Genomic DNA, 57,671 nt, shown 5'->3' with positions numbered 1-57,671 from the left:
GGTAAGATTATCGGAGCCGCAATCGGCGGCGGAATCGCGAAAAAGGCGCGCGGCATGGACGGCACGACCGGTGCCATGGTCGGCGCGGCCATTCCCTTTATCCTCGGCCGGCTGAGCATCCCCGGAATGCTCGCGCTGGGAGCCGGGGGGTATCTGGTCAAGAAGATGCTCGCCGACAATGAAATGCCCAAACCCGCGCGCGACACCGCGCCGGTGGCAAGCGTTCCTCAGCCCGTGACGTAACCTGAGCGTTGGGGATACACCTGGAAGACTGACGGGGTCGGCAGCATCGTCTGTCGGCCCCCTTTTTTTAGCGCGGACCGGCGTCGTCGCGGCTGAATATTTCCTCGATCGCGAGCCCGAACACCTCCGCGATCCGAAAGGCGAGGGGCAGCGAGGGATCGTAGCGGCCCTTCTCGATCGCATTGACGCTCTGCCGACTGACCCCGAGCCGATCGGCCAAATCCTGCTGCGACCAGTCGCGCATCGCGCGCAGCACCTTGAGGCGGTTTTTCACGCGCGCCACCGCACGATAGGCGCCGCAAGCCCCAGCATGGCCAGCCACAGGACGCCGATCCATTGCGGGCCTGCGGGAACGACGTCGTAAACTTCGAGAAACTGCCACACCGTGACGATCGCCAGCATCGCGCCAGTGGCCAGCAGCACTTGCTTCACGAACAGTTGGCGCTGATATTCGTCGTCGCATTCGACCAATAGTCGAAAGAACATCCCGACGATGGGCAATGCGGTCGCCAACGCGAGAATTACCAATGCGATCGGGGCCGGATCGCTCGCCCGGGCGTAGGTGAGGCCGGCAAACAGGACAATCATGTAAGCGGTGATGAAAGCGACGATTCGGATCGTGTAAGCGCGCATGTATTTCGGCATCGGCATGGAAAGCTCCTTTGCTCTAATGTAAAGCGAGCTTTACCCAGCGATAGCAGGATGTCAATGACGCTTTCCATATTGGCGCGAGAACTTTCCTTTTCCTGAGACCCCCAAACCAGCGGATGACAGGTTCGCGACAAATCGCTATCCGCGGCTCATGGCACGCATGCTGACTACGACCACAACCACCACGACCTCGGGCGACCGGGGGCGTTTGCGGTTGGGTTAAGCTCAGCATCGCAGCGCCGCCCGGTTTCGGGCGGCGCGGTGTCCTCCCGAAATCGGATCGACATTCCCACACCGCCCTTCCGGCATGCGCCCTCTTGTCCTAAGGCGCGCGCCGAACCCGATGCGTGGAAGAGACGAAGCCGACCATGACCGAACTTCTCAAGATCAGCCTGCCCGATGGATCGGTGCGCGAGATGGATGCGGGCTCGACCCCGGCGGATGTGGCCGCAGCGATCGGGCCTGGCCTTGCCAAGGCGGCGCTGGCCGCGCGCGTCGATGGCGAGGTGCGCGATCTGAACCGGCCTTTCGACGGCGATGCTCAGCTCGCGCTGATCACGGCGAAGGACGAGGAAGACGCGCTCGAACTCGCGCGCCACGACTACGCCCATGTCCTCGCCGAGGCGGTGCAGGCACTTTACCCCGGCACGCAGATCACCTTCGGTCCGGCGACCGATGACGGCTTCTACTACGACGTCATGGCGCCCGCCTCGCGCGAGCCGTTCTCCATGGACGATCTCCCCGCGATCGAGGAAAAGATGCGCGAAATCATCAAGGCGGACAAACCTCTCGTGCGTGAGGTCTGGACGCGCGAGCAGCTGATCGAGAAGTGGGAGAGCGAAGGCGAGGCGTTCAAGGCTGAATGGGCCAAGGAACTGCCCGAAGATGAGGAATTGACGGTATACTGGTCGGGCCGACCCGGAGATAAAGACTCCTGGCTCGACATGTGTCGCGGCCCACATCTTGCCTCGACCGGCAAGCTCGATCCGCAGGCCTTCAAGCTGATGCGCGTTGCCGGAGCCTATTGGCGCGGCGACCAGAAGAACGCGCAGCTCACGCGCATCTACGGCACCGGCTGGCTCAATAAGAAGCAGCTAAACCAGCACCTCATGCGGCTGGAGGAAGCCGCCAAGCGCGATCACCGCAAGCTGGGGCGCGAGATGGACCTCTTCCACCTCCAGGAAGAGGCGCATGGCAGCGTCTTCTGGCATCCCAAGGGCTATCGCATCTGGCGCGAGCTCGAAGCCTATATGCGCCGCAAGATGGATGGCGGGGGCTACCGCGAGATCAAGACGCCGCAGCTCATGGATGTGCGCCAATGGACCGCATCGGGTCACTGGGGCAAATATGCCGAGAACATGTTCGCGGTGCCCGATATGGTGCCCGAAGTGGACGAAGACGGCGAAGCGGGCGCCGCGCCAAAGGTTGCGGACGACGCCGATTGGATGGCGATCAAGCCGATGAACTGTCCGGCGCACGTGCTGGTCTTCAAGCAGGGCATCACCTCCTATCGCGACCTGCCGATCCGGCTGGGCGAAATGGGCTGCTGCCACCGCAACGAGCCGCACGGCGCGCTCCACGGCCTGATGCGCGTGCGCCAGTTCACGCAGGACGATGCGCACATCTTCTGCACCGAAGACCAGGTGGTCGAGGAAGTGCGCCGTTTCTGCGCGCTCGCTGCCGAGGTTTACGAGGATTTCGGCTTCACCTTCGCGATCAAGCTCGCCCTGCGCCCGGAAAAGCGCCTGGGCTCGGATGCCGACTGGGACAAGGCCGAGCAGGAATTGCGCGATGCCGTGGCCGAAGCGGGCATGGACAATGAGGAGTATGGCTGGGAGGAGCTTCCCGGCGAAGGCGCTTTCTACGCGCCCAAGCTCGAATGGCACCTCACAGACGCGATCGGGCGCACCTGGCAGGTCGGCACAATCCAGGGCGACCGCGTGCTGCCCGAACGGCTCGATGCGATTTATGTGGGCGAGGACGGCGAGAAGCACCGCCCCGTCATGCTCCACCGCGCGATCTTCGGCTCGTACGAGCGGTTTATCGGCATCCTGATCGAACATTATGCCGGGCGCTTGCCGGTATGGCTCGCCCCGACGCAGGCCTTGGTCGCGACCATCGTCTCGGACGCGGATGGTTACGCGAAGGAAGCGGTGGCAAAGCTCGAGGCGGCAGGCATCCGCGTCGCGTCAGATCTGCGCAACGAGAAGATCAATTACAAGGTGCGCGAACACTCGCTCGCGAAGGTCCCGCACTTGCTCGTAGTGGGCAAACGCGAAGCCGAGGAAGGCACGGTCGCGGTGCGCACTCTTGGCGAGAAAAAGCAGCGCGTGATGAGCCTCGATGAGGCGATCGTGATGCTGAAGGAAGGCGCGACACCGCCCGATCTGCGCGGTTAAAGCGCGAAAGGGGTCAGAGCGGCAGCGGTGCGCCTGCAAAAATCAGCGCCGCTCCGCAGGCGAGCACGATGACGCTGCGGAGCGCTTCGATGCTGTGTTCATCGATCACGGCGTAGGTGCTGCGCGAAAGGGCGATGGCTTTGCTCATATGCCCTATTGTCCGCTGCAAATCCTAACGCGGGGTTAAGGTCTTCAGGCGCTCGGCATCTGTTGGCTCGCGCAATGGAAGCCGCCCCCGCCTGCAAGCACCGCCTCTGCGCGAAGGCCGATGGTTTTGCGGTCGGGGAAGCGCGCCGCGATCGCCTCGACGCCCGCTTCGTCATGGGGCGATCCGAAGGTGGGGACGACGACAAGGTTGCTGGTGATTGCGAAGTTCACGTAGCTCGCCGGTTCGATCTCGCCATCGCGCGTGATCCGCCCGGGTGAAGGTATGCGGACCAACTCGACCCCGAACCCTTCCGCCCGCCGCGCGGCATCGGCGTAGATTTCGGCGTTGGGATCGTCATCCCCGGTCGCTTCCGGGACGACCAGCCGGTTCGGGCCGACGAAGCGCGCGAGGTTGTCGACATGGCCGTCGGTGTGATCGTTTATGAGCCCATCGCCTAGCCACAGCACCCGGTCGAAACCTAACGTTACAGAAAGCTCGGACTCGATCGCGTCGCGCGTCATGGCCGGGTTGCGGTTGGGGTTGAGGAGGCATTGCTCGGTCGTCGCGACCAGCCCGGTGCCATCGCCGTCCACCGCGCCTCCTTCGAGGATCATCGACGAACTCTCGACCTCGAGCCCAGCATCGCGCGCGAGCTCTGCCCCGATGGTTAAGTCGCCCGGCATCCGGTACTTCTCACCCCAGCCGTTGAACGCAAAGCGGCGCGCCTCGCGGCCGTCCTCTCCGAACACGACCAGCGGCCCCGTATCGCGCAGCCAGATGTCGCCATAGGCGCGGCGTTCGAGCGTCACCGCCTCGCTCACCAGCGAGCGGGCGCGCGCTTCGTTGGCATCGTCGCGGACCAGCAGGCGGACCTCCTGCCCGCTATCCGCGACCGCATTGGCGAATGCGGCGATCTGCTCCTGCGCGGGTTCCAGCCAGCCCGGCCACTCCTCTGCCAAATGCGGAAAGCCGATCCACAGCCAGTCCTGCGGCGCCCATTCGGGCGGCATCAGCACAGACATGGGTCGGCCTGCCAGATCAGCATCCGCTTTCCGCACTGGCGCAGGCTTCGTCGCGCGTCCGGCGGAACTCGTCGCCCTCGTTCCAGTTGGGCCAGCTCGTGCTTTCCGCGAGCATCCGGCCCATCCGGTAGAACAGCTGGAGGTCCTGCATCACGCCCGACCAGTCCCAATTCTCGTCGAACTCGTCCTTTGGCCCGTGATAGCGGTTCTCGCGGTATTCCGCGGCCAGCGCCGCGCCTGCTTCGCGCCCGCCCTCGACGAGGTCTTCCCCGCCATCGACGTAGAGCATCGGCACGCCTTCCTTGGCGAAGGCGAAGTGGTCGGAGCGGTAGTAATAGCCCGCTTCCGGGTTCGGGTTTGGCGTGGGCGTGCGGCCATCGGCTTCGAGGGCGGCATCCAGGAATTGATCCAACTGCGACTTGCCCGGACCCACGACCGTCACGTCCTGCGATGGTCCGGCGACAAGGAAGGCGTCCATGTTGATCCCGCCGACGGTCTGGTCGAGCGGGTAGATCGGGTTTGCGGCATAGTAATAGGCGCCGAGCAGTCCGGATTCCTCCGCGGTCACCGCGAGGAACACGAGGCTGCGCCGCGGCGCGCCCGCCTTCACATGCGCTTCCGCGAGCGCGACGAGCGCGGCGGACCCCGTCGCATTGTCGACCGCGCCGTTGCAGATGTCGTCGCCATCGGGTGCGGGCGTGCAGCGCCCGAGATGGTCCCAGTGCGCGGTGTGGATGACGTATTCCTCCGGCGCCTCGGTGCCGGGAAGGATGCCAATCACGTTTTGCGATGTGAAGGTGCGAAAGGTGTTCTCGAAGCTGGTCGAGGCGGTCATGCCCAGCTCGACCGCAGCAAAGTCTTCCGTTTTTGCAGCGGCGGTCAGCTCGTCGAGATTCTGTCCGGCGGCGGCGAGGATTTCGCGCGCGACCTCTTTCTGGACCCAGCCATTCATCGTGGTGAGCGGCGGCGGATTATCGCCGCGCGCGGCATAGGCCTGCGGGCCCGACCACGAGCTTTCGACCACGTTCCAGCCATAGCTCGCCGGCTGGGTATCGTGCACGATCAGCGCGGCGGCCGCACCTTGCCTTGCGGCCTCTTCGTATTTGTAGGTCCAGCGCCCGTAATAAGTCATGGCGCGTCCGTTGAAGGTGCCTTCCAGCCCCTCGGTCTCGAAATCGGGATCGTTGACGAGAATGATGACGGTCTTTCCCGCCACATCGACGCCTTCATAATCGTTCCACCCACGCTCGGGCGCGTTGATGCCGTAGCCGACGAAGACTATCTCGCTGTTCGCAAGCTGGGTGCGTTCTTCTTCCTGATAGGTCACGCCAACCCATTCGCTGCCATAATCGTAGACGAGATCGGTATCGCCATTGGTGATGGTGAGCGGGGCGAAATTGGTGCCCGTGATCTCGATCAGCGGGACTTCCTGCACCCAGCTATCGCCATTGCCCGGCTGAAGCCCAGCGGCCTCGAACCGTTCGCTTAGGAGCGCGACGGTCAATTCCTCGCCCTTCGTGCCCGGCATGCGGCCTTCGAATTCGTCGGTCGAGAGTTCGCGGGTGATGTCGACCATGGTTGCCTGGCTGATATCGCCATCCTCGACCTCGGGAATGTCGAGCGAAGGCTCCGACATGCCTCCCGGTACGACCCCGTCGCATGCCGTCATGAATAGAATGGTGACGGCGAGCGCCAGACCCCGTGTGAACATCGCGAAACCCCTTATCTGCCAATCACGCAATTGCCGCGTTTCTTTCGCAGAGCGCCGCGCGCATCGCAAGCGCGCCCTGCGCCGCTTGCAGGCGGGCCGGCACGCGGCCAAGGAGGCGCGGCCATGACCTCTATCGACTGGACCGACGCCCTTGATCGCGCCCGCGCCAATGCCCCGTTTCTGGCGCGCGCGCTCAGCCGGCAAGAAGAGCTCGCCGACCTTCTGGCGCGGGGGGAAGCGGAGGAGGCGCTCGCCTGGGCAGCGGCGCGCGGGGAATGCGACGATGTCGATATCGGCCTCAGGCGGCATCGCCTTGCGCTCGCAACGACCCTTGCGATCGGCGACCTTGCCGGAGCGTTCTCGCTCGACAGGGTAATGCGCGAGCTCAGTGCGTTCGCCGATCACGCACTCGATACGGCGATTCGTGCCGCTATCCGCGAGCGCACCGGCGAAGATCGCGCCGACGGCTTTATCGCCTTGGCGCTCGGCAAACAGGGGGCGGGCGAGCTCAACTATTCCTCCGATATCGATCCGATCCTGCTCTACGATCCCGAACGCCTGGCGCGGCGCGAGAGCGACGAGCCGGGCGTGGTGGCGCAGCGTTATGCCAAGCGGATCGTCAAATGCCTCTCCGATCTGACGGGCGAGGGCTACGTCCTGCGGGTTGATCTGCGTCTGCGCCCACAAAGCGAGATTAGCCCGCTAGCCGTGCCCCGCGCTTTTGCTCTGACCCATTATCAGGGCGGAGCGCTGGCCTGGGAACGCGCCGCCTTCATTCGTGCGCGCGCGGCGGCGGGGGACCGGGCGGCGGGGCAGGCCTTCCTCACCGAAATCGCGCCCTTCGTATGGCGACAGGCGCTCGATTTCGGCGCGGTAGTGGAAATCCGCGCGCTTACCCAGCGCATACGCGACAGCAGCGAAGGTCCCGCTTCGCCCGGCCCCGGCTTCGACGTCAAGCGCGGCCGCGGCGGGATCCGCGAAATCGAGTTCTTCGCGCAGACCCACCAGCTAATCCATGGCGGGCGCGACCGTTCGCTCAGAGTGCGCGGCACGCGCGCGGCGCTCGACGCACTGGCGGCGGCAGGACGGATCGAGGCGGAGGAAGCACGCGTGCTGGGCGAGCGCTACGATCGGCTGCGGGTGATCGAGCACCGGCTGCAAATGGTGAACGACCATCAGACGCATGTGCTGCCCGCCGGGGCAGCGCTCGATCGGGTCGCGCGGCTCGACGGGCTTTCCGACGGCGCGGCGCTGATCGCGGAGTTGCAGGCTTTGACCGGGCGCACGGGCGCGATCTACGATGCGCTGATCGGCCAGGCCCCCGCTGCGCCTCCCGCGCCTCCGCCCCTCGACGAGCGCGCGCGCTGGCTTCGTGGCCTCGGTTTCGCCAAACCGGCGGCACTCGCCGAACGGATCGGGCGCTGGCGCGATGGCCGCTATCCCTCGATTCGCTCGCCCCAGGCGCTTGAGGCGTTCGACCGCCTCCTGCCTCCCCTGCTCGAAGCCGTTGCCGCAAGCGACGACCCGGTGCGGGCGATCGCGCGGTGGGAGGGCATCATCGAAAAGGTACCCTCGGCGGTTCCGCTGTTCCGCCTGCTGGTCGCCGAACCCGAACTGCTCGAACGGCTGGTCGACGCGCTGACTTTGTCGAAAACGCTCGCCGACGAACTCGCGCGCCGGCCGGAGACGGTGGACGTCCTGATCGAGGACGAGGAGATCGCCTTCGATGGCTTTCGCGAGCGGTTGATCGCGGCAATGCGCACCGGGCCCGAACGCGGCGATTACGAATCAAAGCTCGATTGTATCCGCCACGTTGTGAACGAAGCACGCTTCCGGCTCGGCGTGGCGCTGGTCACTGCGCGGGCCAAGCCCTCGCAGCTCGCCGCCGCCCTGTCGGACACCGCCGAGGCGGCCATCGCCGTCGCGCACGACGCCGCCGCGCGCGAATTCGCGGCGATACATGGCCGAATCGAGGGCAGCGAACTGCTTGTCGTCGGGCTGGGGCGGCTGGGCGGCGGGGCTTTGTCCCACGCCTCGGACCTCGATCTTATCTACCTGTTCACCGGCGGGTTCGAACGTCAATCGGACGGCGAGCGGCCGCTTGGCGCAACGCTCTATTACAACCGTCTCGCCAGCCGGATCAGTTCCGCGCTTTCGGTGCCCACCGCGCAAGGGGCGCTTTACGAGATCGATACGCGGCTGCGACCTCAGGGTAAGCAGGGTCCGCTCTCGGTTTCGCTCGACGCTTTCGCCAAATATCAGCGCGAGGCGGCCTGGACCTGGGAGCACATGGCGCTGGGCCGCGCGCGGGCACTGGTCGGTTCGAACGCGGCGCGTGCCCGGGTGCATCGCATCATTCGCGAGGTGCGCTGTATGGATCGCGACGAAGCGGCGCTGCGCCGCGACGTGCTGGCGATGCGCGAGGAGATGGCGCGGCACAAGCCGCCGCGTGGGCCCCTCGATGTAAAGCTGCTGCGCGGCGGGCTGGTCGATGTCGAATTCCTCGTCCACTATCTTCAGCTGCGCGAGGGGCATGCGCTGGCCGACGGCGAGGACGCGGTGCTGGCGGAGGATTTCGCCTGTGCCATTCCCGCGCTCGCCGCGAAGGGGCTGGTCGAAGCGACACTATGGTCTGCCTACGATCTGATGACCGATACGCTGGTGGCATCGCGCCTACTCGCGCCGGATGCCGGACGCCCTCCGCCCGCCGCCGCGCTGACGCTGGCGCGCGCTTGCGAGCGTGCGACCTATGCCGATCTCGTGCGCGATCTGGACGCGGCCCGGGCGCTCGTGGCAAGGCAATGGTCCGCCACTTTCGGCCTTTCCCTGGAGACATAAACGATGAGCGACCTGCCTGCCGCCGGCGACCAAATGCCCGATATCGCCATGGAAACGCCTGAGGGGGGCAGCGTCAAACCCTCCGATTTTCGTGGCCGGAAGCTCGTCGTGTTCTTCTATCCCAAGGACAACACGCCCGGCTGCACCACCGAGGCGAAGGATTTCACCGCATTGAAGCCCGAATTCGAAAAGGCGGGCGTCGAACTGCTCGGCGTCAGCAAGGATTCGGCGAAGAAGCACCAGAACTTCATCGCCAAGCACGATCTGAAGACCCCGCTCGCCACCGACCCGCAGGAAGACGGCCTGTCCGATGCGCTCGGCATCTGGACCGAGAAACAGATGTACGGGAAGACCTATATGGGCATGGTCCGCACGACCTATCTCATCGATGAAAAGGGAAAGATCGCGCAGGTCTGGAACAAGGTGAAGGTCAAAGGACACGCCGAGGACGTGCTCGAAGCGGCGAAGGCGCTATAGCGGGCGATGGAAAGCGTGGCCGCGGCGATCCGCGCCGCTCTGCTCGAAGGCGATCCGCGCAGCAAATGCATGGCCACTCGCAAGGTCGCGCGGCAGTGGCGCCGCGGGGAGCTCGCCTTCGTGTTCGACGTGGCGATGCCCGACGAGCCCGCGCGCCCGCCCCGGCCCGAGCTCCTAGCGCCCGCCCGGATGCCCAAACGCGGCAAGTTCGGATCCGACCGCGGTCGGATCGCGCTGTGGCATTCTCTCGCGCATATCAAATTCGTCGCGATCGACCTCGCGCTCGACATGGCCGGCCGGTTCGGCGGAGAGATGGGTAAGGACTTCGTCTCTGATTTTCTCAGCGTCGCCGCCGATGAGGCGATGCATTTCGCGCTGCTCGCCCGTAAGCTCGATGTTCTCGGCAGCCAATACGGAGCGCTGCCAGCGCATGGCGGGCTGTTGCAGGCGGCGCACGAAACGAGCGGCAATGTCGGCGCGCGGCTGGCGGTAGTGCCGATGGTGCTCGAAGCGCGCGGGCTCGACGTTACTCCGGCAACGCTCGAACGGGTCCGCGCGGCGGGTGACGAACAGGGCGGAAAAATTCTCGCACGAATTCTTGACGATGAGATTCGCCACGTGGCGATTGGCACCAAGCATTTCCTCGCTTGGGCGGTATCAAAGGGTATTCAGCCCGAATCTGCATGGAAAAACCTGGCTCGCGCGCATTTTCGCGGAGCCATAAAGCCGCCATTCAACGACTCGGCGCGTCTTGCTGCCGGTCTGTCGCGCGAGTTTTACGCAGACATTGCGAATTAAGTTTTCGACCCGATAACTGACCCCCACGTCACGGGCACATCGGGGCCCAATCCTGTACGTTGCAACGCTTACCCGGCGCCGAAGGTTCCGAGGACAGAACACAAAAGCGTGCAATAACAACACAAATGGCGGATTTCCGCCAGTGAGGACCGGGTCCGCATGATCACCCTTTCGACGCGCACTTTCATCAAAGTCGCCGCCGCCATCGGCTGCGCACCGCTGCTGGTCGCCGCCACGCCGGCCTTTGCCAATTCTTCCGCCAGCGCCGCCGCCGATGTGACCGAGCCGGTTCGCGTTGCCGAGGACGAGACCCTGGCGAATGGCGATGGCCGGTTTCGCGAATTGTTCGCCAGTTGGTCGTCGCTCGATTCGGTGAAGACGCCGCAGCCCGGCGTTCCGGCGAGCATCTTCGAACAGCCGACCGTTTCGGTGCCTTCGCGGATGCCGCTCAACACCGGACGGATTTCCAGTTCTTACGGCATGCGCACCCATCCGGTTCTGCGCAAGCGCCGCGCGCATAAGGGGATCGACCTTGCCGCGCCCACCGGTACGCCGGTCTACGCCACGGCGGACGGGCTGGTCGGGCGTGCCGACTGGTTCTCCAGCTACGGCCTTTATATCAGCATCGATCACGGGGCCGATCTCGAAACGCGCTACGCGCACCTTTCGCGCCTCGCAGTCGCGGCGGGCGACACCGTCAGGAAGGGCGATGTCATCGGCTATGTCGGCTCGACCGGCCGTTCGACCGGTCCGCACCTTCATTACGAAGTGCGCGTCGATGGCGTTGCGGTGAACCCGATCCCCTACATGCAGGAAACCGAGGCGCAGACCCGCCTCGCCGAAACGCAAAGCGATATGATCCCCGGGCGCCGGCGCGTCGGCGCGGGCGGGCAGTAAGCCTCCCGGACAGGATTTGTCCGCCTGGAGGCGGGCCGGACGCAAGGAGAGGGTGTCCGAAATCGGGCGGCGGGTTCATCCCGCCGCCTTTTTCGTTGTTCGAGGCATTTTCGTTTTGGAGGCGGGCGCCGGGCTCTCACCGGCCGCCTGAGCCGGACGCCGTGTGCGAAAGAGGTTGAGTGCCGGCGTGGCGACGTTACGTTCCCGTAGCGAGAGGAACAGCGCATGCCTGCCACAAGGTGGGCGGCCCGGGAGAGACCTATGAGCATGCACCCCATCACCCATGCGGCCAATCGGCCCGATCATCCCGCTGTCATTATGGCGGGAAGCGGGGCGCGTATGAGCTTTCGCGAGATGGACGAGGAGGCCGATCGCTTCGCTCAGCTGCTGCGGGCACGTGGGTTTGGCGAAGGCGATGGGTTCGCGGTGCTGCTCGAAAACCGGATGGAGTTCTTCACCCTCGTCTGGGGGTCGCAGCGATCGGGCACGATGCTGGTGCCGATTTCCTCGCGCCTGACCGCGCCCGAGATCGCCTATATCCTGCGCGATTCCGAAAGCCGTCTCATCATCACCTCCACCGCCTTCGACGAAGTAATTGAGGGGGTGCGCGAGCAATGCCCCGAGGCCGACGTGCTGGTGATGGATGCGGACGGCGAGGAGGATTTCGCCTCGGCCTTGGCCAAGCATCCTGCGGAGCCGATCGCCGATCAGAGCGCCGGCATCGTCATGCTCTATTCTTCGGGGACCACCGGAAGGCCCAAAGGCATCCGTCCCGCTCCGCCTGAGGACCCGGACGTTCAGGCGCCGAACCCGCTGATGGGCCTGGCGATCATGGGCGCAGGGATGCCGACCGACGGCTCGATGGTCTATCTCTCCCCCGCCCCGCTCTACCACGCCGCCCCGATCGGCTGGGCGACCACGGTTCACCGCCTCGGCGGCACTGTCGTGGTGATGGAGAAGTTCGAACCCGAAGCCGCGCTCGCCGCGATCGAGCGATACGGGGTCACCGACAGCCAGTGGGTGCCGACCCATTTCGTGCGCTTCCTCAAGCTCGATCCCGAAATCCGCACCAAGTACGACCTCTCCAGCCACCAGCGCGCCCTGCACGCCGCCGCGCCGTGCCCGGTGCCGATCAAGCGCGAAATGATCGAGTGGTGGGGCCCGATCATCAACGAGTACTATGCCGGCTCCGAAGGCATCGGCATGACGCTGGTCAAGAGCCCCGAGTGGCTCAGCCATCCCGGCAGCGTCGGCCCCGCAATCTACGGCACGCTCCACATTTGCGGCCCCGATGGGGAGGAGGTTGCCGCGGGCGAGGATGGACTGATCTTCTTCGAGAACGCGCTGCTCCCGACTTATCACAACGATCCCGACAAGACCGCCGATGCGATGCATCGCAAGGGCTGGATGACGCTCGGCGATATCGGTCACGTGGACGAGGACGGCTACCTCTACCTCACCGATCGCAAGAGCCACATGATCATCTCCGGCGGGGTCAACATCTACCCGCAGGAGATCGAGAACCTGCTCGTCACGCACGACAAGGTCATGGACGCCGCCGTCATCGGCGCGCCCGACCCCGATCTGGGCGAGAAGGTGGTCGCGGTCGTGCAGCCGCTTGACATGGACGAAGCGGGTGAGGCGCTCGAGGAAGAGCTGCGCGATTTCCTCGCGCCCAGCCTAAGCCGCGTGAAGATGCCCAAGCTGTTCGACTTCCGCCCCGACCTGCCGCGCGAGGCCAATGGCAAGCTGTACAAGCGCGAGCTGCGCGACGAGTATGCCCGGCAATCGGAGACCGCGTGATGGCTACGCGGGAAGCCCATCGCCTCGATCAGGCGCGCGTGCAAGCGCTCATCGATCCGGCGACCTATGCACAGTGGGACGGCGCGCTCGACCTGCTCGACACCATCCGGTCCGAGGCCCCGGTCGCCTGGGTCGATGCGGGCGAGCCCGACCATCCGCCCTTCTGGCTCGTCAGCCGCTATGACGACGTCATGCGCATGTCGAAGGACAACGCCACCTTCCTCAACAACCCGCGCACCGTCGTCTTTGCACTGACCGAGGGGATCGAGTTCGCCAAGTCGATGACCGGCGGTAGCGAGCACCTCGTTGCCAGCCTCGTCACCTTCGATGCGCCGATCCATATGATCTACCGCAAGCTGACGCAGAGCTGGTTCATGCCGGGGAACCTGCGCAGCCTCGAAGACGAGATGTGCGGGATCGCCCACAAGGCAGTCGATCGCCTGTTTGACGCGGGACCCGAGGTCGACTTCGTCAAGACCGTCTCCGCGCCCTATCCCTTGCACATCGTGATGCAGATCCTTGGCGTGCCAGAGGAGGATGAGGAGCGCATGCTGTTCCTCACGCAGCAGATGTTCGGCGGTTCGGACGAAGACCTGGCCGGCATGAAGGCGATGACGCCCGAGCAGGTGACGCAGATCGTCGCGGCCTCGGTCAAGGGGTTCGAGGAGTACTTCGCCGCCCTCACCGCCGAGAAGCGCGCGCATCCTACGGACGATGTCGCCAGCACCATCGCCAATGCCGTCATCGACGGCGAGCCTCTGAACGACCGCGACATGATGGGCTACTACATGATCCTCGCCGCCGCGGGTCATGACACGACGAGCGCCAGCACGGCGGGCGCCATGCTCGCCCTTGCGCAAGACCCCGCGCAGTTCGCGCGAGCGAAGGTGGACCGCTCGCTCCTCCCCGGCATCGTCGAGGAGGCGATCCGCTGGACCACGCCGGTTCAGCACTTCATGCGCACCGCGGCCGAGGACACCGAGGTTGGCGGCCAGGCCATCGCGAAGGGCGACTGGCTGATGATGAGCTACATCGCCGCCAATCACGACCCCGCGCAGTTCGACGAGCCCCGCCGCTTCGACGCCGCTCGCTCGCCCAACCGCCATCTGGCGTTTGGAGCGGGCGCACACCAGTGCCTCGGCCTGCACCTCGCCCGCCTCGAGATGCGCATCCTGTTCGAGGCCCTGCTCGACCGGATCGACAGCGTCGAGCTCGCAGGCGAAGCCAAGCGTTCCAGCAGCACCTTCGTCGGCGGCCTGAAGACGCTGCCGCTGCGCGTGAAGGCGGCGTAACAAGCCCCCGAGCCGCGCCGCCGATCCTACAGAGTGGAACAGGTGGAACACGGTCCAGGGGCAAAAACGCCCGAAGTGTCACTTTAGGCACAAAAAGCGTCACTGTAGCGCGTGGAGTGTCACCGTAAGTCGCATTGTGTCACTTGGGGGAAAGCAGAGTGTAACCGTGGAGCGTTTCGGAGTGTGACCTTGGCGAATGCCGAGTGTGACCTTCGTTGCGGGCGAAAGCGCGGGGCGTGCGGGGATTCAGACTGACAAAGAGCCGGGACCGAGAATAGCTGCACCGGGCGATGTAGGAAAATCGATCCTCTCGGGTCAGCAGCCATTATGTGTGTAAGCCGAACGCAAGATCCCATGCAGCTTGCCCCGAAGTCTCCTGAGCGCCAAACCGTTCGGCAGCGGGAGACACAACGTGACCAACACACTCTATTACGGCGACAATCTGCATGTGCTGGCCGAGCATATCGAGAATGAGAGCGTCGATCTTACTTATCTCGACCCGTCATTCAACTCCTCGATCCGGTCGATGATGTCCTCTTCGAATTTGTATAGGTCCACCGGTCCTTCCACCGGATGCCGTGTTTCCTCCTTGTCGACAAATGTGCCGAGATGGCGGGCTGTATCGCTGTTGAAATGCATCCGGGCGATGGTCTTGCGGTTGTTGTCATCGAGCAGGACGGCACAGTAAGACTTGGCATCCCGCATCACGATGCGGCTTGGATCGACCAAGCGAGATCCTATTGCGCGAATGATATTGAAGCCGTCAATTTCCGTTTGAGTGGTTTCAATCCCGTCATCTTTTAGCATGGTTGGGGCGACCTCCTCGCCGTCAGACGGATTGGAAGCGCGCAAAGCGGAAGTAAGGCGCTCGTTGACCTTCTCCCGGATAAGGGCGTTGACCGAAGCGACGATCAAGCTTCCGAAGGTTTCTCAGATCGCGGCAGTGACGCGGCCCCCATGAACCCGGCCTGCGATCAGCCGCACGAATTCGTCGGACGGCTCGGCGAATTCCCGGTCAAGCTCCTTCGCGACCAACGTCTGCATCTTAAGGTTTCCCGCTTCTGCGACTACCCGTTCGATGTCGAAGGTTCCCTTGATGAAGTTGGACAGCGTGCGAAGGTCCGACTTCTTTACGTTTTCGAGATCAAGGGTGAAGAATGGACGTTCATCCATCTTGTTGGGTGTGTCGAGGTCGGAGAAGAACTTGAAGATAACGCCGTTAGTCAACACGGCGATTCTCGCATCGGTTACTGTGAAATAGCGAAAGAGTTGCGAAGCGTGATTGACCGAAAGTTCGGAACTGGCAGGCTTGCATTCGATCAGGAAGGATATTTTCCCATCGGTGCAGACTGCATAATCGACCTTTTCACCCTTTTTGGTGCCTACGTCCGCTGTGAACTCAGGGATCACTTCACCGGGATTGAATACGTTGTATCCAAGAGCTTGAATGAAGGGCATCACCAGAGCATTTTTTGCCGCCTCTTCGGTCAGCAACACTTCTCGATGGTCCCGAATGGTCTTCGTAAGCTCAGCAAGTTCAGATTCAAGTTCCATTTGCGCCCCCTCAAAATCACTTTGGGCTAAATTACCTAGCCGGATTAAAGAGGCAAGCACTTACCTTTCCGATAACAGTTCGTCCGCCCCGACGAGCATCGGCTCGAATGGTGTACACTTTCCATGAGATGCGGCGACAATGTCTACGTCGGCATGATCCGCGATCTGCATTCCACCATGGAGCGCGAGAAAGCGCAGGCGGCGGTCTTCATCACCAAGGCGATGCCGACCAAGCCGATGGCACAGGAAGCGGCCAAGGTCGGCCTGTTCGAAAGCGACGTGACCGGGCGCAAACATCCGCGCCTGCAAATCCTGACGCTTGCGGAAATTTTCCGGGACAAGCGCCCCGATCTGCCGTGGATCGTCAGCCCCTACAAGAAAGCTCAGCGCAGCCAGAAACCCGACCAACAGGGCAAGCTGCTTTGAACCACTGATTGCGCCCCAGGCGCCCGCCTATTTCCGCGTCACCCCGGACTTGATCCGGGGTTAGGCTTCTTTCTTGCAGCGCCATAGTAAGCTGGACCCCGGATCCCCCGCCTTCGCGAGGGCAGGCAAGTCCGGGGTGACGAATGGTGTAAGGAAATCCGTTCGTGCTGAGCCTGTCGAAGCACCCGTTCGAGCTTGCCGAGAACGCTGCACCCGCTCTCGGCTACGCTCGAGCCCGCCCTTCGACAAGCTCAGGGCGAGCGGTGGTGTTTGTCCGCGCCCTAACCCAGCAACCTTTCCGCCACCTTGCGCACCTCCGCCCCCATATCCTCGCGTTCCAGCGCGAGCGCCAGCGTCGCTTCCACGAAGCCCAGTTTGCTGCCGCAATCGTAGCGGTTGCCTTCGAAGGTTACGGCGTGGAAGGGCTGGGTGCCGATCATCTTGGCCATCGCGTCGGTCAGCTGGATTTCGCCGCCGGCGCCGGCTTCCTGGTCTTCGAGGATGCGCATGACTTCGGGCTGGAGGATGTAGCGGCCCGAGACGATCTTGTTGGACGGCGCTTCTTGTTGCGCGGGCTTTTCGACCAGGCCCTTCACCGCGGTAAGCGCGCCGTCCTGTGCGCCCGGGTCGATCACGCCGTAGCTCGAGACCTCCTCGCGCGGCACTTCGAGCACGCTGATGAGGTTGCCGCCGACCTTCTCATAGGCATCGACCATCTGCTTCATGCAGCCGCTCCCGCCTTTTGCGCCCACCATCAGCTCGTCGGGCAGGAAGATCGCGAAGGGTTCGTCGCCGACCACCGCGCGCGCGCACCAGATCGCGTGGCCGAGGCCCAGCGGTTCCTGCTGGCGCACGGTAAGGATGGTGCCGGGCTTGGCACGGGTGGGGTCCAGCACGGCCATATCCTTGCCGCGCGCGCGCATCGTGTCTTCGAGCTCGTAGGCGATGTCGAAATGTTCGACGATCGCGGTCTTGCCGCGGCCGGTGACGAAGATCATTTCCTCGATCCCCGCCTCGCGCGCCTCGTCCACCGCATATTGGATGAGCGGGCGGTCGACGATCGGCAGCAGCTCCTTGGGCACCGCCTTGGTCGCGGGCAGGAAGCGGGTGCCGAGCCCGGCGACGGGGAAGACGGCTTTGCGGATCGGCTGATTGCTCATGTGCGGGCTCGCTGGCTGTGGTCGGATGGGTAGGGGCCGTGCCGCCTGCATTCGCCCACGTCAACGGGGCCGCGCATATTGCGCGCGCGCGCCTTTTGGCTAAGGCGGTGGGCCATGGACAAACTCATCATTCGCGGCGGCAAGCGCCTCTCGGGCACGATCCCGATCTCGGGCGCGAAGAACGCCGCCCTGACGCTCATCCCCTGCGCGCTGCTGACCGACGAGCCGCTGACCCTGCGCAATCTGCCGCGGCTGGCCGATATCGACGGGTTCCAGCATCTGATGACGCAATTCGGCGTCTCGACCGAGATTCACGGCAAGCGGCCGGAGGAATTCGGCCGGGTGGTGACCTTCGAAGCCTCGCGCATCACCTCGACGATCGCGCCCTACGATCTGGTGCGCAAGATGCGCGCCTCGATCCTGGTGCTCGGCCCGATGCTGGCGCGGATGGGCGAGGCCAAGGTCTCCATGCCCGGCGGCTGCGCGATCGGGAACCGTCCGATCGATCTGCATCTGAAGGCGCTGGAGGCGATGGGCGCCGAGATCGAGCTCACGCAGGGCTATGTCACCGCGAAGGCGCCGGACGGGGGGCTGCCCGGCGGCGACTATGATTTTCCGGTGGTGTCGGTCGGCGCGACTGAGAATGCGGTCATGGCCGCGGTGCTCGCCACGGGCACCAGCCGGCTGACCGGCGTGGCGCGCGAGCCCGAAATCGTCGATCTGTGCAATCTGCTCAGCGCAATGGGCGCGGAGATCGAGGGGATCGGCACCTCCGACCTCACCATCCACGGCGTCACCCGCCTGCACGGGGCGACCTACCGCGTGATGCCCGACCGGATCGAGGCGGGCTCCTATGCCTGCGCCGCGGCGATCACCGGCGGCAACGTCCTGCTCGAAGGCGCGCGGGCGGGCGACATGGTGGCCTCATTGGCGGCGATGCGCGCGATCGGGCTCGAGGTCGAGGAGGAAAAGAAGGGCGTCCACATCGCCGCCAACGGTCATCTCAAGCCCGTCGATCTCACCACCGCGCCGTTCCCCGGCCTCGCCACCGACATGCAGGCCCAGCTGATGAGCCTGCTCACCAAGGCCGAGGGGACCAGCGTGCTGACCGAGACGATCTTCGAAAACCGGTTCATGCACGTCCCCGAACTCACCCGCATGGGCGCGGACATTTCGACCGAGGGGCGCACCGCGATCGTGAAAGGTCCGGCCGAGCTAAACGGCGCGGAAGTGATGGCGACCGATCTGCGCGCTTCGATGAGCCTCATTATTGCCGCGCTGGCGGCGAAGGGTGAAACGCAGGTGCGCCGGATCTATCACCTCGATCGCGGCTACGAGCGGCTGGAGGAGAAGCTGCAGCTGGTCGGCGCGGATATCGAACGGGTCGGCGACGACTAGGGCGCGCGCACCCTCTTCGCCCGATGGGAATAAATATCAGGCTGGGAACCACGCGCCCCCTTCGCGCGTCGGTTGGTCATACAGGGAGATTCCCTCATCCCCCCAACGGAGACCCAACCCATGCTACTCAAACTCGCAGCGCTCGGCGCCCTCGGATATGCCGGCTATCGCTATTACCAGAAGAACCAGACCGATCGGAACGGCGTCGCCTTTGCCGACGGCGAACCCGAAGGCGCGTTCCGTAATGCCGGATCGGCAGCGACCGCAACCAAGGGCGACGCGATGAGCGACACCGACGAGGCGCTCGACGAAACCTTTCCGGCTAGCGACGCCACCGCGAAGTATTAGAGCTCTCGCCCCATGCTCACCCGCGGTTCCGCGGCGAAACCGAGTGTTTCGTAGAACTTTGCGACTACGCGATTTCCCGCGCGAACCTGCAAATTGACCTTTGAGCACCCGCGCCTTTTCAACTCGTGCACCGCAGTGTCAACCAATTGTCCGCCGATCCCGTTTCGCCGGTGGCTTGGCGCGACCGCAACGCTGTACAACCAACCGCGATGGCCGTCCCAACCTGCCATGATTGTGCCAACCACGCCGGCGTTCACATCCAGTGCCACCCAAAACAGGCCGTCCTTCACCGCCAGTTTTACCGGGATGGCTAAAGAGGCGCGATTGCGCTCCGGATCGTCCGGGAAGACCTCCTTCCACAAGCGCTCGACTTCGGTAAAGTGGTCCTGAATGTATTGCGTGATGCGGATCATGTTTTATCGCTCACCAGCCATACCCGGATCGCGCCCGCGAGGCCTGGTGGTGTCGGCGCGGCGATCCGCTCCGCATCGATCCGGGCGACCAGCGCGCTGACCGGCAGCCCCTCGTGCTGCGCCGCCGCCTTCAGCATGTTCCAGAAGATCGGTTCGAGACTGATCGAGGTGCGATGCCCGTCGATCGCGATCGAGCGTTTGACCGGCGGATGATAGGGGACGGGCGGCGCAGGATCGGTCGCCGGCTCGTCTTCCGCCGGCGCCGCATCAACCTCGGCCGGTGAAAACTCGTACAACAGCGGTCGATCATCGATCGAGGGCAGCAGGGTCCGCCCGCCGCACGCCTCGTACAGCGATCTTGCCGCCGCATTGTCGACCTCTGTCAGCACCCAGCCGAGCGCAGCACCCCGCTTGCGTCCCTCCGCAAGCAACCGCTCCAGCACGGCGCGACCGATCCCCCGGCGCCTGTAGGACGGCGCCACGCCCAGCTCGTTCACCCATAATTCCCGCGGCTTGTCTGGATGCAAGTAAGTCACCCCCGAAGCGAAACCGACGATCTCTCCCGCATCTACGGCAATCGCGATATGGTGGTTCGGTTCGGCCAGAAACCGCTCGAGCAGACCCATGTCGACCGGGCCGTCGAACACATGGGGCGCGATCGAGGCGAAAAGCCCGGCATGCGATGCGTCGGCGAGAAGGACGTCAACCATGGCTTAACCATAGAGCCGCGTGCAGCGGACTGCGACCGGATATCCCGAACACGTCCGCGCTGCTCCGCGAGATCGTCTCCTCACCGTCCGCCTTGCGACGTGCGCGAAGGCTTCCTCAAGCCGCGCGCGCCTTCGCCAGCAGCCGGGCGAAACCGCGCGAGCGGTGTCTGTCGAAGGGCTGGAGGCCGAGTGCGCACAGCGCCAGTTCCTCGCTGTCGAGCGGATGCTGGAAGCCGAGGCCGTAGCGTCCCGCCTCGCGCCAGTGGACCTGCGCCAGTTGCGGCGGCAGGCCGGGCAGTTCGAAAGTGAGCAGTCCGCGGGTGCGGATCGCGCCCGCGCAGGCGATCTTCGCGCCCTCGCAGGATATGTCGAGCAGCCGCGCGTCGAGCACCTGCTGCCCATCCTGGACGCGCACGGTCCCGGACACGTTGAGGCGGATGGGTCGCGAGCCGCCCGGCGCCTGTTCGGCCAGAAATTCGGAGAGGTTCACGCAGCAGCCGAAGCGATAGCCCGCCTGGCGTTTTTCGGTCCAGACCCGCTCGACCGGGTAGGTCGTGTCGTTGGCGAGCTGGAGGAGCACGCGAGGCTCCGGCGGAACGTCGTGGAGGAAGCCGAGGCTGATCCCGCCTTCCGACACGTCGCGGATCAGCGTCAGATATTCGCCCGACTGGCAGACCAGCTTGGCGCGCCGCAGCAGCATCGAGGCGCGGTGCGATTGCCGCGCTCCTGGCACCATTGAATTATCGTCAGCGGGATCACCGCCCGACGTCTCATTGTTATGCACCGTCATGGGCCGCACCCCCTCTGTTCCGGCTTTCGACCGGCCTCGAGGTGTTAAACCCCCGGTAACCTGCCTTAAAGAAAGCTACGTAAAGAGGGTTAAGATCGGGTTACCGCCGGCCCCGTGTCGCGCGGCGGGACGGGTATGGGAGGCTTCCGGCGCTGTCCGGCGGCGGCGGCGAGATCGGCGAGCGCGCGCGGGGCGAAGGCGAAACCGGCGAGGTAGAGCGGCAGAGCGAGCTGCATCCAGTAGAAATTGTCGGGCCGCGCGAACAGGGCGATGGCGGCAAAATAGCCGGCGAACCAAAGGAAGGCGAAAAGGCCGCTGCGCCCCGGAGAGCCGAGCCAGCCGATGAGCGGAAACAGCGCGAGCGGCGCGGCGAGCGCGGGCGGCAGCATGGCGAGGATCGTGAGCTGGGAAAGCGCCGCGATCGGCAGGGCCACGCCCGCCATACCGCCCCAGCCGCCCGAGGCGGGGTCGCCCGCGACAATCTGCGCCTCGACGGCCAGGAAATGCAGCGCCATAGCCCCGGCGAACAGTGCGATCACAGCGCCCACCGCCGCCGCCTCGCGCCAGCTCTGCCGCATCGCCGCCAGCAAAAGCCATAGCAGGGCGAAGGGCAGCGTCAGTTCGCGAAAGGCGAGCGCGGCGGCGAGCGCGATCAGGCTGAGGGCGTAGCGGCGCGGGCGATGGGCCGCCCAGGCGATGGCGAGAAAGAGGCCGGCGAACAGTTCGTGGATCAGCCCCGCGACCGGCATCGCAACGCCCGCCCCGCCGACGACAAGCAGCATCACCGCCGCCGCCCGCTCCGTCAGCGTCGTATGCGCCGAAAGCCGGCGATGGAGCAGGAATGCGGCCGCCAGGAGCAGCGCGATGCCAAGCCAACGCGCGCCGTCGATCCCGATGCCGGCATGGAGCATGGCAAGGGTCGGCAGGCGGACGGTGACGAAGGGGCGCACCGGGTAGCCGCGCTCTCGCTGCTCGGCCAATGCGGTGGCATAATAGGCATCGCCCGCCATGATCCGCTGCGAGATCGCGCGGTAGAGCGCAAGGTCGCCTGCACCGGGGCGCTCGGCAGTCTGTGCCGCGACCGGATCTGCCATTTTCGGATCGGCGGGCGCGGCCGAGAGCGCTGCCCAACCCATTGCGACCGCTATCACCGCGAGCAGGATCCATGCCGCAGGGCGCGGAAGGTGTGCGAGGCGCCGGGGCGCGCTTTCCCATCTACGCCAGCGGACGAGCGGCGTCACCGGCGGCGCCATGTCAGCCAGCTGGTCGCGGCGTAGTTCCAGACCGAGCCGATCGCCGCGCCTGCGAGGCCGGAGAGCCACCAGCCCCACGCATCGGAAAACAGCAGCGTGCTGATCCCGACATTGGCGAAGGCGCCTAGGCTGCACGCGGCGCAGAAGCTCGCCCAGCCGGCGATCCAGCCCCAGCCGCGCCGCATGCGGTCGCGATAGGTCAGCGCATTGTTGAGCGTGTAATTGAAGGTCATCGCTCCGAGCGTCGCCAGGGCCTGCGCCACCGGAAAGGCGAAGGCGGCGACGGCGAGGCCGAGCCACAGCAGCGCCATATGCACCACCGTGCCGACCAGCCCGATGGCGCCGAACATGATCAGCCGTACCGGCAGAATGCGCCCCAGCAGCTTGTCGAGCAGCAGCTCGCCATATTGCAGCGCCACCGCGCCATCGAGCTTGGACGTTCCGGCGACGCGCGTGCGGAAGGAATAGGGCACTTCGGCTAGTGCGATCGGCGCGGGATGCGAGGCGACGATGTCGAGCAGGATCTTGTAGCCGCGCTGCGACAGGCGCGGCGCGATGTCGAGGAACAGTCCGCGGCGGATGGCGAAAAAGCCGCTCATCGGATCGCTTAGCTGCGTTTTCATGATTCCCGCCGAGAGGCGCGTTGCGAACCGGCTGATCCGCACTCGCGCCGCCGCCCATTCGCCAACCGACCCCCCGCCCGCATAGCGCGTGCCGACGGCGAGGTCGGCCCCGCCGCTCGCCACCGCTTCGACCAGCTGTGGCAGGATCGTCTCGTCATGCTGCAGATCGCCGTCGATCACCGCGACCACCGGGGCGATGGTGGAGAGAAACCCCTCGGTCACCGCCGACGACAGCCCCCGCCGCCCGACCCGCCGGACGAGCCGCACCCGGCGATCGGCGGCGGCGATGCGTTCGACGAGGTCGGGGGTGCCGTCGCTCGAACCATCGTCGATGAAGAGGATCTCCCCTTCGAGCGGCCCAAGCGCGGCAAAGACCCGCGCGGTCAGCTCCTCGACATTGTCCACCTCGTTCAATACCGGCACGATCACCGCGCAATCGAGCGGGGGCGTGGCCAAGGGCGCTAACCGTGCCTCGGCACGTTCGAAATCGCTGGTCTTGTAGGTAAACACGCCTGGAACCCTGCCCCTGTTTCAGGAGCCTTGTGCGCGAACAGGGTTAATTCTCGCTAAAGGGATCGGCCGGAAATTGGGGGGCTCGCCGTGCTTGTCTCACCCTGCCGAAAGCAGGACGACACCGATGGCCACCGCAATGACCGCGATCCACTTTCGCGGCGCGATCTTCTCCTTGAGGACGACCGCTCCGATCAACGCCGCGAGGACGATGCTGGTCTCGCGGATCGCCGAAACCTCGCCCATGGCGGCGACACTTATGGCCCAGACCGATATGCCGTAGGCCAGCGCCGACAACGCCCCGGCCAAGGCGAGGACGGCTCCGGCGCGTCCGGCGGGCATTGTCGGCGCGCGTCGGCGGATGGCGACAAAGCTCAGTGCGATGAGCGTGCCCGCTGCCGCGGCCTGCCAGACTGCATAGCCGATCGCGCTTTCGGACACGCGAACGCCCAGCCCATCGACCACGGTGTAGCTGGCGATGAACAATCCGGTCATGAGCGCAGCGCGGATGGCAGTTTTGGATGGCGCCGCTTCGTTGCGGGTCAGCGCGAGAATTCCGCCTGAGATAAGGGCGATCCCGGCAAGGCCCGACGCATCGGGCAACTCGCCGGCAGTCAGGGCGGCGCCCAAAGTCACCAAGACGGGCGCGCTGCCCCGCGCAATGGGGTAGACGCTGGCGAGATCGCCGTGGTCGTACGCGCGCACCAGCGCGAAGCAATATCCCACCTGGATCGCCGCCGAGAGGCCGAGGAATGGCCAGCTTTCCGGCGCAGGGGGTGGAAAGACGAGCATGAGCGGCAGCGCCGGCAGCGCGCTGAACACCGCGAGGATCGCGATCGACTGCAGCCGGTCAGCCTCGCTCTTGATTAGCGCGTTCCACCCTGCGTGAATGGCCGCTGCGACGAGCAGCAGGGTAGCGGCCAGTGCGGACATCGGGCGTTACGCTCCGCCGGCGACGCGCCCTCAATACATATGTTGGCCGCCATTGATGCTCATGGTCGATCCGGTCATGAAGGCGCCGTTTTCGCTGGTGAAAAAGGCGACGCCGCGGGCGATTTCCTCGGCCTGGCCCAGGCGGCCCACGGGGATGCCGGCGACGATCTTTTCGAGCACCGCTTCGGGCACGGCGGCGACCATGTCGGTGTCGATATAGCCGGGCGCGATCGCGTTGACCGTAACGCCGAATTTCGCGCCTTCCTGCGCCAGCGCCTTCGTAAAGCCGTGAATGCCCGATTTGGCGGCGGCGTAATTGACCTGGCCGTATTGGCCGGCCTGGCCGTTTATCGAGCCGATATTGACGATCCGGCCCCACTTGCGCTCGCGCATGCCGGGGAAGGTCGCCTTGGCCATGTTGAAGCATCCGCCAAGGTTGACGCGCATGACGTCGTTCCAGTCTTCGAAGCTCATCTTGTGCAAGGTGCCGTCGCGGGTGATGCCGGCATTGTTGATCACGATGTCGATATCGCCGTGCTCCTCGGCGATCTTCGCGCATCCTTCGAGGCAGGCTTCGTGATCGCCGACATCCCATTTGACCGCGGGGATGCCGGTTTCCTCGGTGAAGCTGTTCGCCGCCTCGTCATTGCCGGCGTAATTGGCGATGACGGTATGGCCCTGGCGCTGCAGGCGTTTGCAGATCGCTTCGCCGATCCCGCGCGTTCCCCCCGTGACAATGGCGACTCGGCCCATGGCTTATTCTCCCCTCTCGGTATTCTATCTCCGGCGAGCGTAGCGTTGGCGTAGCGTCGGGCAACAAAAAACCCCGCGGCGAGCGGGGTTTGTAATACCGATGTCCAAGTCGGTGCGAGCGCGATCAGAAGCGGATCTGCGTGCCGACATAGACGGCCTGGCTGTCCTGCTGCGCATTGGTCAGCGGGTCGAGCCGTTCGCGCTCTTGCGAATAGCGCACGCCGGCGGTCACATCGAGATTGGGCGAAAGGCGGAAGCTGCCGCCGAGATCGACGGTCTGCGCCGCGGTCGAATCGAGCGTGTTGACCGAACGTCCGGCCACGCGCTCATCCTCGAGCCCGATCCGGGGCTGGAGGCGCGAGGGCTCGTCCTCGCGGGTCGGTTGCGCGGGTTCGAACTGCGCGAGATCGGGCATGCCGAGGGTGCGCAGCGGCGCGGGCGTGCGGCCCGAAACGGGCACGTCGGCAATCGCCTGTCCGGCGGCGGGGACGCGGGCGAAGCTCTGATAGCCGCGCGCGGTGCCGAGGTTGAAGCGGCTGGTCTGAAGGCCGGCGATGCCACGTCCGTTGCCCGGCGCGGTCTCCGCAGCCTTGCGCACCGAAATCGCCTGCGCCGCCTCGTCGTCGATGCGAACGGCGACGGTGACAGTGCGCTCGTTGGTCACCGCACGGGCGCCGAGCGGCGTGAAGCGCAGGCCGTGCCGGCGCGATTTCTCCGCGACCCGTGCGGCGAGTGCGGGATCGACCGAAGGCGGCGTGAACAGATCGAAACCGGTACGGGTATCGGGGTCCGAGGCAGCAAGTTCCTGCGACAGACCGGCCACCGCCATACCGGCGGAGGGCAGGGCGATCGCGGCAAACAGGGTAGCGCCCAGCGCAAACGGCGCGGCGAGCCTAAGCCCGCCCCGTTTTTGCGCTGTTTTGTCTGCCACCAATTGCACGTCCTGCCCCTTCGAACGCTCCGTATGCGGGAGCCAATCTCTGATCGGCATCGCCCGGCTCCGCAAGGAAGGACGCGCGACCCGCAGGATAGTTCCAGCGCCGGCTTGTCGAAAACAAGATTCGCGGCTCAGCCTGGTGTGTCCTGGTCGAATGAATGCCCCGAACCGATCCTGGACTACGCGATGCGACTCGCGCTGTCCTAAGCGGAACATCCCTTGCGACTCGTGAACCTTAGGTCCAGCACCCCGTCGAGCGCAATGTTTTCCACAAGGCCTCTTCGGCAAATTGGAACATGTGTTGCGTGGGGCACACAGGCATGTGGCGAGCGCCCATTGCCGGTTAAGCCGCGATACAGTTCTCCCCGCACAGGCCGTCGTCCGACCGCGCGCCCGCCTCCTGCCCGTCCCTCGCGTGCGCTTGAAGCATCGGGGAAGGGCGGTATAGAGCGCGCATGCGAGCTTTGAGGAATGAAGGAATGGCCCAGCCTGTGACAAGCGTATCCGAACCCGGCCACCGGACCAACGCCCAGAGGGTCCGCCAGGCGGCGCGCGGGGCACTGGGCCTGGCCGCATTGGCTGCGCTCGCCGCCTGCGGCGGATCGGACCGGCCGCGCACCGAGCTCGCCGCGGCGCAGCTCAATACGATCGGGGTCAATGCCTATCTCTGGCGCGGCGCGCTCGACACGCTGAGTTTCGCTCCGCTCGCCTCGACCGACAGTGCCGGCGGGGTGATCGTGACCGACTGGTATGCCAATCCCTCCAACCCGAACGAGCGGGTCAAGGTGACGGTGACGATCCTCGACCAGGATCTGCGCGCCGATGCCCTGCGGGTTTCCGCGAGTCGCCAGGTGGCGGAGGGGACGGGCTGGGTCGAGGCGCCGGTGCAGGCGGCAACGGTGCAGAAGCTGGAGGACATCATCCTCACCCGCGCGCGCGACCTCAGGCGCCAGGCGCTGGCCAGCTGACACCTATGCGCTATGGTTGCCGGGCGGCGCCCCCCTTGCGCTAAGGCGCGGCCCCGCTAGCGAACATCGCCATGACCGACACACGATTCGATCCGTCGCAAGCTGACGGGCGCTGGCAGCGCGCGTGGGAGGAAGCGGGGACCTTCACCGCCAACTCGGATAGCGACAAGCCCAAGAGTTACATCCTCGAGATGTTCCCCTATCCCAGCGGGCGCATCCATATGGGCCATGTGCGCAATTACACGATGGGCGACGTGCTTGCGCGTTACAAGAAAATGCGCGGGGCGGAAGTGCTGCATCCGATGGGCTGGGACGCGTTCGGGATGCCGGCGGAGAACGCGGCGATGGAGAAGGGCGTCCATCCAGGCAAGTGGACCCACGCCAATATCGACGCGATGAAGGCGCAGCTGAAACGCATCGGCTTCGCGCTCGACTGGACGCGCGAATTCGCGACCTGTGACCCCGAATATTACGGCCACGAACAGGCGCTCTTCCTCGATATGTACGAAGCGGGGATGGTCTATCGCCGCTCGTCCGAGGTGAACTGGGACCCGGTCGACATGACCGTGCTGGCGAACGAACAGGTGATCGACGGCAAGGGCTGGCGCTCAGGCGCGGAAGTCGAAAAGCGCAAGCTCGACCAGTGGTTCCTGAAGATCACCGACTTTGCCGGGGACCTGCTGGACGGGCTCGAGACTCTCGATGGCTGGCCGGACAAGGTGCGGCTGATGCAGGAAAACTGGATCGGCAAGTCGCAGGGGCTGGAATTCAGTTTCGAGCTGTCCGACGGCGAGACGCTCCCCGTTTACACAACCCGCCCCGACACGATTTTCGGCGCGAGTTTCGTGGCGGTCGCCGCCGATCATCCGGTGGCGCAAGCCGTCGCCAAGGACGATCCGCTCGCGGCCACATTCATCGAGGAATGCAAGAAGGGCGGGACGACCGCCGCCGAGCTGGAAACGATGGAGAAGCTCGGCTTTCGCACGCAGCTTTCCGCGAGGCACCCCTTCACGGGCGATGCGATGCCGCTCTTCATCGCGAATTTCGTGCTGATGGATTACGGGACCGGCGCGGTCATGGGTGTGCCGGGCCACGACCAGCGCGACTTCGAATTCGCGACCAAATACGAACTGCTGATCCGACGCGTTGTCGCGAGCGATGCGAGCGAGGCCGATGCGCCCATGGGCGAGGAGGCGGAGAGCGGCGACGGCGTGATCGTCAATTCCGACTTCCTCGACGGGATGAGCGTCGAAGAGGCAAAGGCCGAGGTCATTGCCCGCGCCGAGGGTGGTGGCTGGGGCAAGGGTACGACCGTATGGCGCCTGCGCGATTGGGGCATTTCGCGCCAGCGTTATTGGGGGACGCCGATACCCTTCATCCATTGCGAGACCTGCGGCATCGTACCCGTGCCGAAGGACCAGCTTCCGGTTAAGCTGCCAGAGGATGTCGACTTTTCGATCCCCGGCAATCCTCTCGAGCGCCACGCGGAATGGAAGGCGACCACCTGCCCAAAATGCGGCGGCGCGGCGCAGCGCGAGACCGATACGCTAGACACTTTCACCAATTCCAGCTGGTATTTCCTCCGCTTTGCTTCGCAGCCGGACGATGCGCCCTTCGATCCGGTGGAAGTCGCGAAATGGATGCCGGTCGAACATTATATCGGCGGGATCGAGCACGCGATCCTACACCTGCTCTACGCTCGCTTCTGGACCCGCGCGCTCGCCAAGATCGGCAAACTGGAAGTGAAGGAGCCCTTCGCCTCGCTGTTCACGCAGGGGATGGTGACGCACGAGACCTATGCACTGGGCGATGGCAGTTGGCTCTCGCCCGACGAGGTGCGCAAGGACGGGGAGGATTACGTCCATATCGAGAGCGGCCAGCCCGTTACCTCTGGCCGCGTCGTCAAGATGTCGAAATCGAAGAAGAACGTCGTCGACCCCGACAACATCATCGCCGATTACGGCGCGGATGCGGTGCGCTGGTTCATGCTCTCGGACAGCCCGCCCGAACGCGACCTGCCATGGTCGGAAAGCGGGATCGAGGGATGCTGGCGCTTCGTCCAGCGTTTGTGGCGGCTGTTCGACCAAATCGACGATAGTGCGAGCGGTGAGGACAAGGCGCTCGCCCGCAAGGCGCACCAGGCGATCGTCGCAGTCGCCGAGGATATCGAGGCGCTCTCCTTCAACAAGGCGGTCGCGCGCATTTACGAGCTCACCGGCGCAGCGGAGAAAGCCCCTCCAAGCGCCGACCGCAATTTTGTCATCCGCACGATCCTGCACCTCATCGCGCCTATGATGCCGCACCTCGCCGAAGAAGCGCACGCGAAACTCGGCGCCGACGCGCTGATTGCCGACGCCGCCTGGCCCAAGCACGATCCCGCCATGCTGGTCGAGGACGAGGTTACCATCGCGATCCAGCACAAGGGTAAGCTGCGCGACACGCTGACCGCCCCCAAAGGAGCGTCGAAAGACGACCTCGAGGCGCTTGCGCTCGCCAGCGAGAAAGTCCAGCGTTCGATCGATGGAGCCGCAGTGCGAAAGGTAATCGTAGTGCCCGACCGGCTGGTCAATATCGTTACGTGATGCGCGTTGCCGCCGCCCTGCTCGTCCTCGCGGCGCTTTCGGCCTGCGGGCTTCAGCCAATGTATGCGGGCGGAGCGTCTTCGCCAGTCGCACAAGGGCTGGCGGCGGTGGACGTGCCGGCGATACCGGGGCGCGACGGGTGGTTGGTGCGCAACGCCCTAACCGAGCGTATGGGAGCGGCGGGCGAGGCCGCGCCGACCTACCGGCTCGATGTGCGGCTCGACGATGCGCTGGAAGCGCTGGGCGTGCTCAATGACGACACGATCAGCCGCGAACGCCGGATCCTGCGCGCGCGATATCAGCTGGTCGACCTCACCAATGGCGAAATCCTGCTCGACGCAACCGCGGGTTCGGATGCCGGAATCGACGTCGTCAGCAGCGAATATGCGACCATCGCCGCCGAACAGCGCGCGCTGGAAAATCTCGCCGCCGACGTCGCCGAGCGGATCACGCGCCGGGTCGCGCTAACCCTGCGCGAGCGCGAAGGCGGGGCGGAAAACCCTTGAGCGCCGCGCGATGAAAGCGAAGCACACCGACTTCGCCCGCGGCGTTCCGCGCGCCGCTTCCTCGGCTTCCATCTTCTTCTTCTGCGGCCCGGACGAAGCGGGCGCCTCCGCCGCCGCGAATGCGGTGATCGCGGCGCTTCCCGAAGGGGGCGAGCGGGTCGAGCTTTCGGGCGGGGAACTAAAGCGCGATCCGGCGCGGCTGGGGGACGAAGCGCGCTCGGGATCGCTGTTCGGCGATGCCCGCCATATTCTCGTGCGCGCGGTCGGCGACGAGGCGCATGATGCACTGAAAGCGCTGATCGAGACCGGCGAGGCGGGCGGGGGCGAGCCTGCGCCGATCCTCGTGGTCGCGACCTCGGCCACCGACAAGTCGCGCACCGCGAAACTCCTGGAGAAGCGCGGCGATGCGCTGGTCGCGATGTTCTACCCGCCCGATCTTGCCAGCCTTGCCGCCTCGGTGCGCGCGTTGGCCGACGCGGCGGGGCTGCGGCTGGGCGGCGACCTTGCCGACCGGATCGCGCGCGCCAGCAATCTCGACGTGCGCCTCGCCGCCTCGGAGGTGGAGAAGCTCGCGCTCTACCTCGATGCCTCGCCGCAGGCGCCATGCACTGTTTCTGCCGAGGACTACGAAAAGATCGGCGCGGTGAGCGAGGAGGATGGTTTCGGCCCTCTGGTCAATGTCGTGATGAGCGGCGATCTCGGTCGGCTGGCGGGCGAGCTCAGGCGCGTGCGCGAAGTGGGCCTAAATGCCGTCGGGCTGCTGCTGGCGCTCGAGCGGCGCGCCGGCCAGCTCGCGCAGATCGCCGGACGGCTGGGACCGCGCGGCTCGATCGAAAATCTGGGGCGCGGCGAAAAGGCGCAGCTCGGCATTTTCTGGAAGGAAGAACGCGATATTCGCCAGCAACTTGCCCGCTGGCCCGCGCGCAAGCTCGACCGTCTGCTGCCCCGTCTGCTCGCTCTTCACCAGGCGCTGCTCGCCAACAGTCAGAGCGCCGACCTGCTGCTCGCGCAGGAGCTCTCGGCGATCGCTCGCTTCGCCGCGAAACGATAGTAAATCAGGACGGATAGCTAATCGCTTGATCAAAAAAGGTTTTGGTTAGGCTAACATGCGGTTAAGGCTATGTTACGGACATTCGGGATAAGGGGCCTTCGACGCGATCAAGGAGAGCGTCAGCCAATGAACGATCAGACCGGCCTGCTTCTACGCGATATCAGGTCAGAACCTGCTGCGGCTCCGATTGCTCCCTCGCTCGAGCGTCGGCGCCTGCGCGCGCTCGCGGCGCTGATCATCGCCGATGCCGTGCTGCTGCATCTCGCCTTCGCGACAGCCAGTTTCCTGTACGAAGGCGTTTTCGGCACGGCGCGCAACATGTTCGCGGTGCAGACTTTCCTGCCGTTCTTCTTCACCATCGCGCTCTACAACGGAACCTATGGCGGGCCGGCGCTGCGCAACTGGGTGTTCGCCGCGAAGCGGGTGATCACCGCCCTGGTCATCGCTGCCGCTCTGCTCAATTTTCTCGCCTTCTACACCAAGTCGAACGCCGAATTCTCCCGTGTTGCGGTGACGCTTGGGTTGATCCTTTCGGCGGTCGCATTGGTGAGCCTGCGTCGGATGATTCCGGTCGTGATCGACTATTTCTGGGATGGACGCACGATGAACCGGCTGATCATCGACGATGGTGGTCCCAGCTTTACCGAGCCCGATGCAGTGACGATCCGTGCGGATGACTACCAGCTCGATCCGACCGATCACGATCCCTTCATGTTCGACCGGCTCGGAACGCTGCTCAAGAACCAGGACAAGGTCATCGTCACCACTCCGCGCGAACGGCGCGAGGATTGGGCGTTTCTGCTGAAATCCGCCGGGGTGCATGGCGAGGTGGTGAGCGAACCGACCCACAAACTGGGCGCGCTGGGCGTGCAGCATTACGATGACCAGGGCCGTACGACGCTGATCGTGTCCGAGGGTCCGCTTGGCCTGCGCTCGCGGATGATGAAGCGGCTGTTCGATACGGTGGTGGCGCTGGGCGCGATCATCGTCCTTTCGCCGCTGCTTGCCTATGTCGCTTTGCGCATCAAGCTCGAGGATGGCGGTCCGGTGCTCTTCGTCCAGCGGCGGATGGGCCGCGGGAACAAGTTCTTCAACATGCTCAAGTTCCGCTCGATGAAGGTCGATCGCGGAGATGCCGACGGGATGCGCTCGACCGCGCGCGAGGACGACCGGGTAACGCGGATCGGCGCCTTTATCCGGCGGACCAGCATCGACGAGCTGCCGCAATTGTTCAACATTCTGCGCGGCGAGATGTCGATCGTCGGTCCGCGCCCGCATGCGCTCGGAAGCCGCGCGAACAACAAGTATTTCTGGGAAGTCGACGCGGAATATTGGCGCCGCCACTGTCTCAAGCCCGGGCTGACCGGCCTTGCTCAGGTGCGCGGCCATCGCGGCGCGACCGAGCACGAGAAGGACCTGACCGACCGGCTGCGATCCGACCTCGAATATGTCGCCGGCTGGTCGCTGCGACGCGATATCGAGATCGTGATCGCCACGGTCGCGGTGCTGACGCACGAGAAGGCGTATTGATTTCGAAAGGCGCATCCGCGCCTTCGTCCTCGCTAGACGTCCTCCCCCCGGATCGAGTCCGGGGTGCGGACCCGCTGCGGGCGGCCGGTCGGCCTTGCGGTCTCTAGCGCGACCGTCCTTCGCGCGGCACTAGGTTTCATCATTCTATCGGCGCCGTAGGCGTCGCAAGCGCGACTGTGCGTCCCCTTCGGCTGGCTGGCGAGCCAGCCGCTCAGGATAAACTACGCTGCCCCGCAGCGGAGCGGAGAAAACAGCACCGAGGAGTTCGCCCGGATGGGCGAATGCAAACAAGGCCCCCCTAATCCTGCGGAACGCTGAAAGTGCCCGTCACCCTGCCGCCGGAGCGCGTCGTTCCAGGCGCGTCGGTGCCGCCGCTGGCGCGACCGTCAATGGTGGAAAGGCCGGTATTGAGGTCGATCACCAGCCTGCCGCCGTTCAGCGTGTCGGTGCCGCGGCGCAGCGCGACGTTGCCGGCCATGCTGATGATCCGGCGATTGAAATCATAGACCGCGACGTCGCCCGAAGCGCGCTCGTTGCCGCGAGTCACCACGACGCCGCCATTGGCGGTGATGCGCTGAACCTCGACCGATCCCGCATCGGTATAATTCGCCAGCATCCGGCTTGAGCGCACGGTCAAACCCGCCTGGTTGACGATGACCCCGCCCGTCAGCACTACACGGTTCGCGCGGTCGTCGAAATCGATGCTGCCGGCATCGAAGGAGACGGGCGCGCGGGTATCGTGCGAGGAGATCGCCTGCGCGTGGCCGGTCATCCCGCTCGCCAGAATGGTGCCGAGCGCGACCCCGCCCGCGGCCCAGAGCAACATGATGCGGCGCAGCGGCGTCCGGCTTAGCGAGATCGGCGGTGTCGTCGTCATGGCATCCTCAATTCGCCCGGTATCATGGTCAGCCGGGCATCGCCTTCAAGCCGAAACAGCCGCGCATCGAGATCGCCACGCATCCGGTCCGCCGAAAAAGTCCCCGCCGGAACGGTGCCGCTAACGCCGTCCGATCCCGTCATCGTGCGCGTGTCGAGATCGAAGGACACCCCCCTCGCCGTCAGCGCATAGCCATCGGCGGTGCGCACGCGCAGCACGCCCTCGACATCAATCACCTCGTCCTCGATCGTGTAGATGCCGCCGGGCGCGGAGAGCTGAGCCGGGCCGTCCTCGAGCAGCAATTGCGCCAGCAGATCCTGCATGCGCACCTTGCCCTCCGCGCTCGATCGCTGGACCGCCTCGCCCGCGGTGATCGAGAAGGGCCGGCCATCGTCGTCGCGCCCGCGATACATCGCATTGTCGACCGAAAGCCGCTCGTCGATCACCGCCACCTTGTTGCGATCGAGCAGGAAACTGACCTCGCCGCGCGGGCTAAGCGGCGTGATGATCATCAGCGCTGCGATCACCCCTACGCCCATCGGCAGCGCCCTTGCGAGGAAGGCGACCAGCTTGTCGTGACTGCCCCCGGGCGCGGCGAAGAGCTGGCGCCGGTTGCGCAGCGCCTTTGCCTGGCTGGTCTCGATGCGGCGTTTGATCACCATTTCGGGGGCCTAGCGGTAATACCCTTCATTGTGGCTGAATATGTCGCGCCCGTCCCAGCCGGCGATGTCGAGCTCGGCTCTCGTCGGGAGGAAATCGAAACAGCTTTGCGCGATTTCCATCCGTCCCTCGCGTTCCAGCCGCTTGGTCAGCTCTTCGCGCAAGGCGTGGAGATAGCGCACGTCGCTGGCGGCATATTCACGTTGCGCCTCGCACAATTCCGGCCCGCCCCAGTCCGAGCTTTGCTGCTGCTTCGAGATACTTTCGCCGAGCAGCTCCTCGACTAGGTTCTTGAGCCCGTGACGATCGGTATAGGTGCGCACCAGCTTGCTCGCGATCTTGGTGCAGAAGACGGGCGCGGCGACCACGCCGAGATAATACTGGATCGCGGCGAGATCGAAGCGACCGTAATGGTAGAGCTTTACGCGCGCCGGATCGGCGAGGATGCGGGTGAGGTTGGGCGCCTCGTAATCGCTTCCCGGCGCGAACCGCACCAGATGTTCATCGCCCGAACCATCGCCGATCTGAACGACGCAAAGTCGATCGCGGTGAGTGACGAGGCCCATCGTTTCGGTGTCGACGGCGAGGTCGGCGCTGCCTTCGAGCACGCCGTCCGGCAGGTCTTCTTCATGGAAATACACGCTCATTGCCGCCCCGCTTACGCGACAAGCGGGGCGAGGAAAAGAGGGGGATAGAGGAGGGGCCGGCAGGTCACGCACACGCGTTCGGCCTGTAGGTTGAGACGATGGCGAGCGAAACGATCCCGCAAGGCTGGCGCGAGGCGCTGGAACCCGTGCTGGCGAGCGCGGAAGCGCGCCGGCTGGGCGGCTGGCTGCGCGCCGAAGAGGCGGCGGGCAAGGCGATCTATCCGCCGCGCGGGTGCCGGCTCGCCGCGCTCGAGGCCTGCGATCCAGAAGATGTGCGCGTCGTCATTCTCGGACAGGATCCCTATCACGGGCCGGGGCAGGCGCATGGCCTCGCCTTTTCGGTGCCGGAAGGGGTGAAGCCGCCGCCTTCGCTCGGCAATATCTTCAAGGAGCTTGAAGACGATCTCGCGATTCCCCGGCCCCGGACCGGCAATCTTGCGAAGTGGGCGGAGCAGGGCGTGCTGCTGCTCAACAACACGCTAACGGTCGAGGCGGGCAAGGCGGGCAGCCATGCGGGGCGGGGCTGGGACGCGGTGACCGACGCCGCGGTCGAGGCGGTGGCGGCGAGCGGCGCGCCGACGGTGTTCGTTTTGTGGGGCAGCCATGCGCAGAAGAAGGCGGGGCGGGTCCGGGGACTGGGCGCAGGCGCGCATCACCTCGTGCTTACCAGCCCCCACCCCTCGCCGCTCTCCGCCCATCGCGGGTTCTTCGGCTCGCGTCCGTTCAGCCGGGCGAACGCCTTTCTCGAAAGCCACGGGCGCGGGACCATCAACTGGCGTCTGGATTGAGCGGTCAGTCCGCGCCGTCCTCGACGAGCTCGACATCCACGCCCGAGGACAAGGTTTGCGGCGAGGCCCCGATAAAAGTGCCGGTGATCGGCGCGACGTCGGCATAGTCGCGGCCCATGCCGATGGCGATATGGTCTGCGCCTGCGAACCGATCGTTGGTCGGATCGTAATGCACCCAGCCTAGCGCCGCGCCGCACCATACCGCGACCCAGGCGTGCATCGCATCCGCGCCCACCAGTTTGGCGCGGCCCGGCGGCGGGCGGGTCAACAGATAGCCGCTGACATAGGCCGACGGAATGCCCGCCGAACGCAGGGCGATAATCATGATATGCGCGAAATCCTGACACACGCCGGCGCGCGCCGCAAAGGCCTCGGCGGGCGGGGTGCGCGTGGTGGTCGCGCGCGTGTCGTAGGCGAATTCGCGGTAGAGTGCGCCGCCGAGCGCGCCGGTCGCGGCGACAATGCAACTTTCCTCGGTCAGCGAGCGCGCGCCCCAGGCGCCGATCTCCTTTTCGAGCGCAGCGATCCGAGAGCCGAACAGGAACGGCGCCGGCGAACTTTCCGAAAGGTCGCGCTGCGCCAGCGCTTCGCTGCGGACCACGGCAATGGGCGGGCCCGATGCCGGGGGCGGCGGGGCTACGTTGCGGATCGTGAATTCGCTGGCGATGGCGAGCTTTTCCAGTTCGCCGGTGAACTGGATCCGGGTCGTGTTGACGAGATAGGGTCCCTCGAGCGCGCGCCGCGTCTGCGGTTCGGGATCGAGGGCGAGCGTGTGTTCCAGCAGCGTCTGATGCGCGAAGGGCCGCGGGGTCAGGAGCAGGTTGAACTGCGCCTTTGCCACCGGCGTGCCATAGGCGAGCGTGCTGCGATGGCGGACGCGGAACTTCATGCCAGCAGCCGCGTGGTCGGCTGCTCGGGCGCGGCCGGTTCGAGAAAGAAGCGCGCGCCGACCTCGCGCCCAAGATCGCCGAGCCCCTCGCGCCATTCGCCGATCGTCAGTGTGCCGAGCTCATGCGCCGCGCTGCTCTGGGTCTGCGCTTTCAGCTGGCGCAAAGCGGCGAGCGGGGGATCGGGCATGCCGTCGCTGCGTACGGTGGGCAGGGCGCTAAGATGGCGTTCGATTCGCTCCAGCTGGTGCATGAGACCGCCCGGGATCGCCGGATCCAGCAGCACCAGGTCGTAGACCCGCGCGATATAGGGCATGGCGAGATAGCGCGCGCGGTAGACCCCTTGCGCGTCGACGATGTCGAGTAGGGCGGCGAGATCGTTGGCGCTCGCCCGGCCCGGGATCAGGCATTGCGCCGCCTGCAGAACGATCGAGGCGCGCTCGATCCTGAGGCCCAAATCGTAGAAGCGCCAGGCCGGCGCACGGGCCATACGGTGGTCCATCAGTCCCGCGACCGCCGCGCCGCGTTCGGCGAGCCGGTCGCAGATCGCGGCAAGTCCCTTGCCCTCCGGTTCGCCGGCCAGCCCCGGCACGGCGCGGTGCAGAGTGCGCCAGGCGTCGCGTTGCAGCCGGTCGCGCAGCAACAGGGCGATGCGCTGCTCGCGTTTCACCAGCGCGGCGGCGCTGCCCGGCAGCTCCTTTTCGGCAAGGGCGCTGCGCGCAATTGCGCGGCACGCGGCGTGGGTGTCGTCGTTCGCCGCGGCGCCAAGCCGGACGAGCAGCCGCGCGACGCGGTCGGTGGTGGAGGGCACCTCGCCATCGGCAGGAGGCGCCGTGCGCGCCTCCGCCTCGCCCAGCCGCGCCGACCAATCGAGCAGCACGCGAACGATCCGCGCGGTCTGCTGCGCGCGCTCGCCATAGCGGCCCAGCCAGTAGAGATTGTCCGCCGCCTGCGAGGGCAGCAGGCCGGGATCGCGCCGCACGGTCTGGCTCGCGGTTTTGAGCGGAACGCTCGGCGCAGGCCGCCGCTCGGTATCGACGATGCAGACGTCGCTCGCGCTTTCGCCTAGACCGATCGATGTCGTTGGCATGCCGGGCGTATGCGTGGTCCGCCCGAAGCCGCCGTCGAGCACCACCCATTCCCCCGCGCCATCGCGCGCGAGAAAGGCGCGCAGGGTAAAGCCGCGCGCCTCGAGCCGTCCCTGGCTGACCGTCGGCGTGGTCGACAGGTGAACGATCTCCTGCCCGACATAGTCCATCGGCCGCCGTTCCATCGCTGCGGCCAGCGTGTCGCGCTCATCCTCGCTCAGGCTCTCACCGCTCATCATCGCAGTGCCGGTGAGCCCGGCCGCGCGCTGCCCGAAGGCGGAGCCGACCATCAGCCGGTCGAGATCGGCGAGCACATGCACGCGCTCGGCCTCGCCCCCGCACCACCAGGTCGCGGTGTTGGGCAGGGCTAGGTCGGTGTCCAGAACGCGGTGGGCAAGGCGTGGCAGGAAGGCGGCCATGGCGCGGCTTTCGACAACGCCCACGCCCGGCCAATTGCTCATCGCCAGCCCCTGCGTGGCGGCGCCGACGATATCGGGCACGCCGATGCGCGAGCGCGAATCGAAATGCATCGGATCGAGATCGCGGGTGGTGATCCAGCGCCAGACGCCGTCGATCCGTTTCAGCCCTTCGATTGTGCGGGCATAGAGCGCCCCGTCCGAAACGGTCAGATCGCGGCCCTCGACTAGCGCGAAACCTAGCTGGCGCGCAAGATGGGCCTGTTCGGCGTAGAACTGGTTGAAGCGGCCCGGCGTCAACAGCGCCATGCTGGGATCGCCCCCGCCCGGATTGCTGTTCACGCAATGGCCGGCCATGCCGCGTCGCAGCATGTCGAAGAAGCCGCTATGCGCCCGCGCGCCGATTTCGGCGAGGAGGCCGCCGGTGGTCCGCGCCAGGGCAAGCCGGTTTTCGTGGCAATAGCCGATGCCGATCGCCGCGCTGACGCGGTCGGCTAGCACCCGCCATTCGCCATTCGGCCCGCGCGCGAGATCGACCGCGCAGACGTGGAGGAAATATCCGCCCGGCGGCGTGATGCCGACCATCCGGCGCGCGAAATTGTGACTGCCGGAAACGATCGCCGGCGGGATCGCCCCCTCGGCCACCAATTTTTGCGGGCCGTAGAGATCGGCGATGACCGCCTCCAGCAGGTTTGCGCGCTGGACGAGGCCGGCGGCGACCGCGTCCCATTCGCGCGCACCCACCAAGATCGGCATCGGGCCGAGCGGCCAGGGACGCTCCTCCTTGTCCCCCGCAATGCGAAAACCGAGCCCGAGATCCGCGACGTGGCGATCGAGCTGCGCCTGAAGCCCCGCGAAATCTCCGCCATGTTGCCGCGCCAGCCCCGCGGCGAGCGCGCGCCATTGCCGCGCAGTTTCATCGGGCGCGCCGAGGAACAGGTCGCCGCGATGATCGGGTGCGGTGTAATGGGCGAGCGGCTGCTCCCTCGGATCGGGTCCGAGTAGGTCCGGCTCGTAAACGCCGGCAGGATCGCTGCCCGCGCTCCCGGTCATTGCTGGGCGGGCGTGCCAGCGGGGCTGGGCCGCCGCAGGTCGAGCGTCATCGGAAATTCGCCGCGGTTCTCCTCGCGCGGAATATCGACCTTTCCGGGCGAATGGCCGTGATCCTCGAACCGCGCCTTGCGCCGCGCTTCGGCTTCGAAATTGTTGATCGGATGATCGTCGTAATTGCGGCCGCCCGGATGCGCGACATGGTAGACGCAGCCGCCAAGCGAGCGGTTGTTCCACGTATCGAACACATCGAAGGTAAGCGGCGCATCGGCATCGAGCAGTGGGTGGAGGCAGGCCGAGGGCGCCCACGCCTTGTAGCGCACGCCGCCCACCGCGGTCCCTTGCTCGCCGATAGGATGCATCGGCACGCGCCGCCCGTTGCAACCGATGACGTGGCGTCCGGGAGTCAGCCCGCTGGCCTTCACCTGCAAGCGCTCGGTCGAGCTGTCGACATAACGCACCGTGCCGCCCACCGCGCCGGTTTCGCCAAGCACGTTCCACGGTTCGAGCGCGTGGCTGATTTCAAGCTCGACCCCGCCGGCATGCACCGTTCCGTGGACCGGGAAGCGAAATTGGCGCTGCGCTTCGAACCACTCGGGATCGAAATCGTAACCTGCTCGGCCAAGGTCCGCGAGCACATCGAGAAAATCGGTCCAGCAATGGTGCGGGAGCAGGAACTTGTCGTGGAGCGCCGTGCCCCAGCGCACGAGGCCCCCTTCCTGCGACTCGCGCCAGAACCATGCGAGCAGCGCGCGCAGAAGGGCCTGTGCGGCAACGCTCATCTTCGCATCGGGTGGCATTTCAAATCCGCGGAACTCGACCAAGCCCAAGCGCCCGGTCGGCCCATCGGGCGAATAGAGCTTGTCGATGCAGATCTCGGTGCGGTGGGTGTTGCCGGTAACGTCGACCAGCATGTTGCGAAACAGCAAATCGACGATCCAAGGAAACTTCGGCGGCTCGCCCGGCGGCGGCACCTGCGCGAGCGCGATCTCCAGCTCGTAAAGGCTGTCATGCCGCGCCTCGTCGATCCGCGGCGCCTGGCTGGTGGGACCGATGAACAGGCCGGAGAAAAGGTAGCTGAGCGAGGGATGGCGCTGCCAATAGAGGACGAAGCTCTTGAGGAGGTCCGGGCGGCGAATGAAGGCGCTTTCCGGAAAGCTTGCCCCGCCCATGACGAGGTGGTTGCCCCCGCCCGTGCCTACGCTTCGCCCGTCTACCATGAACTTGTCGGCGGTAAGCCCGACCTGCCGCGCTTCGTCATAGAGGCGGGTGGTGACATCGACCAGCTCGTCGAAACTGGCGGTGGGGTGGATGTTGACCTCGACCACGCCGGGATCGGGCGTGACTTTGAGCACATTGATGCGCGGATCGGGCGGCGGGGTATAGCCCTCGATCCGCACCGGCATCTGCATCTCTTCGGCGATGGCCTCGATCTCCGCGACGAGCTCCAGGAAGTCGTCGATCTCCTCGACCGGCGGCAGGAAGACCGAGAGATAGGTGCCTTTGGGCTCGACCGTCAGCGCGGTGCGCACCGCGCCTTCGATGATCTCCTGCTCGACGATGTCCTGCCGGTTGTTCTCCGGCTGCTCGACACGGCGATGCGCCTGCTCCGGTGTCTGTCCGCGTGAGGGCGTTTTCTCGATGCGGTCCTGTTCGGCCCGCTCGGTGCGCATCGAGCGATGGTCGGCAAGCGGTGCCTGCGGGTCGGTCTCGACGCGCGGATGAATGTAGGGATAGCCGCTTTCGGGCACATGCGGGAGCGATCCAAGCGGCAGACGATAGCCCAGCGCCGCATCGCCCGGCACCGCGAAGAGCGCGCCGCGTCGCAGCCGCCATTGCTCGCTCTTCCAGCGCCCCGGCTCCCTTTCCCGTTTGGACTGCGCGCGCTGGATCGGGAGGACGTAGCCGATGGGTTTGGACAGGCCGCGGCGGAACGTCTCGACCATGCGCTGACGCTCTTCGGGATCGTCGATCTTGGGGTCGAGCGGGGAAACGTTGACCGGCAACTCGCCCTCGGCCTCGATCCACTTTTCCGGGTCTTCGTAGACCGGGTGGACGAAATCGTTGTCGACGCCGAGATTGCTGGCGGCGGTGGTGAGGAAACGCTCGGCGTCATCGGGCTGGACCGTCGCCTCTTCGTCCTCTTCGGGGTTACGGGCGATGAGGTCTGGATTGTTCCAGAGAGGCGTCCCGTCCTTGCGCCAATAGAGCGAATAACCCCAGCGCGGCAGGCTTTCGCCCGGATACCACTTGCCCTGACCGTGATGGAGCAGCGCGCCGGGCGCGAAGGCGTCTTTCAATCGCCGGATGAGCTTGTCCGCATAGCCGGCCTTGGTCGGGCCGACCGCTTCGCCATTCCATTCGGGTTCGTCGCCGGGGTTCTCCTTCACGAAGGTCGGCTCGCCGCCCATCGTCAGGCGCACGTCCTGCGCTTCGAGATCCTCGTCGACCTTGCGTCCCAGATCGAGCAGCGCGTGCCAGCGATCGTCGGTGAAGGGCTTGGTGATGCGCACCGCTTCCTTCACGCGTTCGACATTCATGCGGAAGTCGAAATCAACCTCGGCGGGTTCGGCCATCCCCTCGATCGGAGAGGCGGAGCGATAGTGCGGCGTCGCGGCGAGCGGGATGTGCCCTTCGCCCGCGAACATGCCCGAGGTCGCATCCATCGCGACCCAGCCCGCGCCGGGCAAGAAGGCTTCGGCCCACGCGTGCAGATCGACGACGTCCTCGCCCACGCCCTTCGGCCCTTCGACCGGTTCGACATCGGCGACCAACTGGATCGAATAGCCCGACACGAAACGCGCCGCGAAGCCCAGCCGGCGCAGCAATTGCACGAGCAACCACGCGCTGTCGCGGCACGATCCGCGTCCCGCCTCCAGCGTTGCCTCGGGGCTTTGCGTCCCCTGCTCCATGCGAATGACGTAATCGACGCGCCGCTCGATATCGCGGTTGATCTCCACCAGCGTGTCGATCGTGCGCCCCTCGCGGCCCTGATGCGCGGCGACCAGCTCCTCGAACAGCGGCCCCTGCGCCTCGACATCGAGATAGGCGACTAGGTCGGCCTTCACCTTGTCGTCGTAGTCGAAGGGGTAGTTCTCGGCATATTCTGCAACGAAGAAGTCGAACGGATTGATCACCGCCATGTCGGCGATGAGATCGACCTCGATCCTGAATTCGTGCACCTTTTCGGGAAAAACCACCCGTGCAAGCCAGTTGCCGTGCGGGTCCTGCTGCCAATTGATGAAGTGGTTCTCGGGCGCGATCTTGAGCGAATAGTTGGGCACATCGGTGCGCGTATGGGGCGCGGGGCGCAGGCGGATGACCTGCGGGCCGAGCTCGATCGGCTTGGAATAACGATAATGAGTGAGATGGTTGAGCGCTGCCCTGATCATGGGGGCTTTAGAGGGCGCGTATTGGCCTATTGCAACGATAATCTTGGCCAGGGAGCGCTGCCGATCGGTCAGAATGCCGCTGTCAGCCTTCCGCCGAGCACCACGCCGCGGTCCCGGACGCGGATAGCGCTGTCGACGACCTGGAGGTTCGCGGTGAGCCCCAATCCTTCGTCGAACTGCCAGGTGTAGAACGCCTCGATCCCGTCCTCGTCCTCGATATCGAGACGAAAGGCGATGTCGTCGACCAGCTCGTTGGTCAGCGAATAGTGGAAATAGGCGAGTCCGAAGCGGTCCTGCGGGCGAAAGCGGGGATTGCCGGCAACGCCCAGATATCCCGAATAGTCGAGAAAGGTGGGATCGCCCGCCGATGCCTGGAACCGCGCCAGAATGCCCCAGCCCTTGCCCGGCGCCTCGGGATAGGTCGCGAGATATTGATAGGCCGAGAGCTGGACCGCGAACTCGCCACTTTCATCCCCAAAATCGCCGTCCGGCGGCGGGGTTAGGACGGAAGGGATGATGCTGGTGAGGTCGGTCCGCGAAGAGCCTGCGAAAGCAAGATTGACGACGCCGGGCTGCCCGCCAAGGTTGATGCGGCGTGCGGCGGCGACGAGGACGGCGATCCCGCTTTCGAAGGCGGTCTCGAAGCCCGTGCGTCCGAACTGGCTGTCGGGATCGAACACCCATGCGCGGTAGAGCATCTTTTCGGTCGGCACGGTCAGCATCGCACCGGTGATGGTGTTGGGCGCGATGCCGGTGGGCGGCAGCACGATGCCGAGATTCTGAAACCCGAAATGGCCGTTGCTTTCGAGGATCGGGATAGTGAGCGAGGTATCGAAGAGGTTCATCTTGCCAACCTCCAACGTCGCCCCGCTGTCCCACGTATATTGCAGGCTGGCGCTGAGATCGAAGTCGCCGTTCCCCTCCGAGCGGAACAGCGCGGAATTGGTCGGGATCAAACCGACTGCGCCGTTCGAGCTTTCGCCCCAGACATATTCCGGGCGCAGGTTGATCTTGAAATTCGAGGTCGCGTTGTAGCTGAAAAACCCGTCGACCCGCCCGCCATAGCGCAGCGTGCTGTCGGCATCGCCCGCGACCGGTATGTCGGTGAATTGCGAGACGACGATGTCGAGATCGAAGGGATCTTTCGCAGGAGTATCATCCGAAGTCAGCGTCGGCTGAACCTCATCGAGCGTGGTGGCGGGCTGCGCTATCGCAGCGAGGTCGCTCGCACGGTCCGCCGGGAGGTCGAGAGCATCCGCGGCGAGCACATTTCGCCGATCGTCCTGCGCGAGTCCCGGACAGGCGAAAGCCAGCGCCGCCGTTCCCGCACTCAGCCGCAGCGCAGACGCGCCGCCCCATCTACCCCTCACGATAATTCGACCCTCTCCCTTGCGCGCGCTGCACCGACACGCACGGTCCTTTTGCGCCAGATGAAACAGGCGGGAAGGAAGAGGTCAAGTCATAAGGCGGTGCTCGCCGCTGGGGACGGGTTCGAGCGATACCGACCCGCCACAGGGTAAGGCGCTCAGCGCGGCAGCTGGCTCTCGCCCATCAGCGCCTCGTCGACGCTGCGCGCGCATTGCCGGCCCTCGCGGATCGCCCAGACGACCAGGCTCTGTCCGCGCCGCATGTCGCCGCAGGCAAAGACATTGTCGATGCTGGTGCGGTAATTCTCCGTGTCCGCCGCGACATTGCCGCGCTCGCTCAGCTCCACGCCCGACTGTTCGATCATGCCGGCCTTTTGCGGCCCGACGAAGCCCATCGCCAGCAGGATAAGATCGGCAGGGATGGTGAATTCGCTGCCGACGATCTCGCGCATTTCGCCGTTCACCCATTCGACCCGCGCGCATTCGAGCCCGGTGACGGTCTCGCCATCGCCGACCACGCACTTGGTGAGGACCGCCCAGTCGCGATCCACCCCTTCCTCGTGGCTCGAGGAGGTGCGCAGCTTGACCGGCCAGTCGGGCCAGGTGAGCGCCTTGTCCTCTTTCTCGGGCGGCTGCGGCATGATTTCGAGCTGGGTGACGGATGCCGCGCCCTGGCGGTTGGAGGTACCGACGCAGTCGCTGCCCGTATCGCCGCCGCCGATCACGACGACATGCTTGCCGGTCGCCTTCAAGGTGCCGCGCGGCGCGGCGCGCGCTTCCTCGTCGCCCGCATTGCGCTTGTTCTGCTGGGTCAGGAATTCCATCGCCAGGCGCACGCCCGGCTTCTCCGCGCCCGGTATCGCGAGCGCGCGCGCATCCTCGGAACCGCCAGCGAGGACCACAGCGTCGTAATTTTCCTCAAGGCTCTTGAAGGAGATGTCGACGCCGACTTCCTTCGAGGTTTTGAAGGTCACCCCTTCCGCCTCCATCTGCACGCAGCGGCGGTTGATGAGGTGCTTTTCCATCTTGAAGTCGGGAATGCCGTAGCGAAGCAGCCCGCCCACCCGGTCGCTCTTCTCGAAGACGGTGACCGAATGGCCCGCGCGTGCAAGTTGCTGCGCTGCAGCGAGGCCGGCGGGCCCCGAGCCGACCACGGCGACCGACTTGCCGGTTTTCCTCTCGGGCACTTGCGGCGTGACCCAGCCTTCCTTCCACCCGCGGTCGATGATCGCGCATTCGATGCTCTTGATGGTCACCGGCTGATCGATGATATTGAGCGTGCACGATGCCTCGCATGGGGCGGGGCAGATGCGGCCGGTGAATTCGGGGAAGTTGTTAGTCGAGTGCAGCAGGTCGAGCGCGTTTTTCCAGTCCTCCTCGTAGACGAGGTGGTTCCAGTCCGGGATAAGATTGTTCACCGGGCAGCCATTGTGACAATAGGGAATGCCGCAATCCATGCAGCGCGAGGCCTGAGCGGCGAGCAGTTCGTCGGAGGGCTGAACCACGAATTCGCGGTAATTGGTCAGCCGCTCTTCGGGCGCGATATAATCGCGCTCGCGCCGGTCGAGTTCGAGAAATCCGGTGTCCTTGCCCACGTCTTTCAAACCTCAATAAATAGGGTCATCCCCGCGCAAGCGGGGACCCAGTTGTAACGCCGGTGGCTCCGCTCTGGGTTCCCGCTTTCGCGGGAATGACGAGGGACTACTCATCACTCCGCCGCCACGCTGGCCGCTTCTTCGCGCTCGGCCTCCAACGCCTCCAGCGCGCGCCGATAGTCGCGCGGCATCACCTTGACGAAGCGGCCGAGCGCCTGAGCCCAGTCCTCAAGCAACTCCCCGGCGAGACTGCTCCCGGTATGGAGCTGGTGGCGTTCGACGAGGATGCGCAGCCGCTCGGCGTCGTGGCGCAGCATGTCGCCCATGCCGAAATCGTGGACGCTGCTGCCGCGTTGCTGGGGGCGGCCCGTGCCCGGATTCTCATCGCGCCCGGGCCTGATCGGTTCGAGATCGACCTGTGCGTGGTTCACCAACCCGGCGAAGGTCCCTTGCGGATCGTAAACATAGGCGATGCCGCCGCTCATCCCGGCGGCGAAATTGCGCCCGGTCTTGCCGAGCACCGCGACCACGCCGCCCGTCATATATTCGCAGGCATGATCGCCCGCGCCTTCGACGACGGCGATCGCGCCCGAATTGCGCACCGCGAAACGCTCGCCCGCAACGCCCGCGAAATAGGCCTCGCCCGCGATCGCGCCGTAGAGAACGGTGTTGCCGACTATGATATTCTCGTCCGACGCGCGCGGCGCGGTCTCGGGCGGGCGGACGATGATGCGGCCGCCCGACAGCCCCTTGCCCACATAATCGTTAGCGTCGCCGACCAGGTCCAGCGTCACGCCATGCGCAAGCCAGGCGCCCATGCTCTGTCCGGCCACCCCGGTCAGCTGGACGCGGATCGTGTCGGGCGGCAGGCCCTCATGCCCATGCGCCTTGGCGATTTCGCCCGACAGCATGGTGCCGAGCGTGCGGTTCACGTTGCGCACTTCGTAAGTGAGTTCCACCGGCTGCTTCGCCTCGATCGCATCCGTCGCATCGGCGATCAGCGCATTGTCGAGCGCGGCGCCGAGGCCGTGATCCTGCTCCAGCGTGTTGCGCAGCGGCGCGTCCTCGGGCGTAGCGGGGCGATGGAGCAGGCGCGAGAGATCGATACCGCGCGCCTTCCAGTGGCGGTGCATGCGGGTCATGTCGAGCCGATCGACCCGGCCGATCATGTCCTCCAGCTTCGCAAAGCCCAGCTGCGCCATGATCTCGCGCAGCTCCTCTGCGACGAAGAACATGTAATTGACGACGTGCTCGGGCGTGCCGGTGAAGCGGGCGCGCAGCACCGGATCCTGCGTGGCGACGCCGACGGGGCAGGTGTTGAGGTGGCACTTCCTCATCATGATGCAGCCCGCCGCGATCAGCGGGGCGGTGGCGAAGCCGAACTCGTCCGCGCCCAATAGCGCGCCGATCGCAACGTCGCGCCCGGTGCGAAGCCCGCCATCGACCTGGACCGAGATGCGGCTTCTGAGATCGTTCAAGAGCAACGTCTGCTGGGTTTCGGCAAGGCCGATCTCCCACGGGGAGCCGGCATGGGTGAGGCTTGTCAGCGGCGAGGCGCCCGTGCCCCCGTCATAGCCCGAGATCGTCACATGGTCCGCCCGCGCCTTGGACACGCCCGCGGCAACCGTGCCGACCCCGACCTCCGCCACCAGTTTGACCGAGATGCGCGCTTCGGTGTTCACGTTTTTCAAATCGTGGATCAGCTGCGCCAGATCCTCGATCGAATAGATGTCGTGATGCGGCGGCGGAGAGATGAGACCCACGCCCGGCGTCGAATGCCGCACCGCGCCGATACGCTTGTCGACCTTGTGGCCGGGCAGCTGACCGCCTTCGCCCGGCTTTGCGCCCTGCGCCATCTTGATCTGGATATCGTCGGCATTGGCGAGATATTCCGCGGTCACGCCGAACCGCCCGCTCGCGACCTGCTTGATCCGGCTGCGCATCGAATCGCCATTGTCGAGCGGTGCAAAGCGAAACGGCTCCTCGCCGCCTTCACCGGTATTCGAGCGACCGCCGATGCGGTTCATCGCGATGGCGAGGGTCGAATGCGCCTCGTGGCTGATCGAGCCGAAGCTCATCGCCCCGGTCGCGAAGCGCTTGACGATCTCGGTCGCCGGTTCGACCTCGTCCAGCGGGATCGCCTCGTCCGCCAGCTTGAATTCCATCAGCCCGCGAATGGTCAGCAGCCGCTCGGACTGTTCGTTTACCGATTTCGCAAAGGCGCGGTATTGCTCGGGCAGATTGCCGCGCACCGCGTGCTGCAATTGCGCGACATTCTCCGGCGTCCAGGCGTGCTCCTCGCCGCGCAGGCGATATTGGTAGATGCCGCCGACATCGAGCATTCCGGCATAGAGCGGGTTGTCGCCATAGGCCTGCGCATGGCGGCGCACGCTTTCCTCGGCGACCTCGGCCAATCCGACGCCCTCGATCGTGGTCGCGGTGCCGGTGAAATAGGTGTCGACGAAGTCCGAGGCGAGCCCGACTGCGTCGAAGATCTGCGCGCCGCAATAGGACTGGTAGGTCGAGATGCCCATCTTGGACATGACCTTGCGGACGCCCTTGCCCACGCCCTTCACGTAATTGCGCTGCACGTCCTCGGCGGGAATGTCGGCATGTTTGCGCGCGCGGATATCCTCCAGCGTCTCGAAGGCGACATAGGGGTTGATCGCCTCCGCACCGTAGCCCGCGAGGACGCAGAAATGATGCACCTCGCGCGCCTCGCCGGTTTCGATGACGAGCCCGGTCTGCATCCTCAGGCCCTGACGCACCAGCTGGTGATGCACCGCCGCGGTCGCCAGCAATGCGGGCATGGGGATGCGGTCCGGGCCTTGGCCGCGATCCGACAGGACGAGGATATTGGCATCGCCCAGCACCGCCTCGGTCGCCGCCCAGCACATCTCCTTCAAGGCGAGCTCGATTCCTTCGGCGCCGGACGAGGCGTCCCAGGTGATGTCGATCGTCGCGCAGCGGAACGCCCCGTCGAGCACCGCCTCGACCGAGCGGATCTTGGCGAGGTCCTCATTGGTGAGGATAGGCTGCTGAACCTCGAGCCGTTTATGCGTGCCGGCATCGTGGCCGAGCAAGTTGGGGCGCGGGCCGATCATCGAGAGGAGGCTCATCACCAATTCCTCGCGGATCGGATCGATCGGCGGATTGGTGACCTGCGCGAAATTCTGCTTGAAATAGTCGTAGAGCAGCCGCGCGCGGTTCGACAGAACGGCGATCGGCGTGTCGGTCCCCATCGAGCCGATCGGGTCCTCGCCACGCACCGCCATCGGTTCGAGAAAGCGCGAAAGATCCTCCTGCGTGTAGCCGAAGGCCTGCTGCCGCTCCAGCAGCGAGGTTTCTAACACCGGAACTTCGGACAGTTCGGGCTCGATATGGTCGATATCCTCGAGCTTGAACTGCGCCTGTTCGAGCCATTTCGCGTAAGGCTTGGCCGCCGCGAGATCGGCCTTTAATTCCTCGTCCTCGATGATCCGGCCCTGTTCGAGGTCGATCAGCAGCATTTTGCCGGGCTGAAGCCGCCATTTCGTGACGATGTCCTCCTCGGCGAAGGGCAGGACGCCCGATTCCGAGGCGAGGCAGATGATGTCGTCCTTCGTCACGCAATAGCGCGCCGGGCGAAGGCCGTTGCGGTCCAGCGTCGCGCCGATCTGGCGTCCGTCGGTGAAGCACACCGCGGCCGGGCCGTCCCAGGGTTCCATCAGCGCGGCGTGATATTCGTAGAAGGCGCGGCGCTCGGGGCTCATCTGCTCGTTCTTGGCCCAGGCCTCGGGGATCAGCATCATCATCGCATGGGCGAGGCTGTATCCGCCGGCGAGCAGCAGTTCGAGCGCATTGTCGAGGCAGGCGGTGTCCGATTGCCCATGCGGGATGATCGGCCACATCTTGTCGAGATCCGGGCCGAGCAGTTCGGATTCCATCGTCCGCCGCCGCGCATTCATCCAGTTCACATTGCCGCGCACCGTGTTGATCTCGCCATTATGCGCGATGAAGCGGAAGGGGTGGGCGAGGCGCCAGCTTGGAAAGGTGTTGGTGCTGAAACGCTGGTGAACGAGGCCGAAGGCGCTGACGCAGTCGGGATCGCGCAGATCGTCGTAAAAGCTCTTCACCTGCGTCGCGAGCAACAGGCCCTTGTAGACGATCGTACGGCTCGAGACGCTGGGCATATAGGTTTCGGTCAGGCCCGGCAGATCGTGCTTTTCTGCGAGCGCGCTCAACGGGTTCAGCGTCTGCTTGCGGATTGCCAGCAGCTTGCGCTCGAACGCCTGCTGGTCGGCGCAATCCTTTCCGCGCGCGATGATTGCCTGCTGGATAACCGGCATCGAGGCGATTACGGCATCGCCCAGACCATCGAGCGTCGTCGGCACGTCGCGCCAGCCGATCAGGTGCTGCCCTTCCTTGGCAAGCAGCTTCTCGAAGCGGTCGGCGACGAAGGCGCGCGCTTCCTCGCCGCGCGGCATGAAGCTCATCGCGACCGCATAATGGCCGGGGGCGGGAAGCTCGTGACCATGTTCGTCCGCCCAGCGCAGGATCAGGGCATGCGGGATCTGCATGAGCAGCCCCGCGCCATCGCCCAGCAGCGGATCCGCACCCACCGCGCCGCGATGATCGAGCTTCTCCAGGATTTCGAGCGATTGCTGGACGATCTGGTGGCTGCGCTCGCCCTTGATATGCGCGACCATGCCCACGCCGCAGGCATCGTGTTCGTTCGAAGGGTCGTAGAGACCCTGGGAGGAGGGCATTCCCATGGCGCGCGTTCCGTTCTGTCAGATGCCGATGCGGGTCCGGCCGAGATACGGCGCCGGGCAGCGGCAGGATGGAGACGAGCGTTCAGCGGTGGTTTCGCTGTGCATCGTCGCCTTCGACGCACTCTATTGCCGATGGAATGGTCTTTTTGCAACCGCGAAGGGTTTGAGAATGTTTCGCAGGGGCGTAGCCTGCCTATGCTATCATTGCGCGGAATGCACTCGCTGTGCCGTTTCCGACGGCTCAGGCGACGCCGCGAAGGCTTTGCAATTTGATCAGCGCCTCGCGCAGTTCGCGTTCGGCGGGACTGTCCGGCTCGGCGGTAGGCTCGGCGCCTACGTCCCCTTGCGCCTCGAAGCGACCGGCGGTGAACAGGTCGAGCGCGCGCAGGGACCGGGCGAGCGCTTCGTCGCTGCCATCCTGCGCGGTCGCCGGATCGGCGTGCGCGCGCGTCTGATATTCGTGCAGTGCGCCGGCGAAACGTTCGACCATTTCGACCAGGCTAAGATCGGCGGTCGGCCGCGCGCGCAGAAGGTCGAGCGCGCTGGGTGCAGGCTCCGCAGCGCTTTGCGAGATAGGCACTGCGGCAATCGGGATGGCGGGCGCGTTGGCGAGGCTTGGTTCATCTTGCGCGACCGGTTCCTCGAGCCAGACGCCGTTGCGGCCGGGAAGATCGCCGAAAGCGGCCAGATCGAGTTCGCGCGGCACGCCGAGCTCGGCTTGGGGGAGGGCGACGTCGACCGCCGGCTGAGAGGTGTCCTCTCGTCTTTCCTCGCACGATTCGATCAGCGCATCGCGGAAATGGCGACGTGTGAAGCTTGGGCCTTGTGCTGCCTTGCGCTCGCCGCCCTCATCCGCAAGTACCGGCTCGTCCTCGTAGTCACGCTCCGCCAGTTCGCCCAGCGTCGGGGCGCGCGTGCTCTTAGTCTGCCCATCGGCAATTTCGGTGTCCCGTGGTTCTTTCCCCAAAAGCGGCGCATCGAGGCTGTCGCTGCCAAGCTCGCGCGCCGGGTCGATCACGTCCGAGGGCAGGGGCTCCGAGCCGGCGTCGGTTTTGTCTGTGGCCACCCGCCCGCGGATCGCGCGTGCCGCGGCAAGACCGAGCAGACCGCCGAACACCGCGAGAGCGCCGGCCAGCAGCAGGCGCATTGTCGATGCGGGAAGGGCGAGGCCGGTAGCCGCCGCCACGCGCGCCGAGATATCGCCGGGCAGTGCAAGGAAGCAAAGCGCCAGCAACGCCGCACCCCAGACGCTCAGCAGCGGCACGAAGGCGTGGCTTGCAGCGATCGCGGCAAGCGCCGAGCGCGTTTGCGCCGCACGCACGCTGCGCGACAAATCCGCATGTTCGGCCTGCAGCATTTCTCGCATGACGCTTCCCCGCACCCCTGTTCTTGCTAGCCCGGTTTCTCGCCGTTCAGGCGCACGCGGGGCGGCGTGCGGCGGGTTCGTCGCCTGCCGCCGTGCCTGCATCGTTGCGGGCTAGCAGATGGTGGTAAACGTCCAGATAACGCTGCGCATTGTGCTGCCAGTCGTGGCGCGCGCGCACATGGGCGAGCGCGCGGCTGCGCACCGCGTCCCATTCCTCGCGCGCGTCCAGCACTTCAGCGAGCCGCGCGGCGCAGGCGGCGGGATCGTCGGGGGCGAACAGGAAGCCAGTCTCGCAATCGCGGATAAGCTCGCGGTGGCCGCCGACATGCGAGGCGGCGACGAGCCGCTGCTGCCCCATGGCTTCCAGGGGTTTGAGCGGAGTGACCAGATCGGTCAGGCGCGAGGCCTTGCGCGGATAGGCGAGCATGTCGATCAGCGAATAATAGCGCTCGACCTCGCCATGCGGGACGCGGCCGGCGAAGATCACCTGTTCGGGGGCGGACAGCTGCGCCGCCTGTTCGCGCAGGGCGGCTTCGACCGGCCCGCCGCCCACCAGCAGCAGGCGCGCGCCCGGATGGGTCTTGCGCAAAGCGGGCATGGCGGCGATCAGATCGTCCAACCCCTCGTAATCGTAGAAGCTGCCGACATAGCCGATCACCGGTGCGTCCGCTTCGATGCCGAGCACCCCCGCCAAGGCGTCGTCGCGCGGGGGCGGGTCGCCGAACATGCAAAGATCGACGCCGTTGGGCATGACCCCGATCCGCCCGCCGGGAATGCCGCGGGCGATCAGTTCGTCGCGCAGGCCGTTGCAGATTGTGAATACGGCATCGGCGCGCGCGGCGACCTGCGTTTCGAGACTGCGCGTCAGGCGGTACTTGGCCGATCCCTGGACGCCAGTGCCGTTGCCGACCGCGGCGTCTTCCCAGAAAGCGCGGATTTCGTAGATGAAGGGCACGCCCAGCCGCTGCGCGGCGCGCAACGCGGCGCCGCCGCACAATGCGGGCGAATGCGCATGGATCACGTCGGGGCGCCAGTCGCGCGACAGCGCAAGGATCGCGCCGGTCAGCGCCGCCATCTCGCGAAATTCGCCGACCAGCATCGGTCCGCCCGCTCTGCCCGGCGTCCGGTGAAAGGCAAGGCCGTCACGGCGCTCGCACGCATCTTCCCATTCGGCTTCCTCGTTATGCCGCTGCGAGGTGATGGCGCGCACCTCCAGCCCTGCCGCTTCCTGCGCCTTCATCAGCGCGCGGGTGCGAAAGGAGTAGCCGCTGTGAAGCGGCAGCGAATGGTCGAGGACATGCAGGATGCGGGTCATGGCGGTTGGGCCATAACCGGCCCGTGCTTAACGGCGCGTCAACTGCGCCTGCGATAAGGCCGCAGGGGTCATGATCGACTATTTCGCTCTTGCGCTCGGCCACGGGCTGCTGGCGCTCGCGCTGCTGCGGCTGGCGATGTGGCGACAGCTCGACGACGACCCGGCGCTGCGCCAGGCAAGCGATGCGCGCAAGGCGGAAGCGGACGCGCAGAGCGCCGCGGCAAGGGCCGAGCGACGGCGGCGGAGCGACAAGGGCGATCACGAGGGCGAACAGGCGTGATCGACCTCCTGCTCATCGGCTACATCGGCTTCGTCCTGGTGCTCGGCCTCAGGCGCCCGTTTCTGTGGGTGCTGCTCTATATCTATATCGACATCCTCGCGCCCCAGCGGATCGGCTATTCGATCATCACCGACCTGCCCGTCTCGCTGATCGCCTTTGCCGCAGCCTTCGGCGGCTGGCTCGCCTTCGATCCGAAGCGCGGCGCGCGTTTCACGTGGCGGCAGGGGCTGATCCTTGCGCTGCTCGCCTATTGCTGGTGGACCACCGGCTGGGCCGATTTCCCCGAACCCGCGGCGACCAAGTGGGACTGGGTGTGGAAGGCGATGCTGTTCGCGATCTTCCTGCCGCTCACCCTGACGACGCGCCTGCGGATCGAGGCGGCTTTGCTCACCATGCTGCTGTCGATGGCGGTGATCGTGATCGGCGGGGGGATCAAGGTCGTTTTCGGCGGGGGCGGCTATGAAAACCGGATGCTGATCGTCAACGACAATTTCGGTATCTACGAGACCAGTGTGCTCGCCTGCATGTCGATCGCAATCATCCCGGCTATTCTTTGGTTCATCCGCCACGGTACGATCTTTCCGCCCGACTGGCGGGTCAAATGGTTCGGCTACGGCTTCATCCTCGCCTGCGCGCTGATCCCGGTGGGAACCGAGGCGCGCACCGGCCTCGTCTGTTTCGCGGCGCTGCTGGCGCTGATGTTCACCCGGGTGAAGCACAAGGCGCTGTTTGCGGGGCTCGGCGCAATCGGCCTTCTCGCCGCCATTCCCTTTCTGCCCGCCAGTTTTACAGAAAGGATGGGAACGATCACCGAGTTCCAGCAGGATCAAAGCGCCTCGACCCGCGTCGCCGTCTGGGCCTGGACGCTCGACTATGTCGAGGAGAACCCGTGGGGCGGGGGCTTCGACGCCTATCGTGGCAATCGCTTCGAATATCGCATGCGCGTCGAAGAGAGCGTCGAGGGCACGACTTCGGTCACCTACCAGGACGTCACCGACGAAGCGCGCGCCTACCATTCGGCGATCTTCGAAGTATTGGGCGAGCAGGGTTGGCCCGGGTTGATCCTGTGGACCCTGATTCAGGCGAGCGGGCTGTGGCAGATGGCGCGCATCCGGCGGCGGTGGCGAGGGCGCGAAGGCGCGGACGAACAATGGCAGGCGCCGCTCGCTTCGGCGCTGGGACAGGCGCAGATCATCTACCTTGTCGGCGCGATGTTCACCGGCATTGCCTATACCCCGCCGATGCTGCTGCTGCTGGCGATCCAGATCGGATTCGCGAGCTATTGCCGCCAGCTCGACCGCGCGCGTCAGCCGGCGCCGTGGCTGATTCGCCCCGGCCAACTGCGTCCCGCCTCGCAGACGAGCGCGGCGTGAGCGGCGCGCCGCCGCCCGATATCGGCGCGAAGCGCATCCAGCTGGGCCAGCTGACCGGCATGCGCGGGCTCGCCGCGTGGTTCGTCGTGCTCTACCACGCCCGCGCCAGCCTCACCGCGATCCTGCCTGGCGAGATCATCGCCGTGCTCGCAAAGGGCTATCTCGCGGTCGATCTGTTTTTCATGCTGTCGGGCTTCGTCATGTGGCTGAGCTATTGCGAGCGGTTTCGCGAAGGCGGCTGGAGCGAGACCGGCACCTTCCTGTGGAAGCGCCTCGCGCGGATCTGGCCACTTCATGCGTTGATCCTCGCAGGCTTCGTCGTCTTCGGCATCGCGCTTCACCTGACCGGGCGCGAGGCGCAGCATTACCCCTTCGCCGAGCTGCCGCTGCATATCGCGCTGGTGCACAATTGGGGGCTGACAGACGGACTCGCCTGGAACGACCCGTCCTGGTCGATCAGCGCGGAGATGGGCGCCTACCTGCTGTTCCCGCTGCTGGTCCTCGGGGTGCGGTGGGAGAGGATCGGGATCGCCGGGCTGCTGGCGGTGGGTGGTCTGATCGTGCTTGCACTCCATGCATGGTTCGCGCACCAAGGGCACCGCCTGCTCGACGATGCGATCGCGCGCACCGGGCTAGTGCGATGCCTCGCGCAGTTCACGCTCGGCATGGTGCTGTCGCAGATCTGGCTGCGGGTTCGCGGGAACCCGTCCGCGCGGCTCGCGGCATTTGTGGCGCTTGCCGGTTTCGCAGGCCTTGCGATCCTGCTGCCCCTCCCCGAAACGCTTGTCGCCCCCGCGATCATCGCTGCTTTGTTGCTAGCTCTTGCGCTCGACACCGGCGCCTTGGCCCGGTGCCTCGCCTCGCGCCCGCTATCGGCGCTGGGCGACTGGAGCTACGCCACCTATCTTTCGCATTTCGGGCTTTTCATCCTCTTCAAGATCGCCTTTGTCGAAGCGGACCTGCAGGTCGGCTGGGCGGGCCTCGCCGCCTATGTGCTGAGCGTGCTGGCGGCATCGGCAATCCTCTTTACCCGCGTCGAGAAACCGGCGCAAAACTGGCTCAACGGGCGGCGCCCGGCCCGGCTGCGCTCCGCCCGACGCTAGGGCATCGCAGCCTCATTGACCGGGGCTTGCCTCGCACCGTTTTAACGCCCACACCGCGCCTCGAAGATTCGGGCCGGCAAGGCCCGTCACGAGGCAAGGGAGACCGGACATATGACACCGCAGGATCTGGCCGCGAAGGTCGGCGAAAATCTGGGCAGCAGCGAATGGGTCGAGATGAGCCAGGAGCGCATCAACCAGTTCGCCGATGCGACCGGCGATCACCAGTTCATCCATATCGACGAGGAAGCGGCCAAAATGACGCCTTTCGGCGGCACGATCGCGCACGGTTTTCTGACGCTCTCGATGATCCCCTATCTCGGCGCAAATTCCGATATGCCGAAGATCGAGGGCGTTAAGATGGGCGTGAACTATGGCGGCAACAAAACCCGCTTCATCGCGCCGGTGCGCGCCGGCAAGCGCATTCGCGGCCACTGGAAGCTGCTCGAAATGATCGAGAAGCGTCCCGGCCAATGGCAGCAGACCGCCGAAATCACGATGGAAATCGAAGGCGAGGAAAAGCCCGCGCTGATCTGCGAGTGGATCACGCAGTATTTCGTCTAACCTAGCGTTGAGTCCCAGCGAAGGCTGGGAACTCCGACAACCCCGCGCCAAGTTCGAAGAGATCCCAGCCTTCGCTGGGACTCGCGCAAATTAAAGGACCCCCGCCCATGACCCGCGAAGCCGTCATCGTCTCCACCGCCCGCACGCCGATCGGGCGTGCCTACAAGGGCGGGTTCAATGCAACGCCTGGCGCAACGCTTGGCTCCTATTCCTTCAAGCCCGCAGTCGAGCGCGCGAAGATCGACGCCGGCGAGATCGACGACGTAGTGTGGGGCTGCGTGCTCACGCAGGGAACGCAGGCGGGCAATATCGGTCGCCAGGTCGCGCTTCGCGGCGGCGCTCCGGTGACGGTCGCGGCGCAGACGATCGACCGCCAGTGCTCGAGCGGCCTGATGGCCATCGCCACAGCGGCCAAGCAGATCGTGGTCGACAATATGGACATCGTCGTGGGCGGCGGTCAGGATTCGATCTCGATGGTGCAGACGCCGGAAATGCGCGTCGCGCCCGATCCCTCGCTGATCGCGATGCACAAGGACGTCTACATGCCGATGCTCGGCACCGCAGAGACGGTCGCCGCGCGCTATAATATCAGCCGTGAGCGCCAAGACGAATACGCGCTCCAGTCGCAGCAGCGCACCGCCGCCGCACAGGAAGCGGGCAAATTCGACGACGAGATCGTGCCTGTCACCACCACGATGATGGTCAAGGACAAGGAGACGGGCGAAGTCTCCCAACAAGAAACCACCATCACCAAGGACGAAGGCAACCGCCCCTCGACGACGCTGGAGGGGCTTCAGAGCCTCAACCCGGTGATGGGTCCGGACAAGGTCATCACCGCCGGTAACGCCTCGCAGCTTTCGGATGGTTCCTCTGCCAGCGTGCTGATGGAAGCGAAGGTCGCCGAGCAGAAGGGCCTAGAGCCGCTCGGCCGTTATGTCGGCATGGCGGTCGCGGGAACCGAGCCCGACGAAATGGGCATCGGCCCGGTCTTCGCGATCCCGAAGCTGCTTAAGCAGACGGGCGTGAAGATGGACGATATCGGCCTTTGGGAGCTGAACGAAGCCTTCGCTGTGCAGGTGCTCTACTGCCGCGACAAGCTCGGCATTGATAACGACATCCTTAATGTCAATGGCGGCTCGATCTCGATCGGCCACCCCTACGGCATGACCGGTGCACGCTGCACCGGCCACGCGCTTATCGAAGGCAAGCGCCGCGGCGCGAAATATGTCGTCGTCACGATGTGCGTCGGCGGCGGCATGGGCGCAGCGGGACTGTTTGAGGTCTACTGATCAATCGACCGGCGGCCTTTCGAGGTCGACAAACACAATCGCCACCCGGCCCCGTTCGCTAAGTCATTGGCGAACGGGGCCGTTTTTTGTTGAGGTTACGATGATCCGAATTCTTGCGACCGCTTTGGCCGCGTTTGTC

The 57,671-nt window shown here is 65.5% G+C and carries 48 protein-coding genes and 2 pseudogenes (1 of these 50 running past the window's edge); 22 read left to right on the top strand and 28 right to left on the bottom strand.

Annotation, left to right across the window (positions count from 1 at the left end; translation table 11 throughout):
• A protein-coding gene (locus V2I30_RS12710; RefSeq protein WP_330662545.1) for a hypothetical protein crosses the window boundary here: on the top strand, positions 1-243 show its 3' portion. The gene continues 6 nt to the left of window position 1, outside the view; the window shows 243 of its 249 coding nt (coding positions 7-249); the start codon falls outside the window, past its left edge; it ends in the stop codon at positions 241-243.
• Positions 244-310: 67 nt separating this feature from the next.
• Here V2I30_RS12710 and V2I30_RS12705 read toward each other — a convergent pair whose 3' ends face one another.
• Together V2I30_RS12705 and V2I30_RS12700 are read right to left on the bottom strand one after the other, a co-directional pair.
• Positions 311-517: a helix-turn-helix transcriptional regulator gene (locus tag V2I30_RS12705; protein ID WP_330662544.1), complete on the bottom strand. Its 207-nt coding sequence runs from the start codon at positions 515-517 to the stop codon at positions 311-313.
• Positions 514-894, bottom strand: a complete 381-nt coding sequence (locus tag V2I30_RS12700; protein ID WP_330662543.1) for a hypothetical protein — start codon at positions 892-894, stop codon at positions 514-516. Before V2I30_RS12700 ends, V2I30_RS12705 begins: the two co-directional genes overlap by 4 nt.
• A gap of 368 nt (positions 895-1,262) precedes the next feature.
• Here V2I30_RS12700 and thrS point away from each other — a divergent pair, with 368 nt between their 5' ends.
• Positions 1,263-3,293: a threonine--tRNA ligase gene (gene thrS, locus V2I30_RS12695; RefSeq protein WP_330662542.1), complete on the top strand. Its 2,031-nt coding sequence runs from the start codon at positions 1,263-1,265 to the stop codon at positions 3,291-3,293.
• A gap of 13 nt (positions 3,294-3,306) precedes the next feature.
• Here the strand turns inward: thrS and V2I30_RS12690 are convergent, their stop codons facing one another.
• Genes V2I30_RS12690 through V2I30_RS12680 form a run of 3 tightly spaced genes read right to left on the bottom strand, consistent with a single transcriptional unit; the run spans position 3,307 to position 6,174 of the window.
• Positions 3,307-3,441: a hypothetical protein gene (locus V2I30_RS12690; RefSeq protein WP_330662541.1), complete on the bottom strand. Its 135-nt coding sequence runs from the start codon at positions 3,439-3,441 to the stop codon at positions 3,307-3,309.
• A gap of 44 nt (positions 3,442-3,485) precedes the next feature.
• A complete protein-coding gene (locus tag V2I30_RS12685) occupies positions 3,486-4,463 on the bottom strand; it encodes an agmatine deiminase family protein (RefSeq protein WP_330662540.1) in 978 nt (325 codons plus the stop codon).
• A gap of 16 nt (positions 4,464-4,479) precedes the next feature.
• Positions 4,480-6,174, bottom strand: coding sequence for a M28 family metallopeptidase (locus V2I30_RS12680; protein ID WP_330662539.1), 1,695 nt, complete (start codon positions 6,172-6,174; stop codon positions 4,480-4,482).
• 123 nt (positions 6,175-6,297) lie between these two features.
• Between V2I30_RS12680 and glnE the strand changes: the two genes are divergently transcribed.
• The 6 genes from glnE to V2I30_RS12650 all read left to right on the top strand — a co-directional run bounded on the left by glnE (position 6,298) and on the right by V2I30_RS12650 (position 14,279).
• Positions 6,298-9,012, top strand: coding sequence for a bifunctional [glutamate--ammonia ligase]-adenylyl-L-tyrosine phosphorylase/[glutamate--ammonia-ligase] adenylyltransferase (gene glnE, locus V2I30_RS12675; RefSeq protein ID WP_330662538.1), 2,715 nt, complete (start codon positions 6,298-6,300; stop codon positions 9,010-9,012).
• A 3-nt stretch (positions 9,013-9,015) separates the two neighbouring features.
• Positions 9,016-9,489: a peroxiredoxin gene (locus tag V2I30_RS12670; RefSeq protein WP_330662537.1), complete on the top strand. Its 474-nt coding sequence runs from the start codon at positions 9,016-9,018 to the stop codon at positions 9,487-9,489.
• A gap of 6 nt (positions 9,490-9,495) precedes the next feature.
• Entirely contained in the window at positions 9,496-10,287 is a 792-nt protein-coding gene (locus tag V2I30_RS12665; RefSeq protein WP_330662536.1) for a ferritin-like domain-containing protein, read from the top strand.
• Between the two features lie 159 nt (positions 10,288-10,446).
• The gene (locus V2I30_RS12660) at positions 10,447-11,184 is read left to right on the top strand and encodes a M23 family metallopeptidase (RefSeq protein WP_330662535.1); all 738 of its coding nucleotides are present in this window, start codon (positions 10,447-10,449) and stop codon (positions 11,182-11,184) included.
• Between the two features lie 261 nt (positions 11,185-11,445).
• Positions 11,446-12,987, top strand: a complete 1,542-nt coding sequence (locus tag V2I30_RS12655; RefSeq protein WP_442896936.1) for an acyl-CoA synthetase — start codon at positions 11,446-11,448, stop codon at positions 12,985-12,987.
• On the top strand, positions 12,987-14,279 hold the full coding sequence (locus V2I30_RS12650; RefSeq protein ID WP_330662534.1) for a cytochrome P450: 1,293 nt from the start codon (positions 12,987-12,989) through the stop codon (positions 14,277-14,279). The genes V2I30_RS12655 and V2I30_RS12650 overlap by 1 nt, the downstream gene beginning before the upstream one ends.
• A gap of 489 nt (positions 14,280-14,768) precedes the next feature.
• On the opposite strand, the gene V2I30_RS12645 is transcribed toward V2I30_RS12650, so the two are convergent.
• Positions 14,769-15,194, bottom strand: a complete 426-nt coding sequence (locus tag V2I30_RS12645) for a hypothetical protein (protein ID WP_330662533.1) — start codon at positions 15,192-15,194, stop codon at positions 14,769-14,771.
• A 15-nt stretch (positions 15,195-15,209) separates the two neighbouring features.
• Positions 15,210-15,833 (bottom strand): type I restriction endonuclease, encoded by a 624-nt coding sequence (locus V2I30_RS12640; RefSeq protein WP_330662532.1) that lies wholly within the window; start codon positions 15,831-15,833, stop codon positions 15,210-15,212.
• A 123-nt stretch (positions 15,834-15,956) separates the two neighbouring features.
• Between V2I30_RS12640 and V2I30_RS12635 the strand changes: the two genes are divergently transcribed.
• Positions 15,957-16,259 (top strand): hypothetical protein, encoded by a 303-nt coding sequence (locus tag V2I30_RS12635; protein ID WP_330662531.1) that lies wholly within the window; start codon positions 15,957-15,959, stop codon positions 16,257-16,259.
• Positions 16,260-16,540: 281 nt separating this feature from the next.
• On the opposite strand, the gene galU is transcribed toward V2I30_RS12635, so the two are convergent.
• Positions 16,541-17,419: a UTP--glucose-1-phosphate uridylyltransferase GalU gene (galU, locus tag V2I30_RS12630; RefSeq protein ID WP_330662530.1), complete on the bottom strand. Its 879-nt coding sequence runs from the start codon at positions 17,417-17,419 to the stop codon at positions 16,541-16,543.
• Between the two features lie 114 nt (positions 17,420-17,533).
• On the opposite strand from galU, the gene murA reads away from it, so the two are divergent.
• Both murA and V2I30_RS12620 read left to right on the top strand, forming a co-directional pair.
• A complete protein-coding gene (gene murA, locus V2I30_RS12625) occupies positions 17,534-18,817 on the top strand; it encodes a UDP-N-acetylglucosamine 1-carboxyvinyltransferase (protein ID WP_330662529.1) in 1,284 nt (427 codons plus the stop codon).
• 120 nt (positions 18,818-18,937) lie between these two features.
• Positions 18,938-19,165: a hypothetical protein gene (locus V2I30_RS12620; RefSeq protein ID WP_330662528.1), complete on the top strand. Its 228-nt coding sequence runs from the start codon at positions 18,938-18,940 to the stop codon at positions 19,163-19,165.
• Here V2I30_RS12620 and V2I30_RS12615 read toward each other — a convergent pair.
• From V2I30_RS12615 to V2I30_RS12575, 9 genes and pseudogenes are all read right to left on the bottom strand, one after another.
• Positions 19,162-19,578 carry a GNAT family acetyltransferase gene (locus tag V2I30_RS12615; protein WP_330662527.1) on the bottom strand — a complete coding sequence of 139 codons (417 nt, stop codon included), beginning with the start codon at positions 19,576-19,578 and terminating at the stop codon, positions 19,162-19,164. The two genes, V2I30_RS12620 and V2I30_RS12615, sit on opposite strands and share 4 nt — an antisense overlap.
• Positions 19,575-19,796 (bottom strand): annotated as a pseudogene (locus V2I30_RS12610) (ribbon-helix-helix domain-containing protein); the annotation flags it as partial. The pseudogene V2I30_RS12610 and the gene V2I30_RS12615, both read right to left, overlap by 4 nt.
• A 129-nt stretch (positions 19,797-19,925) precedes the next feature.
• Positions 19,926-20,204: pseudogene (locus V2I30_RS12605) on the bottom strand (GNAT family N-acetyltransferase); the annotation flags it as partial.
• Between the two features lie 199 nt (positions 20,205-20,403).
• Positions 20,404-21,078 (bottom strand): PilZ domain-containing protein, encoded by a 675-nt coding sequence (locus V2I30_RS12600; RefSeq protein WP_330662526.1) that lies wholly within the window; start codon positions 21,076-21,078, stop codon positions 20,404-20,406.
• An 89-nt stretch (positions 21,079-21,167) separates the two neighbouring features.
• On the bottom strand, positions 21,168-22,214 hold the full coding sequence (locus tag V2I30_RS12595) for a hypothetical protein (RefSeq protein WP_330662525.1): 1,047 nt from the start codon (positions 22,212-22,214) through the stop codon (positions 21,168-21,170).
• Positions 22,215-22,315: 101 nt separating this feature from the next.
• Positions 22,316-23,410: a glycosyltransferase family 2 protein gene (locus V2I30_RS12590; RefSeq protein ID WP_330662524.1), complete on the bottom strand. Its 1,095-nt coding sequence runs from the start codon at positions 23,408-23,410 to the stop codon at positions 22,316-22,318.
• A 153-nt stretch (positions 23,411-23,563) separates the two neighbouring features.
• Positions 23,564-24,397, bottom strand: coding sequence for an EamA family transporter (locus V2I30_RS12585; RefSeq protein ID WP_330662523.1), 834 nt, complete (start codon positions 24,395-24,397; stop codon positions 23,564-23,566).
• 30 nt (positions 24,398-24,427) lie between these two features.
• Complete coding sequence (gene phbB / locus V2I30_RS12580; protein WP_330662522.1) at positions 24,428-25,150, bottom strand: acetoacetyl-CoA reductase; 723 nt, start codon at positions 25,148-25,150, stop codon at positions 24,428-24,430.
• 124 nt (positions 25,151-25,274) lie between these two features.
• Positions 25,275-26,081, bottom strand: coding sequence for a hypothetical protein (locus V2I30_RS12575; RefSeq protein WP_330662521.1), 807 nt, complete (start codon positions 26,079-26,081; stop codon positions 25,275-25,277).
• A gap of 485 nt (positions 26,082-26,566) precedes the next feature.
• Here V2I30_RS12575 and V2I30_RS12570 point away from each other — a divergent pair, with 485 nt between their 5' ends.
• The 5 genes from V2I30_RS12570 (at position 26,567) to V2I30_RS12550 (ending at position 32,724) form a co-directional block, all read left to right on the top strand.
• The gene (locus tag V2I30_RS12570) at positions 26,567-27,055 is read left to right on the top strand and encodes a DUF3576 domain-containing protein (protein WP_330662520.1); all 489 of its coding nucleotides are present in this window, start codon (positions 26,567-26,569) and stop codon (positions 27,053-27,055) included.
• Positions 27,056-27,126: 71 nt separating this feature from the next.
• Entirely contained in the window at positions 27,127-29,637 is a 2,511-nt protein-coding gene (gene leuS / locus V2I30_RS12565; protein WP_330662519.1) for a leucine--tRNA ligase, read from the top strand.
• On the top strand, positions 29,637-30,143 hold the full coding sequence (gene lptE, locus V2I30_RS12560) for an LPS assembly lipoprotein LptE (protein ID WP_330662518.1): 507 nt from the start codon (positions 29,637-29,639) through the stop codon (positions 30,141-30,143). Before leuS ends, lptE begins: the two co-directional genes overlap by 1 nt.
• Before the next feature lie 10 nt (positions 30,144-30,153).
• Positions 30,154-31,194 carry a DNA polymerase III subunit delta gene (gene holA / locus V2I30_RS12555; protein WP_330662517.1) on the top strand — a complete coding sequence of 347 codons (1,041 nt, stop codon included), beginning with the start codon at positions 30,154-30,156 and terminating at the stop codon, positions 31,192-31,194.
• A gap of 126 nt (positions 31,195-31,320) precedes the next feature.
• The gene (locus V2I30_RS12550; protein WP_330662516.1) at positions 31,321-32,724 is read left to right on the top strand and encodes a sugar transferase; all 1,404 of its coding nucleotides are present in this window, start codon (positions 31,321-31,323) and stop codon (positions 32,722-32,724) included.
• A gap of 298 nt (positions 32,725-33,022) precedes the next feature.
• On the opposite strand, the gene V2I30_RS12545 is transcribed toward V2I30_RS12550, so the two are convergent.
• The 3 genes from V2I30_RS12545 to V2I30_RS12535 are packed head-to-tail and all read right to left on the bottom strand — an operon-like array spanning position 33,023 to position 34,908.
• A complete protein-coding gene (locus V2I30_RS12545) occupies positions 33,023-33,601 on the bottom strand; it encodes an LptA/OstA family protein (RefSeq protein ID WP_330662515.1) in 579 nt (192 codons plus the stop codon).
• Entirely contained in the window at positions 33,598-34,263 is a 666-nt protein-coding gene (lptC, locus tag V2I30_RS12540) for an LPS export ABC transporter periplasmic protein LptC (RefSeq protein WP_330662514.1), read from the bottom strand. The genes V2I30_RS12545 and lptC overlap by 4 nt, the downstream gene beginning before the upstream one ends.
• A gap of 9 nt (positions 34,264-34,272) precedes the next feature.
• A complete protein-coding gene (locus V2I30_RS12535) occupies positions 34,273-34,908 on the bottom strand; it encodes a ribonuclease D (protein ID WP_330662513.1) in 636 nt (211 codons plus the stop codon).
• Positions 34,909-35,006: 98 nt separating this feature from the next.
• Between V2I30_RS12535 and V2I30_RS12530 the strand changes: the two genes are divergently transcribed.
• Positions 35,007-35,696 carry a uracil-DNA glycosylase gene (locus V2I30_RS12530; RefSeq protein ID WP_330662512.1) on the top strand — a complete coding sequence of 230 codons (690 nt, stop codon included), beginning with the start codon at positions 35,007-35,009 and terminating at the stop codon, positions 35,694-35,696.
• 4 nt (positions 35,697-35,700) lie between these two features.
• On the opposite strand, the gene V2I30_RS12525 is transcribed toward V2I30_RS12530, so the two are convergent.
• The 8 genes from V2I30_RS12525 to V2I30_RS12490 form a co-directional block, all read right to left on the bottom strand.
• Positions 35,701-36,585 (bottom strand): transglutaminase family protein, encoded by an 885-nt coding sequence (locus tag V2I30_RS12525; protein ID WP_330662511.1) that lies wholly within the window; start codon positions 36,583-36,585, stop codon positions 35,701-35,703.
• Positions 36,582-39,140: a circularly permuted type 2 ATP-grasp protein gene (locus V2I30_RS12520; RefSeq protein ID WP_330662510.1), complete on the bottom strand. Its 2,559-nt coding sequence runs from the start codon at positions 39,138-39,140 to the stop codon at positions 36,582-36,584. Before V2I30_RS12520 ends, V2I30_RS12525 begins: the two co-directional genes overlap by 4 nt.
• Positions 39,137-42,529, bottom strand: coding sequence for a transglutaminase family protein (locus V2I30_RS12515; RefSeq protein ID WP_330662509.1), 3,393 nt, complete (start codon positions 42,527-42,529; stop codon positions 39,137-39,139). The genes V2I30_RS12520 and V2I30_RS12515 overlap by 4 nt, the downstream gene beginning before the upstream one ends.
• A gap of 68 nt (positions 42,530-42,597) precedes the next feature.
• The gene (locus V2I30_RS12510) at positions 42,598-43,899 is read right to left on the bottom strand and encodes a carbohydrate porin (protein WP_330662508.1); all 1,302 of its coding nucleotides are present in this window, start codon (positions 43,897-43,899) and stop codon (positions 42,598-42,600) included.
• A 155-nt stretch (positions 43,900-44,054) separates the two neighbouring features.
• Positions 44,055-45,491: a glutamate synthase subunit beta gene (locus V2I30_RS12505; protein ID WP_330662507.1), complete on the bottom strand. Its 1,437-nt coding sequence runs from the start codon at positions 45,489-45,491 to the stop codon at positions 44,055-44,057.
• 113 nt (positions 45,492-45,604) lie between these two features.
• Entirely contained in the window at positions 45,605-50,245 is a 4,641-nt protein-coding gene (gene gltB / locus V2I30_RS12500; protein ID WP_330662506.1) for a glutamate synthase large subunit, read from the bottom strand.
• Positions 50,246-50,486: 241 nt separating this feature from the next.
• Positions 50,487-51,611: a hypothetical protein gene (locus tag V2I30_RS12495; protein WP_330662505.1), complete on the bottom strand. Its 1,125-nt coding sequence runs from the start codon at positions 51,609-51,611 to the stop codon at positions 50,487-50,489.
• A 46-nt stretch (positions 51,612-51,657) separates the two neighbouring features.
• The gene (locus V2I30_RS12490) at positions 51,658-52,926 is read right to left on the bottom strand and encodes a TIGR04063 family PEP-CTERM/XrtA system glycosyltransferase (protein ID WP_330662504.1); all 1,269 of its coding nucleotides are present in this window, start codon (positions 52,924-52,926) and stop codon (positions 51,658-51,660) included.
• A gap of 70 nt (positions 52,927-52,996) precedes the next feature.
• Between V2I30_RS12490 and V2I30_RS12485 the strand changes: the two genes are divergently transcribed.
• From V2I30_RS12485 to V2I30_RS12465, 5 genes are all read left to right on the top strand, one after another.
• The gene (locus V2I30_RS12485; protein WP_330662503.1) at positions 52,997-53,206 is read left to right on the top strand and encodes a hypothetical protein; all 210 of its coding nucleotides are present in this window, start codon (positions 52,997-52,999) and stop codon (positions 53,204-53,206) included.
• Positions 53,203-54,579, top strand: a complete 1,377-nt coding sequence (locus tag V2I30_RS12480; protein ID WP_330662502.1) for a DUF5935 domain-containing protein — start codon at positions 53,203-53,205, stop codon at positions 54,577-54,579. Before V2I30_RS12485 ends, V2I30_RS12480 begins: the two co-directional genes overlap by 4 nt.
• Positions 54,576-55,682: an acyltransferase family protein gene (locus V2I30_RS12475; RefSeq protein ID WP_330662501.1), complete on the top strand. Its 1,107-nt coding sequence runs from the start codon at positions 54,576-54,578 to the stop codon at positions 55,680-55,682. The genes V2I30_RS12480 and V2I30_RS12475 overlap by 4 nt, the downstream gene beginning before the upstream one ends.
• Positions 55,683-55,793: 111 nt before the next feature.
• On the top strand, positions 55,794-56,243 hold the full coding sequence (locus tag V2I30_RS12470) for a MaoC family dehydratase (RefSeq protein WP_330662500.1): 450 nt from the start codon (positions 55,794-55,796) through the stop codon (positions 56,241-56,243).
• Positions 56,244-56,350: 107 nt separating this feature from the next.
• Complete coding sequence (locus V2I30_RS12465; protein WP_330662499.1) at positions 56,351-57,532, top strand: acetyl-CoA C-acyltransferase; 1,182 nt, start codon at positions 56,351-56,353, stop codon at positions 57,530-57,532.
• Positions 57,533-57,671: the final 139 nt, after the last annotated feature.

The organism is Erythrobacter sp. (genome assembly GCF_036351135.1).
Lineage (GTDB): Bacteria > Pseudomonadota > Alphaproteobacteria > Sphingomonadales > Sphingomonadaceae > Erythrobacter.
This window is presented reverse-complemented; position numbering and strand designations above follow the sequence as displayed.

Coding starts and splice junctions, on each gene's coding strand:
- V2I30_RS12700 (WP_330662543.1), bottom strand. CDS start 894: ATGCCGATGCCGAAATACATGCGCGCTTACACGATCCGAATCGTCGCT.
- thrS (WP_330662542.1), top strand. CDS start 1,263: ATGACCGAACTTCTCAAGATCAGCCTGCCCGATGGATCGGTGCGCGAG.
- V2I30_RS12690 (WP_330662541.1), bottom strand. CDS start 3,441: ATGAGCAAAGCCATCGCCCTTTCGCGCAGCACCTACGCCGTGATCGAT.
- V2I30_RS12685 (WP_330662540.1), bottom strand. CDS start 4,463: ATGTCTGTGCTGATGCCGCCCGAATGGGCGCCGCAGGACTGGCTGTGG.
- V2I30_RS12680 (WP_330662539.1), bottom strand. CDS start 6,174: ATGTTCACACGGGGTCTGGCGCTCGCCGTCACCATTCTATTCATGACG.
- glnE (WP_330662538.1), top strand. CDS start 6,298: ATGACCTCTATCGACTGGACCGACGCCCTTGATCGCGCCCGCGCCAAT.
- V2I30_RS12670 (WP_330662537.1), top strand. CDS start 9,016: ATGAGCGACCTGCCTGCCGCCGGCGACCAAATGCCCGATATCGCCATG.
- V2I30_RS12665 (WP_330662536.1), top strand. CDS start 9,496: ATGGAAAGCGTGGCCGCGGCGATCCGCGCCGCTCTGCTCGAAGGCGAT.
- V2I30_RS12660 (WP_330662535.1), top strand. CDS start 10,447: ATGATCACCCTTTCGACGCGCACTTTCATCAAAGTCGCCGCCGCCATC.
- V2I30_RS12655 (WP_442896936.1), top strand. CDS start 11,446: ATGAGCATGCACCCCATCACCCATGCGGCCAATCGGCCCGATCATCCC.
- V2I30_RS12650 (WP_330662534.1), top strand. CDS start 12,987: ATGGCTACGCGGGAAGCCCATCGCCTCGATCAGGCGCGCGTGCAAGCG.
- V2I30_RS12640 (WP_330662532.1), bottom strand. CDS start 15,833: ATGGAACTTGAATCTGAACTTGCTGAGCTTACGAAGACCATTCGGGAC.
- V2I30_RS12635 (WP_330662531.1), top strand. CDS start 15,957: ATGAGATGCGGCGACAATGTCTACGTCGGCATGATCCGCGATCTGCAT.
- galU (WP_330662530.1), bottom strand. CDS start 17,419: ATGAGCAATCAGCCGATCCGCAAAGCCGTCTTCCCCGTCGCCGGGCTC.
- murA (WP_330662529.1), top strand. CDS start 17,534: ATGGACAAACTCATCATTCGCGGCGGCAAGCGCCTCTCGGGCACGATC.
- V2I30_RS12620 (WP_330662528.1), top strand. CDS start 18,938: ATGCTACTCAAACTCGCAGCGCTCGGCGCCCTCGGATATGCCGGCTAT.
- V2I30_RS12615 (WP_330662527.1), bottom strand. CDS start 19,578: ATGATCCGCATCACGCAATACATTCAGGACCACTTTACCGAAGTCGAG.
- V2I30_RS12600 (WP_330662526.1), bottom strand. CDS start 21,078: ATGACGGTGCATAACAATGAGACGTCGGGCGGTGATCCCGCTGACGAT.
- V2I30_RS12595 (WP_330662525.1), bottom strand. CDS start 22,214: ATGGGTTGGGCAGCGCTCTCGGCCGCGCCCGCCGATCCGAAAATGGCA.
- V2I30_RS12585 (WP_330662523.1), bottom strand. CDS start 24,397: ATGTCCGCACTGGCCGCTACCCTGCTGCTCGTCGCAGCGGCCATTCAC.
- phbB (WP_330662522.1), bottom strand. CDS start 25,150: ATGGGCCGAGTCGCCATTGTCACGGGGGGAACGCGCGGGATCGGCGAA.
- V2I30_RS12570 (WP_330662520.1), top strand. CDS start 26,567: ATGGCCCAGCCTGTGACAAGCGTATCCGAACCCGGCCACCGGACCAAC.
- leuS (WP_330662519.1), top strand. CDS start 27,127: ATGACCGACACACGATTCGATCCGTCGCAAGCTGACGGGCGCTGGCAG.
- lptE (WP_330662518.1), top strand. CDS start 29,637: ATGCGCGTTGCCGCCGCCCTGCTCGTCCTCGCGGCGCTTTCGGCCTGC.
- holA (WP_330662517.1), top strand. CDS start 30,154: ATGAAAGCGAAGCACACCGACTTCGCCCGCGGCGTTCCGCGCGCCGCT.
- V2I30_RS12550 (WP_330662516.1), top strand. CDS start 31,321: ATGAACGATCAGACCGGCCTGCTTCTACGCGATATCAGGTCAGAACCT.
- V2I30_RS12545 (WP_330662515.1), bottom strand. CDS start 33,601: ATGACGACGACACCGCCGATCTCGCTAAGCCGGACGCCGCTGCGCCGC.
- lptC (WP_330662514.1), bottom strand. CDS start 34,263: ATGGTGATCAAACGCCGCATCGAGACCAGCCAGGCAAAGGCGCTGCGC.
- V2I30_RS12535 (WP_330662513.1), bottom strand. CDS start 34,908: ATGAGCGTGTATTTCCATGAAGAAGACCTGCCGGACGGCGTGCTCGAA.
- V2I30_RS12530 (WP_330662512.1), top strand. CDS start 35,007: ATGGCGAGCGAAACGATCCCGCAAGGCTGGCGCGAGGCGCTGGAACCC.
- V2I30_RS12525 (WP_330662511.1), bottom strand. CDS start 36,585: ATGAAGTTCCGCGTCCGCCATCGCAGCACGCTCGCCTATGGCACGCCG.
- V2I30_RS12520 (WP_330662510.1), bottom strand. CDS start 39,140: ATGACCGGGAGCGCGGGCAGCGATCCTGCCGGCGTTTACGAGCCGGAC.
- V2I30_RS12515 (WP_330662509.1), bottom strand. CDS start 42,529: ATGATCAGGGCAGCGCTCAACCATCTCACTCATTATCGTTATTCCAAG.
- gltB (WP_330662506.1), bottom strand. CDS start 50,245: ATGGGAATGCCCTCCTCCCAGGGTCTCTACGACCCTTCGAACGAACAC.
- V2I30_RS12495 (WP_330662505.1), bottom strand. CDS start 51,611: ATGCGAGAAATGCTGCAGGCCGAACATGCGGATTTGTCGCGCAGCGTG.
- V2I30_RS12490 (WP_330662504.1), bottom strand. CDS start 52,926: ATGACCCGCATCCTGCATGTCCTCGACCATTCGCTGCCGCTTCACAGC.
- V2I30_RS12485 (WP_330662503.1), top strand. CDS start 52,997: ATGATCGACTATTTCGCTCTTGCGCTCGGCCACGGGCTGCTGGCGCTC.
- V2I30_RS12470 (WP_330662500.1), top strand. CDS start 55,794: ATGACACCGCAGGATCTGGCCGCGAAGGTCGGCGAAAATCTGGGCAGC.
- V2I30_RS12465 (WP_330662499.1), top strand. CDS start 56,351: ATGACCCGCGAAGCCGTCATCGTCTCCACCGCCCGCACGCCGATCGGG.